General features: G+C 72.1%; 52 protein-coding genes (2 of these 52 cut by a window edge). 21 read left to right on the plus strand and 31 right to left on the minus strand.

Annotated elements, in window-relative coordinates:
* Window positions 1-722: the 3' portion of a M20 aminoacylase family protein gene (locus tag ACLBX8_RS08905; RefSeq protein ID WP_020091054.1), read on the plus strand. Its footprint begins 433 nt before the window's first position; 722 of the gene's 1,155 nt are visible here — the last part of the coding sequence; the start codon falls outside the window, past its left edge; its stop codon occupies window positions 720-722.
* Between the two features lie 36 nt (window positions 723-758).
* Here ACLBX8_RS08905 and katG read toward each other — a convergent pair whose 3' ends face one another.
* Together katG and ACLBX8_RS08915 are read right to left on the minus strand one after the other, a co-directional pair.
* Window positions 759-3,077 carry a catalase/peroxidase HPI gene (gene katG / locus ACLBX8_RS08910; RefSeq protein ID WP_100251554.1) on the minus strand — a complete coding sequence of 773 codons (2,319 nt, stop codon included), beginning with the start codon at window positions 3,075-3,077 and terminating at the stop codon, window positions 759-761.
* A gap of 398 nt (window positions 3,078-3,475) precedes the next feature.
* Window positions 3,476-3,655 carry a hypothetical protein gene (locus tag ACLBX8_RS08915; protein ID WP_234081819.1) on the minus strand — a complete coding sequence of 60 codons (180 nt, stop codon included), beginning with the start codon at window positions 3,653-3,655 and terminating at the stop codon, window positions 3,476-3,478.
* Window positions 3,656-3,878: 223 nt separating this feature from the next.
* Here ACLBX8_RS08915 and ACLBX8_RS08920 point away from each other — a divergent pair, with 223 nt between their 5' ends.
* From ACLBX8_RS08920 to ACLBX8_RS08935, 4 genes are all read left to right on the plus strand, one after another.
* Window positions 3,879-4,619 (plus strand): GntR family transcriptional regulator, encoded by a 741-nt coding sequence (locus tag ACLBX8_RS08920; protein WP_447714992.1) that lies wholly within the window; start codon window positions 3,879-3,881, stop codon window positions 4,617-4,619.
* Window positions 4,620-4,705: 86 nt separating this feature from the next.
* Complete coding sequence (locus ACLBX8_RS08925) at window positions 4,706-5,941, plus strand: MFS transporter (protein ID WP_447698178.1); 1,236 nt, start codon at window positions 4,706-4,708, stop codon at window positions 5,939-5,941.
* A 4-nt stretch (window positions 5,942-5,945) separates the two neighbouring features.
* Window positions 5,946-6,866, plus strand: coding sequence for an amidohydrolase family protein (locus ACLBX8_RS08930; protein WP_447698179.1), 921 nt, complete (start codon window positions 5,946-5,948; stop codon window positions 6,864-6,866).
* 40 nt (window positions 6,867-6,906) lie between these two features.
* Entirely contained in the window at window positions 6,907-8,265 is a 1,359-nt protein-coding gene (locus ACLBX8_RS08935; protein WP_447714993.1) for an MFS transporter, read from the plus strand.
* Window positions 8,266-8,279: 14 nt separating this feature from the next.
* Here ACLBX8_RS08935 and ACLBX8_RS08940 read toward each other — a convergent pair whose 3' ends face one another.
* Genes ACLBX8_RS08940 through ACLBX8_RS08950 form a run of 3 tightly spaced genes read right to left on the minus strand, consistent with a single transcriptional unit; the run spans window position 8,280 to window position 11,178 of the window.
* Window positions 8,280-9,071, minus strand: a complete 792-nt coding sequence (locus ACLBX8_RS08940) for an ABC transporter ATP-binding protein (RefSeq protein ID WP_447714994.1) — start codon at window positions 9,069-9,071, stop codon at window positions 8,280-8,282.
* Window positions 9,065-10,069, minus strand: coding sequence for an ABC transporter permease (locus tag ACLBX8_RS08945; RefSeq protein WP_447714995.1), 1,005 nt, complete (start codon window positions 10,067-10,069; stop codon window positions 9,065-9,067). The genes ACLBX8_RS08940 and ACLBX8_RS08945 overlap by 7 nt, the downstream gene beginning before the upstream one ends.
* Window positions 10,070-10,077: 8 nt before the next feature.
* Window positions 10,078-11,178, minus strand: coding sequence for an ABC transporter substrate-binding protein (locus ACLBX8_RS08950; RefSeq protein WP_447714996.1), 1,101 nt, complete (start codon window positions 11,176-11,178; stop codon window positions 10,078-10,080).
* Window positions 11,179-11,667: 489 nt separating this feature from the next.
* Here ACLBX8_RS08950 and ACLBX8_RS08955 point away from each other — a divergent pair, with 489 nt between their 5' ends.
* From ACLBX8_RS08955 to ACLBX8_RS08980, 6 genes are all read left to right on the plus strand, one after another.
* The gene (locus tag ACLBX8_RS08955; protein ID WP_447680716.1) at window positions 11,668-12,813 is read left to right on the plus strand and encodes an acyl-CoA dehydrogenase family protein; all 1,146 of its coding nucleotides are present in this window, start codon (window positions 11,668-11,670) and stop codon (window positions 12,811-12,813) included.
* A 27-nt stretch (window positions 12,814-12,840) separates the two neighbouring features.
* Window positions 12,841-13,935 (plus strand): LLM class flavin-dependent oxidoreductase, encoded by a 1,095-nt coding sequence (locus ACLBX8_RS08960; RefSeq protein ID WP_091977919.1) that lies wholly within the window; start codon window positions 12,841-12,843, stop codon window positions 13,933-13,935.
* On the plus strand, window positions 13,935-14,873 hold the full coding sequence (locus ACLBX8_RS08965; protein WP_447698184.1) for an ABC transporter substrate-binding protein: 939 nt from the start codon (window positions 13,935-13,937) through the stop codon (window positions 14,871-14,873). Before ACLBX8_RS08960 ends, ACLBX8_RS08965 begins: the two co-directional genes overlap by 1 nt.
* Window positions 14,874-14,892: 19 nt before the next feature.
* Window positions 14,893-15,441, plus strand: coding sequence for a cupin domain-containing protein (locus ACLBX8_RS08970; RefSeq protein WP_020091041.1), 549 nt, complete (start codon window positions 14,893-14,895; stop codon window positions 15,439-15,441).
* Between the two features lie 19 nt (window positions 15,442-15,460).
* Complete coding sequence (locus tag ACLBX8_RS08975; RefSeq protein WP_447698185.1) at window positions 15,461-16,813, plus strand: LLM class flavin-dependent oxidoreductase; 1,353 nt, start codon at window positions 15,461-15,463, stop codon at window positions 16,811-16,813.
* Window positions 16,814-16,941: 128 nt separating this feature from the next.
* Window positions 16,942-17,322: a response regulator gene (locus tag ACLBX8_RS08980; RefSeq protein WP_447698186.1), complete on the plus strand. Its 381-nt coding sequence runs from the start codon at window positions 16,942-16,944 to the stop codon at window positions 17,320-17,322.
* 24 nt (window positions 17,323-17,346) lie between these two features.
* On the opposite strand, the gene ACLBX8_RS08985 is transcribed toward ACLBX8_RS08980, so the two are convergent.
* Together ACLBX8_RS08985 and ACLBX8_RS08990 are read right to left on the minus strand one after the other, a co-directional pair.
* The gene (locus ACLBX8_RS08985; protein WP_020091038.1) at window positions 17,347-18,207 is read right to left on the minus strand and encodes a hypothetical protein; all 861 of its coding nucleotides are present in this window, start codon (window positions 18,205-18,207) and stop codon (window positions 17,347-17,349) included.
* A 57-nt stretch (window positions 18,208-18,264) separates the two neighbouring features.
* A complete protein-coding gene (locus ACLBX8_RS08990; protein ID WP_091927737.1) occupies window positions 18,265-18,540 on the minus strand; it encodes a hypothetical protein in 276 nt (91 codons plus the stop codon).
* A 154-nt stretch (window positions 18,541-18,694) separates the two neighbouring features.
* On the opposite strand from ACLBX8_RS08990, the gene ppk2 reads away from it, so the two are divergent.
* The 3 genes from ppk2 (at window position 18,695) to ACLBX8_RS09005 (ending at window position 20,769) form a co-directional block, all read left to right on the plus strand.
* On the plus strand, window positions 18,695-19,642 hold the full coding sequence (gene ppk2, locus ACLBX8_RS08995) for a polyphosphate kinase 2 (protein WP_447698187.1): 948 nt from the start codon (window positions 18,695-18,697) through the stop codon (window positions 19,640-19,642).
* Window positions 19,643-19,720: 78 nt separating this feature from the next.
* Window positions 19,721-19,969 carry a hypothetical protein gene (locus ACLBX8_RS09000; RefSeq protein ID WP_128083267.1) on the plus strand — a complete coding sequence of 83 codons (249 nt, stop codon included), beginning with the start codon at window positions 19,721-19,723 and terminating at the stop codon, window positions 19,967-19,969.
* A gap of 572 nt (window positions 19,970-20,541) precedes the next feature.
* Window positions 20,542-20,769, plus strand: coding sequence for a hypothetical protein (locus tag ACLBX8_RS09005; protein ID WP_020091033.1), 228 nt, complete (start codon window positions 20,542-20,544; stop codon window positions 20,767-20,769).
* A gap of 7 nt (window positions 20,770-20,776) precedes the next feature.
* Here ACLBX8_RS09005 and ACLBX8_RS09010 read toward each other — a convergent pair whose 3' ends face one another.
* A complete protein-coding gene (locus ACLBX8_RS09010; protein WP_447714997.1) occupies window positions 20,777-21,745 on the minus strand; it encodes a helix-turn-helix domain-containing protein in 969 nt (322 codons plus the stop codon).
* A 121-nt stretch (window positions 21,746-21,866) separates the two neighbouring features.
* Between ACLBX8_RS09010 and ACLBX8_RS09015 the strand changes: the two genes are divergently transcribed.
* The gene (locus ACLBX8_RS09015; protein WP_447698188.1) at window positions 21,867-22,310 is read left to right on the plus strand and encodes a MucR family transcriptional regulator; all 444 of its coding nucleotides are present in this window, start codon (window positions 21,867-21,869) and stop codon (window positions 22,308-22,310) included.
* A 51-nt stretch (window positions 22,311-22,361) separates the two neighbouring features.
* Here ACLBX8_RS09015 and ACLBX8_RS09020 read toward each other — a convergent pair whose 3' ends face one another.
* The 14 genes from ACLBX8_RS09020 to ACLBX8_RS09085 all read right to left on the minus strand — a co-directional run bounded on the left by ACLBX8_RS09020 (window position 22,362) and on the right by ACLBX8_RS09085 (window position 38,372).
* A complete protein-coding gene (locus ACLBX8_RS09020; RefSeq protein WP_447698189.1) occupies window positions 22,362-22,880 on the minus strand; it encodes a hypothetical protein in 519 nt (172 codons plus the stop codon).
* A 31-nt stretch (window positions 22,881-22,911) separates the two neighbouring features.
* Window positions 22,912-23,463 carry a hypothetical protein gene (locus ACLBX8_RS09025; RefSeq protein WP_447714998.1) on the minus strand — a complete coding sequence of 184 codons (552 nt, stop codon included), beginning with the start codon at window positions 23,461-23,463 and terminating at the stop codon, window positions 22,912-22,914.
* Between the two features lie 165 nt (window positions 23,464-23,628).
* Window positions 23,629-24,567 carry a pirin family protein gene (locus tag ACLBX8_RS09030; protein ID WP_447714999.1) on the minus strand — a complete coding sequence of 313 codons (939 nt, stop codon included), beginning with the start codon at window positions 24,565-24,567 and terminating at the stop codon, window positions 23,629-23,631.
* Between the two features lie 135 nt (window positions 24,568-24,702).
* Window positions 24,703-25,734, minus strand: a complete 1,032-nt coding sequence (locus ACLBX8_RS09035; RefSeq protein ID WP_091927733.1) for an aldo/keto reductase — start codon at window positions 25,732-25,734, stop codon at window positions 24,703-24,705.
* A gap of 92 nt (window positions 25,735-25,826) precedes the next feature.
* Complete coding sequence (locus ACLBX8_RS09040) at window positions 25,827-26,822, minus strand: HlyD family secretion protein (protein WP_447715000.1); 996 nt, start codon at window positions 26,820-26,822, stop codon at window positions 25,827-25,829.
* A 1-nt stretch (window position 26,823) separates the two neighbouring features.
* The gene (locus ACLBX8_RS09045) at window positions 26,824-27,048 is read right to left on the minus strand and encodes a DUF1656 domain-containing protein (RefSeq protein ID WP_020091025.1); all 225 of its coding nucleotides are present in this window, start codon (window positions 27,046-27,048) and stop codon (window positions 26,824-26,826) included.
* Window positions 27,045-28,901 carry an FUSC family protein gene (locus tag ACLBX8_RS09050; protein ID WP_447698191.1) on the minus strand — a complete coding sequence of 619 codons (1,857 nt, stop codon included), beginning with the start codon at window positions 28,899-28,901 and terminating at the stop codon, window positions 27,045-27,047. Before ACLBX8_RS09050 ends, ACLBX8_RS09045 begins: the two co-directional genes overlap by 4 nt.
* A gap of 47 nt (window positions 28,902-28,948) precedes the next feature.
* Window positions 28,949-29,935 (minus strand): cytochrome d ubiquinol oxidase subunit II, encoded by a 987-nt coding sequence (cydB, locus tag ACLBX8_RS09055; protein ID WP_091675999.1) that lies wholly within the window; start codon window positions 29,933-29,935, stop codon window positions 28,949-28,951.
* A 6-nt stretch (window positions 29,936-29,941) separates the two neighbouring features.
* Window positions 29,942-31,354: a cytochrome ubiquinol oxidase subunit I gene (locus tag ACLBX8_RS09060; RefSeq protein ID WP_447715001.1), complete on the minus strand. Its 1,413-nt coding sequence runs from the start codon at window positions 31,352-31,354 to the stop codon at window positions 29,942-29,944.
* A gap of 107 nt (window positions 31,355-31,461) precedes the next feature.
* Window positions 31,462-32,973: a malate dehydrogenase (quinone) gene (mqo, locus tag ACLBX8_RS09065; protein WP_447715002.1), complete on the minus strand. Its 1,512-nt coding sequence runs from the start codon at window positions 32,971-32,973 to the stop codon at window positions 31,462-31,464.
* A gap of 11 nt (window positions 32,974-32,984) precedes the next feature.
* Complete coding sequence (locus tag ACLBX8_RS09070; protein ID WP_020091020.1) at window positions 32,985-33,383, minus strand: hypothetical protein; 399 nt, start codon at window positions 33,381-33,383, stop codon at window positions 32,985-32,987.
* A 30-nt stretch (window positions 33,384-33,413) separates the two neighbouring features.
* Window positions 33,414-35,141, minus strand: coding sequence for a ubiquinone-dependent pyruvate dehydrogenase (gene poxB / locus ACLBX8_RS09075; RefSeq protein ID WP_447715003.1), 1,728 nt, complete (start codon window positions 35,139-35,141; stop codon window positions 33,414-33,416).
* Window positions 35,142-35,188: 47 nt separating this feature from the next.
* The gene (gene fumC, locus ACLBX8_RS09080; RefSeq protein WP_447715004.1) at window positions 35,189-36,646 is read right to left on the minus strand and encodes a class II fumarate hydratase; all 1,458 of its coding nucleotides are present in this window, start codon (window positions 36,644-36,646) and stop codon (window positions 35,189-35,191) included.
* Between the two features lie 271 nt (window positions 36,647-36,917).
* Window positions 36,918-38,372 (minus strand): CoA transferase, encoded by a 1,455-nt coding sequence (locus ACLBX8_RS09085; protein WP_447715005.1) that lies wholly within the window; start codon window positions 38,370-38,372, stop codon window positions 36,918-36,920.
* Window positions 38,373-38,447: 75 nt separating this feature from the next.
* Here ACLBX8_RS09085 and ACLBX8_RS09090 point away from each other — a divergent pair, with 75 nt between their 5' ends.
* Entirely contained in the window at window positions 38,448-39,581 is a 1,134-nt protein-coding gene (locus ACLBX8_RS09090) for a citrate/2-methylcitrate synthase (RefSeq protein ID WP_447715053.1), read from the plus strand.
* Window positions 39,582-39,648: 67 nt separating this feature from the next.
* Here the strand turns inward: ACLBX8_RS09090 and ACLBX8_RS09095 are convergent, their stop codons facing one another.
* The gene (locus ACLBX8_RS09095) at window positions 39,649-40,512 is read right to left on the minus strand and encodes a class II aldolase/adducin family protein (RefSeq protein ID WP_447715006.1); all 864 of its coding nucleotides are present in this window, start codon (window positions 40,510-40,512) and stop codon (window positions 39,649-39,651) included.
* A 129-nt stretch (window positions 40,513-40,641) separates the two neighbouring features.
* Between ACLBX8_RS09095 and ACLBX8_RS09100 the strand changes: the two genes are divergently transcribed.
* Window positions 40,642-41,550: a LysR substrate-binding domain-containing protein gene (locus tag ACLBX8_RS09100; protein WP_447715007.1), complete on the plus strand. Its 909-nt coding sequence runs from the start codon at window positions 40,642-40,644 to the stop codon at window positions 41,548-41,550.
* 218 nt (window positions 41,551-41,768) lie between these two features.
* Complete coding sequence (locus ACLBX8_RS09105) at window positions 41,769-43,130, plus strand: NAD(P)H-dependent oxidoreductase (protein WP_447698198.1); 1,362 nt, start codon at window positions 41,769-41,771, stop codon at window positions 43,128-43,130.
* Between the two features lie 4 nt (window positions 43,131-43,134).
* Here ACLBX8_RS09105 and ACLBX8_RS09110 read toward each other — a convergent pair whose 3' ends face one another.
* Both ACLBX8_RS09110 and ACLBX8_RS09115 read right to left on the minus strand, forming a co-directional pair.
* Window positions 43,135-44,049 (minus strand): helix-turn-helix domain-containing protein, encoded by a 915-nt coding sequence (locus tag ACLBX8_RS09110; protein ID WP_447698199.1) that lies wholly within the window; start codon window positions 44,047-44,049, stop codon window positions 43,135-43,137.
* Window positions 44,050-44,134: 85 nt separating this feature from the next.
* A complete protein-coding gene (locus ACLBX8_RS09115; RefSeq protein ID WP_012321783.1) occupies window positions 44,135-44,365 on the minus strand; it encodes a hypothetical protein in 231 nt (76 codons plus the stop codon).
* 552 nt (window positions 44,366-44,917) lie between these two features.
* On the opposite strand from ACLBX8_RS09115, the gene ACLBX8_RS09120 reads away from it, so the two are divergent.
* Together ACLBX8_RS09120 and ACLBX8_RS09125 are read left to right on the plus strand one after the other, a co-directional pair.
* Window positions 44,918-46,234: an HlyD family efflux transporter periplasmic adaptor subunit gene (locus tag ACLBX8_RS09120; protein WP_447698200.1), complete on the plus strand. Its 1,317-nt coding sequence runs from the start codon at window positions 44,918-44,920 to the stop codon at window positions 46,232-46,234.
* Window positions 46,231-48,375 (plus strand): peptidase domain-containing ABC transporter, encoded by a 2,145-nt coding sequence (locus tag ACLBX8_RS09125; RefSeq protein WP_447698201.1) that lies wholly within the window; start codon window positions 46,231-46,233, stop codon window positions 48,373-48,375. The genes ACLBX8_RS09120 and ACLBX8_RS09125 overlap by 4 nt, the downstream gene beginning before the upstream one ends.
* Window positions 48,376-48,394: 19 nt before the next feature.
* Here ACLBX8_RS09125 and ACLBX8_RS09130 read toward each other — a convergent pair whose 3' ends face one another.
* Together ACLBX8_RS09130 and ACLBX8_RS09135 are read right to left on the minus strand one after the other, a co-directional pair.
* Window positions 48,395-49,354, minus strand: coding sequence for a helix-turn-helix domain-containing protein (locus tag ACLBX8_RS09130; protein WP_447698202.1), 960 nt, complete (start codon window positions 49,352-49,354; stop codon window positions 48,395-48,397).
* A gap of 134 nt (window positions 49,355-49,488) precedes the next feature.
* Window positions 49,489-50,787 carry an MFS transporter gene (locus ACLBX8_RS09135; protein WP_244540748.1) on the minus strand — a complete coding sequence of 433 codons (1,299 nt, stop codon included), beginning with the start codon at window positions 50,785-50,787 and terminating at the stop codon, window positions 49,489-49,491.
* 325 nt (window positions 50,788-51,112) lie between these two features.
* Here ACLBX8_RS09135 and ACLBX8_RS09140 point away from each other — a divergent pair, with 325 nt between their 5' ends.
* On the plus strand, window positions 51,113-52,066 hold the full coding sequence (locus ACLBX8_RS09140) for an FkbM family methyltransferase (protein ID WP_447698203.1): 954 nt from the start codon (window positions 51,113-51,115) through the stop codon (window positions 52,064-52,066).
* A gap of 116 nt (window positions 52,067-52,182) precedes the next feature.
* Here ACLBX8_RS09140 and ACLBX8_RS09145 read toward each other — a convergent pair whose 3' ends face one another.
* From ACLBX8_RS09145 to ACLBX8_RS09160, 4 genes are all read right to left on the minus strand, one after another.
* The gene (locus ACLBX8_RS09145; protein ID WP_091977898.1) at window positions 52,183-53,022 is read right to left on the minus strand and encodes an alpha/beta fold hydrolase; all 840 of its coding nucleotides are present in this window, start codon (window positions 53,020-53,022) and stop codon (window positions 52,183-52,185) included.
* A 223-nt stretch (window positions 53,023-53,245) separates the two neighbouring features.
* Entirely contained in the window at window positions 53,246-53,488 is a 243-nt protein-coding gene (locus ACLBX8_RS09150) for a hypothetical protein (RefSeq protein ID WP_091676038.1), read from the minus strand.
* Window positions 53,489-53,639: 151 nt separating this feature from the next.
* A complete protein-coding gene (locus ACLBX8_RS09155; RefSeq protein WP_020091004.1) occupies window positions 53,640-54,053 on the minus strand; it encodes a MucR family transcriptional regulator in 414 nt (137 codons plus the stop codon).
* 70 nt (window positions 54,054-54,123) lie between these two features.
* Window positions 54,124-54,269, minus strand: the 3' portion of a protein-coding gene (locus ACLBX8_RS09160) for a hypothetical protein (RefSeq protein WP_447715008.1). Its footprint extends 88 nt past the window's final position; only the last 146 of its 234 coding nucleotides appear in the window; the start codon falls outside the window, past its right edge; its stop codon occupies window positions 54,124-54,126.

Consider the following 54,269-nt stretch of genomic DNA (forward strand, 5'->3'; position numbering starts at 1 on the left):
TGTTCCGGCTGTTCCCGTGCGATTCCGTCTACGGCCTGCACAACTGGCCGGGTTTGCCGCTGGGGACCTTCGCGACCCGGGTCGGCGCCATCATGGCCTCCCTCGACACGTTCGAGATCGCGGTCGCCGGGTTCGGCACCCACGCGGCCATGCCGGAGCGCGGCACCGACACGCTCGTGGTCGCCTCCGAGATCGTCCTGGCCCTGCAGACCATCGTGAGCCGCCGGATCGCCCCCACGGACCCGGTCGTGCTCAGCGTCACGCAGATCCACGGCGGCGACGCCTACAACGTCATCCCCGAGCGCGCGGTCATCCGCGGCACGGTCCGCTGCCTGGACGAGGCCGTGCGCAAGCGCGTGGCCGAACTCGTCGAGGCGATCGCGGGCGGGACGGCCGCCACGCACGGCGCCCGCGCGGAGGTGGACTACCGGTTCGGCTACCCCGCCACCGTCAACACCGCCGACGCCGTCGGCACCGCCCTGGAGGCGGCCGGGGCCGTCCCGGACATCACCGCGCGCCGGGGCGAGGTCGGCCCCTCTATGGCGTCGGAGGATTTCGCCTACATGCTGGAGGCCTGCCCCGGCGCCTACGCGTGGATCGGGACCGACGGGACGCGCAAGAGCCTGCCGCTCCACAATCCGGGCTACGATTTCAACGACGAGGCCCTGCCGGTCGGCGCCGCCTACTGGGCCGCGCTGGGGGCGCACAGCCTCAGGCCGTGACGCGGCGCGCACCCTGGGCGATCCCGATGGCGGGCGTCAGGCCGCCATCGGCCCGTAACGTCGGTGACCCTTCACGTCGAAGCGGTCGAGCATCATGACCTTGTCCCAGGCCTTGACGAAGTCCGCCACGAAGCGCCGCTGGCCGTCGCTGCCCGCGTAGGCGTCGGCGATGGACCGGAGCTGCGCGTTCGAGCCGAAGACGAGGTCGCTGCGGGTCGCCTCGAACTTCGTCTGCCCGCTCGCGCGGTCCTTGAGCGCGAAGGTCATCCCCTCCGCATCCGCCTTCTCCCAGACCAGATCGACGTCGGTCAGGTTGCGGAAGAAGTCGGTCGTCAGCGCCCCGACCCGGTCGGTCAGGACGCCCCGGCTCGACCCGTCGTGGTTGGCGTTGAGCGCGCGCAGGCCGCCGGTCAGGACGGTCCATTCCGGGGCTGTCAGCGTCAGCAGGTTCGCCTTGTCGAGGAACATCTCCTCCGGCGAGACGCTGCGCGTCATCTGCCCGAAGCCGTCGTCGACGTAGTTGCGGAACCCGTCCACCACCGGCTTCAGCCACTCGAACATCTCGAGGTCCGTGAGCGCCTGAGTCGTGTCCACCCGGCCCGGCGTGAACGGGACCGGCGTCTCGACCCCGGCATCGCGGGCCGCTTTCTCCACGGCGACGCAGCCGCCCAGCACGATCAGGTCCGCCAGCGAGATCTTCTTGCCGTCGCTGCGGCCGCCGTTGAAGGTCGCCATCACGCCGCGCAGGGCCTCGACCACGGGCGCGGCCCGCCGGTTGACGGCCCAGTCCTTCTGCGGCGCGAGGGCGAGGCGGCCGCCGTTGGCCCCGCCGCGCTTGTCGCTGTCGCGGTAGGTCGAGGCCGCCGAGAAGGCCGTGAAGGCGAGATCCGAGACCGACAGGCCCGTGCCGGAGATCGCCTGTTTCAGCGCGGCGATCTCCGCCTCGCCGACGAGGGCGTAGTCGCGCTCGGGCAGCGGGTCCTGCCACAGGAGCCCGTCCTCGATCACGACTTCCGGGCCGAGGTAGCGGTGCTTCGGACCCATGTCGCGGTGGGTGAGCTTGTACCACGCCTTGGAGAAGGCCTGGGTGAAGGCGTCGAAGTCGTTGAGGAACTTCTCGCAGACCTTGCGGTAGTCGGGATCGACCTTCAGGGCGATGTCGGACGTCATCATCATCAGCGGGTGCATCTGCCCCGCGACGTGGGCGTCCGGCGTCTTCGGCGCGGCGGGATCCTTCGGCGTCCACTGCAGGGCGCCCGCCGGGCTCTTGGTCTGCTCCCACTCGAACTTGAAGAGGTTCTCCAGGTAGGCGTTGTCCCACTTCGTCGGATCCGGGGTCCAGCTGCCCTCGATGCCGTTGGTCATCGTGTCCTTGCCGGAGCCGGTGCCCTTCGGGTTGTGCCAGCCCAGCCCCATCGCCTCCATCGGCGCCATCTCGGGCGGCGGCCCGATCTCCTTGGCCGGCACCATGCCGTGGCTCTTGCCGAAGGCGTGGCCGCCCGCGATCAGCGCCACGGTCTCCTCGTCGTTCATCGCCATGCGGGTGAAGGTGATCCGGATGTCGCGCGCGGAGGCCAGCGGATCGCCGCTGGCGTAGGGGCCCTCCGGGTTCACGTAGATCAGCGCCTGGTGCGAGGCGGCCAGCGGGTTCTCGAGGTCGTAATCGGCGTCGCCGTTCTTGCCCCGCCAGCGCTTGTCGCGGTTGACCATGTCGTCGAAGCTCGAGACCGAGCCCATCTCGACGACCTCCGGTCCCCAGTAGGTCGCGTCGTCCGCCTCCCAGGCGTCGAGGCGGCCGGCGGCGAAGCCGTAGGTCGGCAGGCCCATGATCTCGAGGGCGCAGTTGCCGGTGAGCACCATGAGGTCGGCCCACGACAGGGCGTTGCCGTACTTGTGCTTGATCGGCTGCAGGAGGCGCCGCGACTTGTCGGTGTTGCCGTTGTCCCACCAGCTCGAGATCGGGGCGAAGCGCTGCATGCCGGTGCCGGCGCCGCCGCGCCCGTCGGCGATCCGGTAGGTGCCGGCCGAGTGCCAGGCCATGCGGATCATCTGCGGGCCGTAATTGCCGTAGTCGGACGGCCACCACTCCACCGACGAGGTCAGGAACTGCTTGATGTCGCGCTTGAGCGCGTCGAAGTCGATCTTGGCGAACTCGGCCGCGTAGTCGAAATCCGGGCCCAGGGGATCGGCCGCCAGCCCGTTCTGGTGGAGCACTTCCACCCGCAGGCGATGGGGATACCAGTTCTCCAGCGTCGGCCGGTTGCCGTGGGCGCCGCCGATCCGGTCGCCGCCGAACGGACACTGGCCTGCCATGTGAAACGACGTCGTGTCCGTCTTGTCGATCGTCTCGCTCATCGGGTGGTCCCCCTTGGTGTTGCGCGACGGCCGGGCGCGCGGGGCCCGGACGTCGAAGGCGGTGGGCGGTGCAGGCGGTCCGAACCCTCAGGCGATTCCCGTCGCGCTCGAGACTCGTGACGAAATGAGGCGGTCTCCGGCTGGATCAAGCGCGGGGCGTCGAAGTCTTGCCGGGCTTGCGGTGGAGGCTCCCGCAGAGACCGCGATGACGTTGTCGCGATCTGCCCTGTCGCCGCCGTCGCGGAGCGCCGGCATCGACTCGACGTCGACAACGGCTTGCGCCCGGGCATTGCCCTTCGTCTTGGAGCTGTGGGCCGACCGTCATGATGGTCGTCTCGCGGGGGGAGGTCCTGTCCCCGCGCGGACCGATCGAGACGGCCGGCGCCGGTCGACGTCGGTCAGGGCGTGGATCGCGTCCCGGCCGGCGGGGCGCTGATTGATCCGCTCTCGGAGCCGGTGACGACCTTGCGGGCGGCGGCCTGACTCTGGCTGGCGTAGTCGGGCGGCGCGGTCTCACCCTGCCAGATCATCAGGCCGGCCAGGGCGGCGACCATCAACCCCACACTGACGAGGAGCACGATAAGAACCGGCCTGCCGCGCCGACCCTGACGGGTCTCTCGAGACGTACGATATTCGACCATCCGCGCCTCGCTGGACCATGATCCCGGGAAATCCCGGCGGAAACCCGCGGCCCGGCGAATGGGTCCTGTACTGCGACGCTGTGGACCACGGGATCGGCGCGCGCCGGCACCACTCCGTCGCCCATTGGCGCCTGCCGGCGATAGTCATACAGTCATACACATGACCGTCGTGACCGCACCCCAGCCCGATCTCCGCTTGCCGCTCTACCAGCGCCTGCGGGACGAGATCGCCTTCCAGATCGCCCGCAACGTCTGGCGGTCGGGCGAACCGATCCCCACGGAGGCGGAACTGGCGGCGACCCACCGCGTCGCCATCGGCACCGTGCGCAAGGCGATCGACGTCCTCGTCGCCGACGGCCTCGTCGAGCGGCAGCAGGGCCGCGGCACCTTCGTGCGGCGGCCGCGCTTCGACCGGTCCCTGTTCCGCTTCTTCCGGCATCTCGGCCCGGACGGAACCCAGGCGGTGCCGGAGGGTCGGATCCTGTCGCGCGAGGCCTGTCCGGCCCCCGCGACCGTCCGCGAGTCCCTCGGCCTGGACGCGCGCGGCGACGCGATCCGGCTGATCCGGACACGCCACCTCCAGGGCCGCCCGATCCTGTCCGAGACGATCTGGCTGCCGGCCGCGCGGTTCGCGCCGCTCCTCGAAGCCCCGCTGACGCAGATCGGCGACCTCCTCTACCCCGCCTACGAGCGTCTCTGCGGCGAGATCGTCGCCCGCGCCGAGGAGACCCTGACCGTCGGCATCGCCGACGCGACCGACGCGGGGCGCCTCGCGATCGCCGACGGGGATCCGGTCGTCGTCATCGAGCGCCTCGCCTTCGGCTTCGATGCCCGCCCGATCGAGTGGCGGGTGACGCGCGGCGCCGCCCGGGACTTCCGGTATCAGGTCGACATACGCTGAAAGGCGGGCGCCTTGACGTGCCAGCCCTCGCGTGCTCATCTATTCATATAAATGACTAGTCCTCTTCGGAGGACGGAGGAAAGCCCGTGTTCCGCTGGTACCGAGAGGTCGGTCCGGTCGAGCGTCGCACCTTCTGGGCCTGTCTGGGCGGGTGGTCGCTCGACGCCCTGGACGTGCAGATGTTCAGCCTCGCCATTCCCGCGCTGGTCGCGAGCTTCGGCCTGAGCCGCTCGGAGGCCGGCCTGATCGGCGCGGTCACGCTCGTGGCGGCGGCGATCGGCGGCTGGCTCGGCGGCCTCGCGGCGGACCGGATCGGCCGCGTCCGGGCCCTCCAGATCACGGTGCTGTGGTTCGCGGTCGCGACCTTCCTGGCGGCCTTCGCGCAGAGCTTCGCCCAGCTGCTGACCCTGAAGGCGCTGCAGGGGATCGGCTTCGGCGCCGAGTGGGCGGCCGGCGCCGCGCTCATGGCGGAGGCGATCCGGCCCGAGCACCGCGGCCGGGCGCTGGGCGCCGTCCAGGGCGGCTGGGCGCTCGGCTGGGGCGCGGCCGTGCTCCTGTCCACGGCGGCGTTCTCGGTGCTGGATCAGGAGACGGCCTGGCGAGCCCTGTTCGCCTGCGGCCTCGCGCCGGCACTCCTCCTGCTCTACCTCCGCCGCTCCGTCCCGGAACCCGCGCGGCCGGTCGGAAGGACGGCCGGGCCGCCGGCCGGATCGCTCGCGATCTTCGCGCCCGGCCTGCGCCGGATCACGGTGCTCGCGACGCTGCTCGGCCTCGGCGCCCACGGGGGCTTCCACGCCCTGTTCACGTGGCTGCCCACCTACCTGAGCGTCGAGCGCGGCGCCTCGGTCCTCGGGACCGGGCTCTACCTCGCCATCATCATCGCGGCCTTCGGCCTGGGCTGCCTCGTCGCCGGCGGCCTCGTGGACCGGCTCGGCCGCCGCCGGACCGTGGCGCTCTACGCCGCCGGCTGCATGGCCCTGGTCGTCCTCTACCTGCTGCTGCCGGTCGGCGGCACGGGCCTGCTCCTCCTCGGGGCGCCCCTCGGCTTCTGCACGGCCGGAATCCCCGCGAGTCTCGCGGCGCTGTTCAGTGAGCTCTTCCCGGACGGGCTGCGCGGGACCGGGATGGGCTTCTGCTACAACGCCGGCCGCCTCGCCTCCGGCCTGCTGCCCCTCGGCGTCGGCCTGCTCAGCGAGATCTGCGGCCTCGGCCCGGCGATCGGCCTGTCGGCCCTCGGCGCCTACGGGCTCGTCCTCCTCGCCGTCGCGCTCCTGCCGGATCGGCAGCCCGGCGGCGCGCTGATCCCCCAGACCGTGAGATGATCCGATGAACCGGCGCCACTTCTGCCGCACCCTGCTCGCGGGCAGCGTCACGCTCGCGCTTCCCGCCCGCGGCCGCGCGGCCGGGACTGGCTCCGCCGCCGACGCCGACGCCGGCGTCGCTGCGGTGGACACCCACGCCCACGTCTTCACCCGCTCCCTCACCCTCACGGGCGACCGGCGCTACGCCCCCGACTACGACGCGAGCATCGCCGATTACCGCGCCATGCTGGACCGGAACGGCATGGCCCGCGGCGTGCTGATCCAGCCGAGCTTCCTCGGCACCGACAACGGCTACATGGTCTCGGCCCTGCGATCCGCGCCGGAGCGGCTGCGCGGCATCGCCGTGCTGGCCCCGGAGGCCGAGACCGCGACCCTGCGCGACCTCGCCGGGCAGGGCGTCGTCGGCCTGCGTCTCAACCTGATCGGCCGGCCGGACCCGGATTTCGCCGGCCCGGTCTGGCGCGCCCACCTCGCGCGCGTCGCGGATCTCGGCTGGCAGATCGAGGTCCAGGCCGAGGCGCGGCGCCTCGCGCGGCTGCTGCCGCCGCTGATCGCGGCGGGCGTCCCCGTGGTGGTCGACCATTTCGGCCGGATCGACCCCGCCCTCGGCATCGCCGATCCTGGCTTCGCCGACCTGCTCGGCTTCGGCCGCGGCGGCCGCGTCTGGGTCAAGCTCTCGGGCGCCTACCGCATCGGCAGCGGCGAGGCCGGCCGGCAGACGGCGGTGCAGGCCGCCGAGCGCCTGCGCGGCGCCTTCGGGGCGCGGCGCCTGCTCTGGGGCAGCGACTGGCCGCACACGCAGTTCGAGACCCAGGCCAGCCCGGCCGAGGCCCGGCGCGACCTCGACGCCTGGGTGCCGGACCCGGCCGAGCGCCGGATCGTCATGGCCGAGACGCCCGCCGAACTCTTCCGCTTCGACCGCTAGGCCGAGGCGGGCCCGCCCGAATTCCAGCGAGGACAGGACCATGGCAACACCGACCACGCCACACGCGGCGGACGCGGCCGCCTTCGAGAGCCGAACGATGCGGAAGGTCGGCCTGCGCCTGATCCCCTTCCTCGTGCTCTGCTACTTCATCGCCTATGTCGACCGGGTGAATGTCGGCTTCGCGGCGCTGACCATGAACCACGATCTCGGCCTCTCCGCCGCGGCCTTCGGCCTGGGCGGCGGCCTGTTCTTCGTGGCCTACGTCCTGTTCGAGGTGCCGAGCAACCTCGCCATGGAGCGCGTCGGCGCGCGGATCTGGATCGCGCGGATCATGATCACCTGGGGGCTCGTCGGCATCGGCTCGGCCTTCGTCACCGGTCCGCTGAGTTTCGCCACCGCCCGCTTCCTGCTCGGCGCGGCCGAGGCCGGGTTCTTCCCCGGCGTGATCCTGTACCTGACCTACTGGTTCCCCAAGGCCTACCGGGCGCGGATCGTGGCGATGTTCATGGTCGCGATCCCGCTCTCCAGCTTCTTCGGCTCGCCGCTCTCGGCGGCGCTCCTCACCCTCGACGGCGCCGCGTCCCTGCGCGGCTGGCAGTGGCTGCTGATCATGGAGGCGGTCCCGGCCGTCATCCTCGGCGTCGCCGCCCTCGCGCTGCTGCCGAGCCGGCCGGCCGAGGCGACCTTCCTGAGCCCGGCGGAGCGCGGCTGGCTGACGGACCGGCTGGAGACCGAGCGGCGCGCCGCCGAGGCGGGCGCCGGGCACCACGCCCACGGCCTCGCGGCGGTCTGGGCGGTGCTCGCCAGCCGGCAGGTCTGGCTGCTCGCCGTGATCTACGCGGGCAGCTCGGCCACCAGCAACACGCTGTCGCTGTGGATGCCGCAGATCCTCAAGGGGTTCGGCCTCAGCAACCTGCAGACCGGCCTGCTGAACATGATCCCGTTCGGCATCGCCTCGGTCTTCATGATCGTCTGGGGCCTGCGGGCGGACCGCAGCGGCGAGCGGATCTGGAGCACGGCCCTGCCGCTGGCGCTGACCTCGGTGAGCTTCGCCCTGACGCTGCTGACCGGCTCGCTCTGGATGACGCTGGTCCTGCTCTCGCTGGTCCTGCTCGGCAACTACGCGATCAAGGGCCCGTTCTTCGCCCTGGCGACCGAGACGCTGCCGCCGGCCCAGACGGCCGCCGGCATCGCGGCGATCAACACCCTGGCGCATCTCGGCACCGGGGCGATCACCTCGCTGATCGGGGTGCTGCGCGAGCAGACCGGCAGCTTCCCCGTCGCCCTGCTCCCGCTCTGCGCCCTCACCGGCGCCGGCTGCGCCCTGGTCTTCTGGATCGGCCGGCACCGGCCGCGGGCAGCGGCCGTCGGGGCGGCCCCGTCGGCGGCGCGGGGCTGACGCGGCGGCGACGCTCAGGCCGGCTGGCCGAGGATTCCCAGGATCTCCCGGCGCAGCCGCACGATCTCGGGATCGTCGCGGTGGCGCGGATAGGGTACCGCGACCGGCAGCGCGGCCCGGATCGCGGCCGGGCGGTCGGAGAGCACGATCACGCGCTCGGCCAGGACCAGCGCCTCCTCGACGTCGTGGGTGACGAGGAGCGCGGTGAAGCGCTTCTCCTGCCAGAGCCGCAGGATCTCGGCCTGCATGGCCAGCCGCGTCAGGGCGTCGAGCTTGCCCAGCGGCTCGTCGAGGAGCAGCAGGCGCGGCTCGTTGACGAGCGCCCGGGCGAGGGCCGCCCGCTGCGCCATGCCGCCGGAGAGCTGGTGCGGGTAGACATCCGCGAAGCCGGACAGGCCGACGAGCCCCAGCGCCCGGTCGACCCGGGCCGCCCGCGACCGCCCGACGCCGCGGGCCTCGAGCCCGAGGGCGACGTTGCCGCGCACGGTCCGCCACGGATAGAGCGTCGGGTCCTGGAAGACGAGGAGCCGGGACGGGTCCGGCCCCTCCACGAGGTCGCCGTCGACCCGGATCGCGCCCTGGTCGGGCGGCTCCAGGCCGGCGACGAGCCGCAGCAGGGTGGACTTGCCGCAGCCCGAGGGGCCGAGCAGCGCGACGAAGCCGCCGGGCTCCACGTCGAGGCTCACCCGGTCGAGGACCGGCAGGGGCGCGCCGCGGATCGCGAAGGCGTGGCTGACGGACTCGACCGCCAGGCGGGCCCCGGCGCTCTGGGCGGCGGGGCGTTCGAGGGTTGCGGCGGCTACCATTGCACCAGCCCCTTCTGCCACGCGAGCAGGCGGTCGCGCAGGCGGAACAGCAGCGTGATCAGGGAGGAGCACATCAGCGCCATCACGATCAGCGCCGCGTACATGTTGGCGTAGGCGGCCCAGCCCTGCGCCCACTGGAGGTACCAGCCGAGGCCGGACTTCACGCCGAGCATCTCGGCGACGACCAGCACCGCGAAGGAGCCGCCGAGCCCCATGAACAGCCCGACGAAGACGTGCGGCAGCGCCGCCGGGATCGCCACGCGCAGGATCAGGAAGCCGCGCGAGGCGCCGAGCGTCCGCGCCACGTCGAAATAGGCCTTGTTGACGCCCGCCACCCCCGACCAGGTCAGCACCGTGACCGGGAAGCCGGTCGCCAGCGCCACCAGGAAGGTGCTGGCCGACCACGAGGACGGGAAGACGAAGAAGGCGAGGGGCAGCCATGCCGTGGCCGGCAGCGGCCCGACGAAGCGCAGAACGGGATGGGCCCAGTAGCACACCGCCCGGAAGGTGCCGATGGCGACGCCCAGGACGAAGCCGGTCGCCGCCCCGATGGCGTAGCCGCCGGAGAGGAGGATCAGGGAGTTGAGGATGCTGCCGCCGAGCTTCGGCCAGTCGTCGAGGAAAACCTCCAGGATCGCCTGGGGCGAGGGGAAGAACGGCATCGGCAGCAGGGCGAGCTTCGCCGTGACCGCCTCCCAGGCGATTAGCGCCAGGGCCAGCGCCGCGAGCCAGGGGCTCCCGTGCCGCAGCCGCGACCCGAGGGCGCCGAGGCGGCCGGCCACGGGCGCGAGGGCCAGGAGGGCGAGACCGAGCGCCGCCGCGCCGGACCCGAGGGCTGCGGTCTCGGGCAGGTCGTCCGCCTCGGGCAGGCCGAGGGTCACGCCGGCCAGGGCGAGCCAGGCGCCGCCCGCGAGGACGATCCGCCAGGGCGGCCGCGGCAGCCTTCGGGACGGGGCGGCGGCCCGCGGGGCGACGCCGGCGGCGATGCTTCCGGACATGGCGCGCCTCAGCTCAGCACGTCGGCGTAGATCCGCTCGGCGAACTTCGCCGTGTCGGTGGACCGCCGCAGGACGTTCACCTGCTTCAGCTCGTCCCCGTAGAGCGCGAGCTGCTGCTTGAGATCGCCGCCGACCGGGCTGTCGCCGTGCTGCTGGCTGCGCAGCATCGCGGCGAGATCCGCGATCGAGCCCTTGCCGCCGTAGCCGGAGAAGGCCCGGGCCGCGGCCTCGGGATCCCGGTGGACGGCGTGGCCGCCCTCCAGGATCGCCCGGGTCAGCGCGGCCGCCACCGCGCGGTCGTTCCGGATCAGGCTGCCGCGGGCGGCCACGACGCAGCAGGTGCGGGTGGCGAACTCGCCCGACAGGTTGGTGGCGACCTCGGTGAAGCGCGGGTCCTTCAGCCAGATCCAGGTCCGCGGGTCGGAATCGGCCAGCGCCTGCGCCTCGCCCTTCTCCACCGCGAGGTTGAGCAGGTCGGCCGGGTACTGCCGCCACTCGACCCCGCTCTCCGGATCGATCCCCGCCTTGGCGAGCAGCAGGCCGAAGAAGTTCTTGGCCGGGCTCGCCTGGTCGCTGATCGCGATCGTCTTGCCCTTCAGCCCGGCGATGTCGGCGATGCCGGAGGATTGGGCGCTGAGCAGCCGCAGGCAGCCGCCGTGCAGCCCCGCGGTGATCTTCACGTCGAAGCCCTGTTCCAGGGGCTTGAGCCAGCGCAGGGCCATGCCGATCCCGGCATCGGCCTTGCCCGTGGCGATCGCCTCCAGCAGGGCCTCGGTCGAGCCGCCGAAATTGACGAACTCCACGTCGAGGCCGTGCCGGGCGAAGATTCCCTGCTCCTTGGCGAGCGGCGCGGCCGCCGTGCAGATGGCCGTGGCGTTCCAGGCCAGCTTGACCGTCCGGAGCGGGCCCGCGGGCGCCTCCGCGGCGGCGGGTCGGCAGAGCGGGCCGGGGTCGAACGGCGCCCCCGGTCCGGGTGCCCAGGCGCGGCCGGTGCCCATGCCGAGGCCGAGCGGCAGGGCGGCGGCCGCGGCGCCCACCTGGAGCAGGCGCCGCCGGGAGGGCGAGGGATCGGAGGAGGGGCTGCCCGGTCGGGAGGGCGCGTCGGTCATCTCGGGTCTCCGGGCCGCGCGACCGCGCGGCGGGAACGGCGCGCGTCACCGCACCGGTGGCGCGACCGGGCGGATCTGGCGTCCTCGTCTTCGGGAATGATCCGTCGAGGGATCAGGGTGCCGAGTATTCGATCGCTACAGGACCGAGTCAACGAAAGCGTTTTCTCTATTTTCGCGCGATCGGGTAAGATCATTCACGGATCGGTGCCGTCGCGCGGCGCACAGGCGCCCCGTCTCATCGGCGAGGGGCGTCGTTCGTCTGTCTCTCGATGAGGGGATCCCGAACTATGACCGGGTAACGATCGATTCCGGTTTCCAGCGGGCGGAAACACGTTCTTCTTCACCGTCCGATGACGCGGCAACATCCTCCTTCCGATCCATGAATATTCGGAACGGCATTCCGTTGACGCGACCCGGGTCCCGGCGGACCATCGCGGCTCCCGGGATGGCGCCGCGCGGCCGCCCGCCGATCACGTCGCCGAACACCCCATGACCGTCGCCGTCCCGCCCCCCGACATCGTCAGCAGCCTCGCCGGACGGCTCGCCGCCCGCGCGGCCGACCACGACCGCGCGGGGACCTTCCCGCACGACTCCCTCGCGGCGCTCCGGGAGGCCGGGCTCCTGGCCGTCACCGTGCCGCGGCGTCTCGGCGGCGGCGGTGCGGGTCTCGCGCGGGCCGCCGCTCTGGTGCGCGCGCTCGGCGCCGCCGACCCGGCGACCGCCCTGGTCGTGGCGATGCAGTACCTTCAGCACGGGCTGATCCACCGGCCCGACACCCCGTGGCCGCGCGCGCTCGCCGACGCGGTCGGCGCGGCGGCGGTGGCGCGCGGGGCGCTGATCAACGCCCTGCGGGTCGAGCCCGAACTCGGGACGCCCTCGCGGGGCGGCCTGCCGGCCACGGTGGCCCGCCGCGACGGCGCGGGCTGGCTGATCTCCGGGCACAAGATCTACGCGACCGGGGCGCCGGGGCTCGCCTACGGCCTCGTCTTCGTCCGCACCGACGAGGCGGAGCCGCGCACCGGCACCGTCCTGGTGCCGTTCGACGCGCCGGGCATCCGCATCGCGGAGACCTGGGACCATCTCGGCCTGCGCGCCTCCGGCAGCCACGACGTCCACTTCACGGACGTGCCGATCCCCGGGGACCACGCCGTCGACCTGCGGCCGCCGGGCGGCTGGTCGGGGCCCGATCCCTGGCAGCAGGCCTGGAGCTGCACCCTGCTCGCCGCCCTCTACGACGGCGTGGCCCGGGCGGCGCAGGACTGGTTCACCGGCTTCCTGCGGGCGCGCCGGCCCGGCAGCCTCGGGGCGCCGCTGGCGAGCCTGCCGCGCTTCCACGAGGCGGTCGGCGAGAACGAGCGGCTGCTCGCCGTCAACGCGCGCCTCGTCGCCGGGCTCGCCGCCGAGGTCGATGCGGGACATCCCCCGCCGCCGCGCGAGTCCGGCTTCGTGAAGCTCACCGCCACGGAGAACGCCGTCGCGGCGGTCCAGCGCGCCGCGGAGCTGTCCGGCAACGCCGGCCTGTCCCGGGCGAACCCGCTGGAGCGGCACCTGCGCGACGTCCTGTGCGCGCGCATCCACTGGCCGCAAGGGGACGCCGTCCGCGCCGCCGCCGGCAGGGCCGCCCTCGGCGCCTGAACCCGCCCTCGACCCGGAGATCGCACCATGAGCCTGCTTCCCCCCGATGCCGTCGAGTTCATCGGCTTCGTCGCCCCCCGCCACACCTCCGAGATCCACCCGGCGGCGGGGCCGTCCATCGACCGCGACTACCTGAAGCTCCTGGCGCAGGCGCACGAATGGGGCGGGTTCGACCGGGTGCTGGTGGCCTTCCACGCGACCACGCCGGACGCGCTCCTGCTCGCCGGGCAGGTCGCCGCCGTGACCGAGCGGCTGGGGCTGATGATCGCCCACCGCACCGGATTCACGGCGCCCACCGTGGCGGCGCGGCAATTCGCGACCCTCGACCAGCTCACCGGCGGCCGGGTCGCGATCCACGTGATCAGCGGCGGCGACGACCGGGAACTCGCCCAGGACGGCGACCACCTCACCAAGGACGCGCGCTACGCCCGCACCCGGGAGTTCCTCGACATCGTCCGGCAGAGCTGGACCGCCGCGGAGCCGTTCGACTACGCGGGCGATCACTACCGGGTGGAGCGCGGCTTCTCCGAGGTGAAGCCGGTCAACGCGATCCCGGTCTATTTCGGCGGCGCCTCGCCGGCGGCGCTGGCGGTGGCCGGCCGCCACGCCGACACCTACGCCCTCTGGGGCGAGACCCACGCGCAGGTCGCCGAGCTGATCGGCCGGGTGCGGGCGGCGGCCGCGGCCCACGGGCGGGCGCCGCGCTTCAGCCTGTCGGTCCGGCCGATCCTCGCCGAGACCGAGGCGCGGGCCTGGGAGCGCGCCGAGGACATCCTGGCCCGGACCCGGGCCGTCCGGGCCGCCAAGGGCCTCGGCCCGGCGGCGACGCCGCAGAACGAGGGCTCCCGGCGGCTCCTCGCGGCCGCGGCCGCGGGGCCGCGCCACGACAAGCGCCTGTTCACCGCCATCGCGGCCGAGACCGGGGCGGCGGGCAACTCGACCGCCCTGGTCGGCACCCCCGAGCAGGTCGCCGACGCCCTGCTCGACTATCACGACCTGGGCGTGCGGACCTTCCTGATCCGCGGCTTCGACCCGCTGGAGGACGCGCTCCAGTACGGCCGGTCGCTGCTGCCCGCCGTCCGCGCCGCCCTCGGGCGCCGCGGCGCCGCCGAGGCCGCCTGATGCGCGCCGTCATCCTCGCCCTGCTGGCGCTCCTGGCGGTCCGGCCGGCGCACGCGCAGGAGGTGCTGCGGGTCGGCGACCAGCGCGGCAACGCCCGCGCGCTGATGGAGGCGGCCGGCGTGCTCGACGGGCTGCCCTACCGGCTCGACTGGAGCGAGTTCCCGGCGGCCGCGCCCCTGCTCGAGGCGCTGAACGCCGGCGCGATCGACGCGGGCGGCGTCGGCGACGCGCCCTTCACCTTCGCGGCCGCCGCCGGGGTGCCGGTGAAGGCCTTCCTAGCCTTCCGCAACCGGCAGGACGGGCTGGCGATCCTGGTGCTCAAGGAATCGCCCCTCCGCACCGTGGCCGACCTGAAGGGCAAGCGCGTCGCCACGAACCGCGGCTCGATCGGCCATCAGGTGGTCCTGGCGGCGCTGGAGGAGGCGGGCCTGCCCGCCGACAGCGTGACCTTCAGCTTCCTGCCGCCGGCCGACGCCAAGATCGCGCTGGCCTCCGGGGCGGTCGACGCCTGGTCGACCTGGGAGCCCTACACCTCCACGGCGGAGCTCGCCGGCCTCGTCCGGGTGATCCGCGACGGCAACGGCATCACCCCGGGCCTGACCTTCGCGGTGGCGAGCGACGACGCGATCCGCACCAAGCGGGCGCTGCTCGCCGATTTCGGCGCGCGCCTCGCCCGCGCCCGGGAATGGGCCCTGAAGGATCCGGCGCCCTACGCGTCCGTCTGGTCGAAGCTCATCGGCCTGCCGGAGGCGGTGCCGCGGCGCTGGTTCGGCCGCGCCGCCTACCGGGCCGTCCCGATCGACGCGTCCGTGATCGCCGACGAGCAGCGCAACATCGATCTCTACGTCCGCGCCGGGCTGATCCCGAAGGCCCGCGCGCCGCGGGCCGAGGCGATCCTCGACACGAGCGTCTCGCAAACCGCCGCCGCCGTGCAATGATGGCGCGGGAGGACCCGACATGCACGACCACGGCGACGACCACGGCCACAGCCACGATCATGGCCACGCCCACGATCACGCCCACGATCACGCCCACGACCACGGCGCGTCCGAGCGCTGGAAGCACGACGGCGTTCGGGTGATCCCCGGCGACCGGCTCGACGCCAACACCGCGCAAACGCCCGGCATGTACCGGCAGGCCGCGATCAACGCCGCCCGGGTCGGCGCCCAGAAGATCTGGGCCGGCACGGTGGCGATCCAGCCCGACGCCAAGACCGGCGTGCACCACCACGGCGAACTGGAGAGCGTGATCTACGTGGTCTCGGGCCGCGCCCGGATGCGCTGGGGCGACCGGCTCGAATACGTCGCCGAGGCCGGGCCGGGCGACTTCATCTTCGTGCCGCCCTTCGTGCCGCACCAGGAGATCAACGCCTCGACCGACGAGCCGCTGCACTGCGTGCTGGTGCGCTCCGACAACGAGGCGGTGGTGGTCAACCTGCCCGACGTCGAGGCCGCCGAGGCGCCCGAGACGGTGTACTGGGTCGACCCGATCCACAAGCATCCGTGAGAGACTGGAGACGGCAGCGATGAGCCGGGACCGCCAGCTGCATCTCGGCGCCTTCATGCGCCCGGTCGGCATCCACACCGCGTGGTGGCGCTATCCGGGCGGCTATCCGGACGCGAACTTCAACTTCGAGCACCTGGCGCACTTCGCCCGGCGGCTGGAGGCCGCGAAGTTCGACGCGTTCTTCATGGCCGACCACCTCGCGGTGATGAACATGCCGGTGGCGGCGCTCCGCCGCTCGGCCACCGTGACGTCGTTCGACCCGCTGACCCTGCTGCCGGCGCTCGCCGTGCTCACCGATCGGATCGGCCTGATCGCCACCGCGTCGACAACCTACAACGAGCCCTACCACGTCGCCCGCAAGTTCGCCTCGCTCGACCACATCTCGAAGGGGCGGGCCGGCTGGAACCTCGTCACCTCCGGCAACCCGGACGAGGCCCTGAACTTCGGCCGCGACGCGCATCTGGAGCATGCCACCCGCTACGCCCGCGCCCGCGAGTTCTTCGACGTGGTGACCGGCCTGTGGGATTCCTTCGCCGACGACGCCTTCACGATGGATCCGGCGAGCGGCCTGTTCTTCGACCCGGCGAAGATGCGCGTCCTCGACCACCGCGGCGACTTCCTGAAGGTGAAGGGGCCGCTCAACGTCGCCCGGCCGGTGCAGGGCTGGCCGGTGATCGTCCAGGCCGGCGCCTCCGAGGCCGGCAAGCAGATCGCCGCCGAGACCGCCGAGATGGTGTTCGGCGCGGCCTCGACCCTGGAGGCGGCGCGGGCCTTCTACGCCGACGTGAAGGGGCGGATGCCGGCGGCGGGGCGCGACCCGGACCAGCTCAAGATCCTGCCCGGCTGCTTCATCGTCCTGGGCGAGACGGAGGACGAGGCGCAGGCCAAGAAGGCGCGCCTCGACGACCTCGTCCATCCCGACAGCGGCCTCGCCAACCTCTCGGTCCGCCTCGGCGTCGACGCGACGGGCTTCGCCCTCGACGCGCCGCTCCCGGAGCTTCCCGAGAGCAACGCCAGCAAGAGCGGGCAGGCCCAGATCGTCGACTACGCCCGCCGCACCGGCGCGACCGTGCGGGAACTCGCCCGCAAGGTCGGCGGCTACGGCGGCCTGCAGATGGTCGGCACGGCCGCGCAGGTGGCCGACCGCATGGAGGAGTGGCTGGAGACGCGCGCCTGCGACGGCTTCAACGTGATGTTCCCGTTCGTGCCCGAGGGTCTCGACGACGTGGTCGACCGGCTGGTGCCGGAGCTGCAGCGGCGTGGGCTGTTCCGCCGGGACTACGCCGGAACGACGCTGCGCGACCATCTCGGCCTCGCGCGGCCGGCCAACCGCTTCTTCCCGCCCGACGCCCCGGCTCGGCCAGGGGGCTGATCGACCCGCCGCGCGGGCCGGCGCTGTCCCGCGCCGTCGGGGTTCGTGGCGGATCATGCGAACGGCGCGAACCTCCGGTCGTGTCGCGCGGTTATTCTCGGATCGTCGCGCGCCGATGGGAGGGGATCGTGCCCGAGGCTGTTCCGCCCCTGTCCGGGTGCCGCGTCCTCGTCGTCGAGGACGAGTATCTCATCGCCAGCGAGGTCAAGCGCTGGTTGCACAGCGCCGGGGCCGAGGTGATCGGCCCGGTCCCGCGCGCGGATCTCGCCCTGGACCTGATCGCCGAGCAGACGCCCGACGCCGCGGTGCTCGACGTGAATCTGGGCGACGGGAACAGCGTCTATCCGGTCGCCGAGCGTCTCGGCGTCCTCGGCGTGCCGTACCTGTTCGCCACCGGCGACGTGCGGGTCACCGGCGCCTCGGCCCAGGCGAGCCGGCCCATCCTGGAGAAGCCGTTCGTGGCGGCAGAGCTGGTCCGGGCCTTGACCAGGCTCGTCGCGGCCGCCTGAGGCCGCCGCGCCGCCCGCGCGGCCTCAGAGGGGGCCCGGCCCGGGATGCGGGCCCATGCGCCGGCGGTCGTGCTCGATGGCGAAGACGTGGGCGTAGAGGTTCGCGACCCAGCCCCGTCCCTCGACCGTGAGGTCGAGGAACCGGATCGCGTCCCCGATCACGGGCTCGATCTTGCCCCAGAAGAACGACGGGTAGCGCTCCGCGAGGTCGGCCGGGCTGTCGTAGCCGAGTTCCGCGTTGACGCCGATCTCGGCGAATTCGTGGAATAGGGCGTTCAATTTGCGCGGGTAGAGCGGGTCGCCGAGCTGACCGATCAGGTCGGCCGCCCGCAGCAGGCCGGCCTCGGTCCCGGTCTCGCGATGGGAATCGTCCTCGGGGACCGGGAAGCGGGTCAGCTCGATCGCCCGGATGACCCGGGACGCGTCGACGAGATCGTGCGTGCCGAAGCGCTCCTGCACGGCCAGCTTCGAGCGTTCCACGTGGTAGGGCGCCAGCGCCGCGTCCGAGGCGCCCCGGGGCAGGCTGACGGTCGTGCCCTGCGCGTCGATGACGAAGGCCTGCAGCCGGTCTCCGGCGCAGACGCCGCGCACGTAGCCGATGTCGTGGTAGAGGGCGGCCAGGATCATGTGCAGCCAGTCCTCGGGCGTGATGCCCTGCTGCAGGAAGCGGCCGCGGAGGATGTCCTGGGCGACCAGGGTGACGAGGGCCGTGTGGTCGCCGTCGTGGTAGAGGGCGTCGCTCCCGACGATCCGCTCGATCGTCAGGCGCGCCGCGGCCTCGATGATCTCGGCGTAGCGCGGCTCCCGGCTGCCGAAGGTCCGCTGGTAGGTCAGGGCCAGGTGCTCGCCGAGGGCGTCGGCGAGCATCTTGGTCGCGTCGAACATGGGATCCTCGCCGTCAGCTGCGTCGGGCGGCGCCGCGCCCGGCCGGGTCAATGGAGATCACGCGGATCGCCCCCCGCGATCGACGAGCCGCTCCTCGAGATAGGCCGCCGCGTCCGCGTAGAGTTCGTAGCGGCGCAGCAGCACCGCCCGCTTCTCGGCCTTCGTCGCCGCGTCGAGCTTGGCGCGGGCCCTGTCGGCGCGGGCGCGCAGCTTCCCGGCGAGCTTCTCGAAGGCGGCATCGATGCGCGCGCCGACCTTCTCGCCCTCGGCGCGCGCCGGATCGGGGTCGTCCTGCCGGCGCTTCGGCCCGGCCCTCTTCGCTTCTCCAGCCATGACGCATCTCCGGTCGCCCCGATCGGTGGCGGAACCGTATGACGGAACGATCACGGGCGCGACATGGGATCGGCCGCCGCGGGCGCGGCGCTTTCTCAGGCGTGTCACGGAACGCTGCTCTAGGTCGGCCCCGCGACGCGCAGGAGAACCGGCGATGCGGCCCGACGACAGCTCTGCCCCGGATGCCACCTTGAACGCCAACTCGGATGCCACCCTGGAGGCGATCCGGCGTGACCTCGCCGACAGCTACGACGAGGAGCTGGAACTCGGGCTCGAGGAGGATCGCCTCGACCGGCTCGCGGCCGAGCTCGGCGGCGCGCCGCCCGATCATCTCGACCGCAAGGTCTATTTCCGCGCGCTGCTCCGGCTGCAGCACGAGCTGGTCCGGCTCCAGGACTGGGTGCAGGACCGGAAACTGCGCGTGGTCGTGCTGTTCGAGGGCCGCGACTCGGCCGGCAAGGGCGGCGTGATCAAGCGGATCACCCAGCGCCTCAATCCCCGCGTCTGCCGCGTCGCCGCCTTGCCTGCCCCGAGCGAGCGCGAGCGGACGCAATGGTATTTCCAGCGCTACGTCTCCCATCTGCCCGCCGGCGGCGAGATCGTGCTGTTCGACCGCTCCTGGTACAACCGCGCCGGCGTCGAGCGGGTCATGGGCTTCTGCACCGAGGCGGAGGTCGAGGAGTTCTTCCGGTCGGTCCCCGAATTCGAGCGCATGCTGGTGCGCTCCGGCATCGTCCTGGTAAAATACTGGTTCTCGATCACCGATGCCGAGCAGGAATTCCGCTTCCGGATGCGGATCCACGATCCGCTCAAGCAGTGGAAGCTGTCGCCCATAGACGTCGAGTCGCGGCGCCGCTGGGAGGACTACACCCGGGCCAAGGAGGACATGCTGGCGCGGACCCATATCCCCGAGGCGCCCTGGTGGGTGGTCGAGGCGGTCGACAAGCGACGGGCCCGCCTGAACTGTATCAGCCACCTGCTCGACCAGATCCCCTACGGCAGCGTGGAGCACCCGGCGGTCCACTTGCCCGAGCGCTTGCGGCACGCGGACTACGTGCGCGGCCCGGTTCCCGCCGCGATGATCGTTCCGGCCGCGTTCTGATCGCGGCGCGGAGACGGCGCGGGAGTCGTGATCCTGTCGCGGTGGCGCGGCTATAGCGCCGCCATGGCGAAGCGCCCCATGACTCTCGACCTGTTCACGACCCTGGATATCGTCGATGACGACGTCTCGGCCGTCGTCGACGCCTATCTGGCCGATCCCACGCCCGGTTCGGTGGCGTTCGGGGACGGCTTCCGCATCGACCCCGCGGCCGCGGTGGCCTCGCATCCCTTCGCCCGGACGCTGATCGATCAGCCCTGGGCCGATGCCGGGCTGCGCCGGGCCGCCATCCGCGCCGCCATCCTGCTGGCGGAGCCGGAGCGGGTCTGACCGGATCGGCCACCTTTCGCGCGACGGTCGCGCGATATTCGTTGGGCTGGCATGCGGCTGTCATCGCGCTGGCATACCGCTGTCATGCGGCCGTCATGGGCGGGATGGCAGGTCGCCGCCACGGCGAACCTCCCGACCCTATGCCGCCACTCCGCCCGCCCGGTCCTGCCGTGGCGGGCTTTTGTATGCCCGCGGCTCGGCCATCGCGACGACGCGCGTCGGATCCTACGCCTAAAACGGTAGGTGTGCCGACCTCCGACCACACGACGCCCGGTTGTAATCTGGGGCGGAGACGGCGCGGATGAACGGCGCGCCTTCACGGTGAACGATCGGTTTACCCAAACCGCACAATTGCGCCGACCGCTCCGATCCGGGCGCGATCGGCGGGCGTTCTACGGGCAGGTCCACCGGAGACGTGCTGACATGCTGATCCTCAACCCGATGACCGGCCAGATGGTCGAGGTGCGCGTGCCCCGGCCGAAGCCGAAGGCCGCCTGAGCGCGCCAGCTCTCCGTCCGCTCCCCCGCACGCCCGCGGCCCAGGCGGCGTGCCCCTCCAGCCCCGCACGACCCATGCTGCCGACCGATCTCGACCGACCCGCCGAACTGACCCTCTGGCCGGGCTATGCGCCGGCCCGGGTGGCCGTGTCGCACAGTTTCCCGACGCTGCGGGCCGCCCTCGCCGCCGCGGTCGCGGCGATCGATGCCGAGGATGCCAATCCCTGGATCATCACCGAGGGCGGCGACATCCTCGCTCCGGGATGGATCCGCGCGAACACCGCGGGCGCCGTCCTGCAGTAGCCGGACGTCAGCCGGCGAGCTGGTCCGCGCCGCGGTTGCGCCACCGGTACTCGCTCGGCGAGATCCCGTAGCTGTCCTTGAAGCGGCGGCTGAAATGGCTCTGGGTGCAGAAGCCGCAGCTGTAGGCCAGCTCTCCGACGGCCAGATGGGCGAAGCCGGGATCGGCGAGACGCTGCGCGGCGGTCTCCAGCCGCCGCCGCCAGATCCAGTCGGCGATGTTGCGGTCATGCTCGCGGAACAGGGCCTGGAGGTGGCGCAGCGACACGCCGACGGCCGCCGCGAGCCGGGCGGGGTCGAGGTTCAGGTCGCCGAGATGGGCCTCGATGTGGGCCAGCGCGCGCTGGAAGATCAGGACGCCCTGGATGTTCTTGGGGGTCTCGTGCGCGAGGCGTTCCGCGATGCTCGCGACGATGAGATCGACGCCGACCGACGCCATGCGGTTCGACATGTCCGGCGTCAGGCGCTCCGCGTTGCGGACCAGTTCCTGGAAAAAGGTCGTTACCATCGACGTGCCGACTTGATCCGCGCCGATCGTGAGGCACGTGAACCGGCGCGTCGAGCCGAGGGCGCGCTCCAGGGCCGCGCGCGGCAGCTCGACGAACAGCGTCTGCGTGTCGACGTCGGAGGCCATCGTCGCCGGCCGACGGTCCATCACGACGATGTCGCCGGGATTCTGGATCGCGGTGCGGTCGTCCTGCGCGCTGAACACGCGGCCCTTGAGCGTGATGGCGACGTTCAGGGTCTCGTACTTGCCGTGCCGGCGGATCGTGTCCGGGGTCGCGACGGTGGTGACGGCGCTCTGCGTCACGCGCGTGATCAGCAGCGGCCCGACCTCCGCGGCCTCCAGCGTGCCGGTGAAAGCGTGCGCCACGGCAGGCGTAAGTTCGACCGGCACGATCCGCTCGAAGATCGTCTCACGCCAGAGGCGGAAACTGTCTTTCGGCTTGAAATCCGCCGTCGAGAACAAAGTCCTCATCGTAAATTCTTGTATTCATGCTTCGCCGCGCGCGCTCGGGAAAACGGTAGCACGCTTTCAGGCAAGCGCAACGGCGCCGACCAACCTAAGAAGGTTCTCGACCTTGTCAGGAGCCCATAACGTGTCCGATTCGTCCCTCGTCAGCCCCCAATCCAATATCGTGCTGACGGCAGGGCTCGTCGCTGCCTATGTATCGAACAATCGGGTTCCGACCGCCGACCTCCCGACCCTGATCGCGCAGTGTCACGACGCGATCACCGCGCTGGCCGCCAACGGGGCGGCGTCGATCGAGGCTTCGGGGGACACCGACGCGCTGCGCGACCGGCCTACCGCCGCGCAGATCCGCAGCTCGATCCGGCCCGACGGCATCGTGAGCTTCATCGACGGGCGCCGGTACAAGACGCTCAAGCGCCATCTCACGGCCCACGGCCTGCACCCGCAGAGCTACCGCGAGCGCTACGGTCTGCCGGCCGACTATCCGATGGTCGCGCAGGAATATGCCGAGCGCCGGTCCGCGCTGGCGCGCTCCATCGGCCTCGGCGTGCCGGGCGAGCGCGCCGCCTGAGCCGACCCGCCTCGGCAGGCCGCGGCCGATTCGTGGCTGGCGCTCCCGGCCTCAGGCGGCCGCGTGCCGCCCGTCGGGCAGCAGATCCCGGCTCGCCTGCTCGATCCGTTTGAGCCAGTCCTCGGCCGCCGCCGCCCGCAGGGTCGCGGCCTCGGCCCGCGCCTCGGCCTCCCGGACGCGCCGGTCGGCTTCCGCCTCGCGTTCGAGGATCTGCCGCGCCGCCTGCGCCCGCGCCTCCTCCAGGAGCGCCCGCAGGGTCCGGATCTCCTGCTGGGCGGCCTCCAGATCCGCGGCCAGGGTCTCGCAGGCGGTCGATTGCTGGTGCAGGCGCTGATCCTGCGCCTGCTTCGCGACGGTCGCGGCCGACAGGGTGTCGAGGATCTGGCTCCAGTCCGCCACCGGCCGCGACAGCGTCTCCGAATCGGGTTCGGGGGACGCTTCGGAACGCGCCGCCGGGCTCGGCGCGTCGGCCGTGCGGGTGCCGTCGGCGATCCCCGGAACCGGCTCCGTCGGTTCTCCGCGCTCGCGCGCGATGCGGGCGTCGAGCTGGGCCCAGAACGTCGCGTTCATCGCCGTGGCGGTTCCGCCGGGTCCGCGCCGGTCACGAAGCCGCCCGCGTCGCGGAGGTCCGGGCGCGGGCGTCCTGTGTGCTGCCCGCCTGGCCGGTCACCTGTCCGCCCGGCTGCATCACGAATTCCGCGTCGATCGTCTCGGCGATGCGCTGGAGCATCTGCTCCGCCGCCGCGGCCCGCTCCTCGGCGGCCGCGGCCCGGTCCTCGGCGGCCTGGATCAGCTTGATCGCCTGCGCGTGGACCTCGTGGGTCTCCCGCTCGGCCGCCAGCACCTGGGCGCGGGCCGCGTCCATGTCGGCGCGCACCTGCCGCAGCAGGTCCTGGACGTGCGTCTCCTGCTCCTGCGCCCGGTCCTCGACGTCCCGGATATAGCGCGCCGCGCCCTGCACCCGCTCCAGCAGGTCGGGCCACCGCTCGACCGGCGACGGGTTCTGGTTGCGCCCCTGCGCCGAGACGCGCTCGTCCGCGGCGAGCAGGACGAGGTTGCCGGTGCGGATCCGGGTCGTCGGCTCGCGGGCGTCGCGCGCGACGGCATCGATCTGGTCCAGCGCCTCGACCTTGGGGTGCTTCGTCTGTTCCATCACGCGTCCTGCCGACAGGGTGCAGCGCAAGCCTTCGGTGAGGCATCGGCGTCCGCCTCACACCGACGGAAAATGGTTAACAACTCCTTAATGTTCGCGCTAGGGTTGCGCTGCCGCGGCGATACCCGCGCGACGTCGCGCGGGACCGCCGGATTGCGGGCCGTCTCACGGGTAGCGGACGGGCTGCGGGTCCTCCGGCAGCGGGATGAACTCGGCGTCGTTCGGCACGGTGTCGAACCGACCCTGGCGCCAATCCTCCTTGGCCTGCGCGATCCGCTCGGGCCGGGACGAGACGAAGTTCCACCACAGGTGGCGCGGGCCGTCCATTGGCTCGCCGCCCAGCACCATGAACCGGGCCGATTCCGTGGCGCGCACGCTGATGCGGTCGCCGGGGCGGAACACCAGCAGCTGGCCGGGGCCGAAGCCGTCGCCGGCGATCTCGATGGCGCCCGCGACCGTGTAGATCGCCCGCTCGTCGTAGGTCGGATCGAGGGGCAGGACGGCGCCGGCCTCGAGGGCCACGTCGGCGTAGACCATCGGGCTCGAGGTCCGGACCGGCGAGCGCGCGCCGAAGGCCTCGCCGGCGATCAGCCGGACGGTCTTGCCCTCGCCGGTGAGGACCGGCAGCGCGGCGGCGTCGTAGTGCTCGAAGGCGGGGGCGTTCTCCTCGTCCCGGTCCGTCAGCGCGACCCAGCTCTGGATGCCGAACAGGCGGGAGCCGGTCTGACGCAGCCTCGGGGCGGTGCGTTCCGAGTGCGTGATGCCGCGGCCGGCGGTCATCCAGTTCAGCTCGCCCGGCCGGATCGGCAGCTCTGTGCCGAGGCTGTCGCGGTGCATGATCTCGCCGTCGAACAGGTAGGTGACGGTGGAGAGGCCGATATGCGGGTGCGGCCGCACGTCCATGCCCTGCCCGAGGAGGAATTCCGAGGGGCCCATCTGGTCGAAGAAGATGAAGGGGCCGACCATCCGGCACTCGGTGGAGGGCAGCGCCCGGCGCACCGCGAAGGAGCCGAGATCGCGCGAGCGGGGCACGATCAGGGTCTGGATCGCGTCGCAGCTGAAATGGTCGCCCGGGATCGGGTCATCGGCACTGTGCCAGCTCATCGCCTTGCTCCTCCGCGCGGGGATCGGCCCCCCATCCGCAGGCATCCTGGACCGGGAGCGTCCGGGTTGGAACAGAAACGATCGAAACGCATCGTTTCCGAAAAATCGCCCGATCGTCCCGGCCGGGGCGACGGCCTACCAGGGTGTCGGCTTGGGGTTGCGCTCGTCGAAGCCGCGCTGGTGCCAGTACGGGTAGATCGGGGTCTCCTGGCTCGCCGCGTCGAGCCGGGCGACCTGCTCGGCCGTCAGGGTCCAGCCGAGGGCGCCGAGGTTCTGCTTCAACTGCTCCTCGTTGCGGGCGCCGACCACGATGTTGCACACGGTCGGCCGGGTCAGCAGCCAGTTGAGCGCGACCTGCGCCACCGTCTTGCCGGTCTCGGCCGCCACGGCGTCGAGGGCGTCGACCACGCCGAACAGGTAGTCGTCGGAGACCGGCGGCCCGCCCTCGGCGCCGCCGGCGGCGATGCGGCCGCTCTGGTTGGCCTGTCCGCGGCGGATCTTGCCGGTGAGGCGGCCCCAGCCCAGCGGGCTCCAGACCATCAGGCCGACGCCCTGGTCGAGGCCGAGCGGCATCAGCTCCCACTCGTAGTGGCGGCCGATCAGCGCGTAGTAGCCCTGGTAGGCGACGTAGCGGGCGAGCCCGTGGCGCTCGGAGGTCGCGAGCGCCTTCATCAGCTGCCAGCCCGAGAAGTTGGAGGCGCCGATATAGCCGATCTTGCCCGCGCGGGTGAGGTCGTCGAGCGCCCGCAGCGTCTCGTCCACGGGGGTCAGCGCGTCGAAGCCGTGCATGAAGTAGACGTCGATATGGTCGGTGCCGAGCCGCTTCAGGCTGGCCTCGCAGGCGCGGATCAGGTGGTAGCGCGACGAGCCGACCTGGTTCAGCTCGTCGTTGAACCGGAAGGTCGCCTTGGTGGAGATCAGCGCCCGGTCGCGCTTGCCCTTCAGGGCCTGGCCCAGGATCTCCTCCGAGGCGCCGCCCGAGTAGATGTCGGCCGTGTCGAAGAAGTTGACGCCGGAGTCGAGGCAGAGATCGACCATGCGGGTCGCCTCGGCGACGTCCGTCTGCCCCCAGCGCTGGAAGAATTCGTTCGTGCCGCCGAAGGTGCCGGTGCCGAAGCTGAGCACCGGCACGGTGAGGCCGGAGCGTCCGAACTGCCTGTAGTCCATCGGGTCCTCGTCGCGATCGCGGCCGCCGCGCGGCGGCGCGCCTGCCGGATCAACGCGCCGCGCCGCCCGGTTTTCCCGGCCGGCGCGGGCCGTCAGCGCCGCGACTCGACGACCGGCGCCCCGTCGCAGCGCTGGCCGGCGGCCGCGCCCGTGCGCCGGTCGGGCGGCAGGGCGTCCGGCGACCCGGCCTTCTCCGCCAGGATCGCGACGTTCGCCGTCATCCCGGCCGCCAGCACGATCGGGCAGGGCACGTCGTCGAGGTCGATCCGGATCGGCACCCGCTGCGCCAGCCGGACCCAGGTGAAGATCGGGTTGACCGTCGGCAGCCCCTGGACGCCCGGGGCGGCGTCGGCGACGCTGATCCCGCGGCCGAGGCCGGTGACGCGCCCCCGGATCGGACGGTCCGGCCACGCCATCAGCGACACGCGCGCGGCGTCGCCCGCGCCGATGCGCGGGAGCTGCGTCTCCTCGAAATAGCCCTCGATCCAGAAGCTGTCGCCGTTGACCAGCGTCAGCGCCGGCTGCCCCGTGGCGGCGAACCCGCCCTCCTGCAGCAGCAGGTTGGTGACCCAGCCGTTCACGGTCGCCCGCAGGGTCGTGCGCTCCAGGTTGAGCCGCGCCTGCGCCAGCGCACCCTCCGCCTGGACCACGTCGGCCTGGGCGGCCTGCGCCTGGCCGCTGGTCGTCTGCTTCTGCTGCGGCGTTGTGGCGAGGTCGTCGAGGTCGGCGGTGCGCTGCGCGATCCCCGCGAGGTACCCGGCCCGCGCCCGGGCGCTGGCGAGGGCGCCCTCGGCCTGGGTCACGGCGTTCCTGAACGTGCCGGGGTCGATCGTGAACAGCACGTCGCCCTTGCGGACGAACTGGTTGTCGTGGACGCGGACCGCCACCACCGTACCGGAGACCTCGGGCGCCACCTGCACGGTGTAGACGCGCACGCGCCCGTCCCGGGTCCAGGGCGTGTAGGCGTAGTAGAGGAAGGCGAGGTAGGCGAGGCCCACGGCCGCCGCCAGCGCCAGCAGGGTGGCGGCGACGTTGTAGGCGGGCGGCGGCTGCCAGTCGCGCAGCGACGGTCGCGGTTTCAGGGCCATCTCACGGGCCCTGGACGCGCAGGGACAGGATCAGCAGCGCCGTCACGGCGGTCAGGAGGCTGAAGTCGAACAGGGCGCGGTTCCAGACAAGGTGGTTGATGCCGATCCAGTCCAGGATCCAGCGCAGGGCCCAGGTGATCACCAGGGCGGCGAGCAGGCAGATCACCGCGGGCTCGACGAAGAGCCCGAGCACGTCGACCGCCCGCAATCCGACCACGCCGATCACGCCCGCCCTCCCGGATCGAGGTTCGGCCAGCCCGCGCGGTCGAGATCCGACACGAGGGCGGCCAGCGCCCCGATGCGCTCCGCCTGGAGCGGCAGGGTCGCCCGGTCGGCGAGCGCGCGCAAGGGATCCGGCGCCGTCTCCGGCCCCGCCGGACGGGACGCGGCGAGCCGCGCCCAGACCGCCCGGCCGACGCGGCGGCCCTCCCGGTCGTCCGTCTCCCGCAGGGCGAGCAGCAGGAGCCCGATGACGAGCAGGCGCTCGCCGCTCCGGGCCGCCGCGTCGTCCGCGCCGATGAGGGCGAGCCGGCCGAAGCCCCGGGCGAGGTAGCGGTCGAGGGGCGGCAGCAGGAGCGCCGGGTCGAGGGCCGCGCCGCGCACCGACCGGACCAGCCGGCGTCGGGCCCGCAGGCGCAGGGTCGCGGCGCTCACCGGCGGCGGCAGGGCGGCGAACGCGATCGCCGCCACCGCCATGCCGAGCAGCTCGGCCAGCACGGTGTTGAGCGAGTCGGCGAGGTCGTAGGTCATCGGGTTCTTGGGATCGAGCACGCCGAAGACGAAGAACCCGAAGCCGATCCCGTAGATCGCGCGCTTGTCGGCGCGGCCGACCACCGCCAGCATCGCCACCGGCAGCAGCACCGCGGCCAGCAGCGCGAAGCTCCCGGTGGTCGTCAGCAGGGTGTAGCGGACGGTGAGCCCGACCACGCCGGCGAGCAGCGCGCCGACCAGGAAGGCGCGGGATTCCGCCCGCGGGTCGGCATGGGCGGCGAGCAGGACGCAGACGAGGCTCGCCCAGGTCGCGGCGCCGGCCCCGTGCGACCAGCCGGTGACGTACCAGAAGCCGTTGACGAGCAAGACGGCGGCGGCCGTGCGCAGGGCGTTGTCGAAGGCGTGCCAGCCGTCCCAGTCCAGGTCGTTCCACAGGAGCAGGTGCGGGCGGAACGGCACGCGCCGCCGGCCCACGCGCCCGCCGGCCCGCAGGAGCCGCGCCGAGACCCGGACGCGCCCGACCTGCCGGACGGCGATCGCCCCGCCGGCCCCGATCAGGTCGGTCGAGCGCGATCCCGGCCGGTCCGGCAGCAGCGCCCGCAGCAGGCCCGCGGCGAGCACCCGCCGCAGCCGGGGGGCGGCGTTGCGGATGCCGCGGCCGCCGGAGCGCAGGGAGGGCTGCTCGGTGAACGTGTCGGTGACCTCCTCGCCCAGGGTCATGACCGCGGCGATCGGCATCGGGCCGGGCCGTTCGCCCCGCCGCAGGGCGGCCATCCAGGCGTCGCAGGCCTCCGCGGCCGCCTCGAGCCGCCCCGCCAGGGCGCGGCTGACGGCGGGGACGCCCGGCGCCACGAACACGTTCGACGCGTAGGCGCAGCCGATCCCGAGCAGGATCGTCGAGCAGCGGTCGACGCCGATCTGGAACACCGCCTCCGGGTTCTGCACGTCGGCCAGCGCGATGATCGGCACGGTGAAGCCCATCGAGGCGAAGCCGTAGGCGCGCTGGCCGCTCTCGACGCTGGAGGCCGCGGTGAGCAGGCCCATCCACAGGGCCAGCGCGAGGTCGAAGGCCAGGGTCGCCTGGGCGAAATTGGCCACCAGCACCATCGCGACGGTGACACCCACCAGCGTGCTGCCGGCGCGCCACAGGCTCTTGCGCAGGGAGGCCGCGCGGGTGGCGAGCGTCACCGAGATGACCGTCCAGCCGGCCCAGTGCGGCAGCGCCAGCTCGAGCCACATGGCGAGCCAGATCGCCGCGATGGCGGTGAGCGCGATGCGCACGGCCTCGGCCGCCTCGCGCGGCCACCACGCCGCGAGGCGCTGCAGGAGGCCCGGCGCGTCCTCGGAGAGCGCGACCTCACCGGCCATCGCGCGGCCTCGCCGGCCGGGGCGGGTCCGGGAACCCGGCTGCAGGCTCAGTCATAGTGCTCGGCGATGTCGACCTTCCCCTTGAACACCCGGTAGACCACCAGGGTGTAGATCAGGGTGATCGGCAGGACCACGATCCCCGCGCCCCAGAACATGAAGGACAGGCTCGCCTCCGGCGCCGCCGCCTCGGTCACCGTCACGCTGAACGGCACCATGTAGGGCAGGAACGAGGCGGCGAGCGTCGCGAAGGCGGCGGCGAAGATCAGCGCCACCAGCGGGAAGGGCAGCGCGTCGATCCGGCGCCGCGCCGCGTAGAGGAGTCCGGCGCAGGCCGCGGCCCCCACGAGCGGCAGGACCAGCATCTCGGGCCGCTCGACCCAGCGGTGCAATACCCGCAGGTTCATCGCCAGCGCGTACGCGAAGGCCGCGCCGAGGAAGACCAGCACGCCCAGCAGGAGCCGCGGCAGCAGCCGGAAGCCGAGGTCGCGCACGTCGGACTCGGTCTTGCCGCACAGCCACGCGGCGCCGAGCAGCGCGTAGCCGAGGCACAGGCCGAGCCCGCAGAGCAGCGAGAACGGCGTGAGCCACGTGAACGCCCCACCGGCATAGAGCCCGCCCTGCACCGGCAGCTCCTGCACGAGCGCCCCGACCGTCACGCCCTGCACGAAGGCCGCGCAGTAGGAGCCGCCGACGAAGCCCGCGTCCCAGACCCGCCGCAGCCGCCGGGACTTGTAGCGGAACTCGAAGGCGACGCCGCGCAGGATCAGGGCCGCGAGCATCAGGAGGAGCGGCAGGTAGAAGGCCGAGAGCAGCAGCGCGTAGACCGTCGGGAAGGCCCCGAACAGGATCGTGGCGGCGAGCACCAGCCAGGTCTCGTTGCCGTCCCAGACGGGGGCGATCGCCTGCATCATGTGCCGGCGCGCCGTCTCGTCCGGGGCGATCCCGAACAGCATGCCGACGCCGAGGTCGAACCCGTCGAGCAGCACGTAGAGCATCAGGGTGAGGGCGAGGGCGGCGGCCCAGAATTCGATCACGGCCGCTCACTCCGCCGGATTGCTGCTGGGCGTGCCGGGACTGTCGCCCGGCACGGCGAGCGGCCGCTTGGGGTTGGCGGCGCTTCCCGCACCGGCCGGGGTCGGCAGGATGCCGGCCTTGAGCATGCGGTAGATGTAGACGGTGCCGGCCGCGAAGATCAGCGCGTAGACCGCGCCGAACACGGCGAGCGAGGTCGCCACCTGCGGCGCGGCCAGGAACGGCGTCGCCGCGTCGGCGGTGCGCAGCTGGCCGTAGACGGTCCAGGGCTGGCGCCCGACCTCGGCGGTGAACCATCCGGTCAGCGTCGCCACGAAGCCCAGCGGGAACGACAGGAAGATCGCCCATTGCAGCCAGCGCGCCCGCTCCAGCCGCCCGGTGGCGTAGAAGGCCATCCCGCCCCAGGCCAGCGCCAGCATCAGCAGCCCGCAGCCGACCATGATGCGGAAGGCGAAGAACGGGATCAGCACCGGCGGCCGGTCGGCCTTGGGGATGTCCTTGATGCCGATCACCGTGCCGGTGAGGGTGCCGTCGTCGATCAGGCTGCCGATCGGGGCGGGCAGCGCGATGACGAAGTGGTTCTTCTCCTGCGCCTCGTCGGGCCAGGCGAACAGGATCTCGCCGGCCGGCGCCTGGCTCTCCCAGTGGCCCTCGATCGCGGCGATCTTCGAGGGCTGGTGCTTGACGACGTAGTCGCCGGTGAGATGGCCGAAGAACAGCTGCAGCGGCACCAGGATCGCGGCGAGGCCGAGCCCCATCCGGATCATGGCGCGGGCTTCGATCCGGTCGCTGCCGCGCAGCATGTACCACGCCCCCGTCGCGGCCACGCAGAAGCTGGTGGTGACGTAGGCGGCCAGGACCATGTGGGGGAAGCGGACCCAGACGACCCCGTTGAAGATGATCGCCCACCAGTCCGTCGGCACGAACACGCCGTCCGGGCGCTGGGCGAAGCCGGTCGGGTACTGCATCCACGAGTTGTTCACGAGGATCCAGAAGGACGACAGGCTGGTGCCGAGGCAGACCATCAGGCAGGCGAACAGGTAGAACCAGCGCGGTACGCGGGCGCGGCCGAACATCAGCACCCCGAAGAACGAGGCCTCGAGCGCGAAGGCCGTGAAGCTCTCGTAGCCGAGGAGCGGCCCCTGGATCGGGCCGGTGCGGCGGGCGAGCTCGCTCCAGTTGGTGCCGAACTGGAACGCCATGACGATGCCGGAGACGACGCCGAGCCCGAAGGCGACGGCGAAGATCTTGAGCCAGAAGGCGAACAGGCGGTCGTAGACCGGCTCGCGCGCGATCATCGCCCGGGCCTGGAGGAAGGCGAGCCAGGCCGCCAGCCCGACCGTGAAGGCCGGGAAGATGATGTGGAACGAGACCGTGAAGGCGAACTGGATGCGCGAGAGCATCAGGGCGGAGATGTCCATCGTTCCTCTCTCCGGCCGAAGCTCGCCGGTCCGCCGCCGCGGGCTGGGCGCGCCGCACCCTCAGATGTCCGCCGGCGGGGCGCGGGGAACCGCGCCTCGCGAACCTGTCAGACGTTCTCGATCCTCAGGACCGGCGCCGTCTCGGCCCGGGTGCGGCGGCAGGCCTCGGCGTCCCGCTTGAGGTCGATGCCGTAGGTCGGGATCACCGCCTTGAGGCGGGGCAGCCAGGCATCCGGCGTGAGCCGGTCGGCGAAGCACTTCTCCAGGACCTCGACCGCGATGAAGGCCGCCGTCGAGGCGCCGGGCGAGGCGCCGAGCAGGGCGCAGATCGAGTTGTCGGCCGCGGCCACCAGCTCCGTGCCGAATTCGAGGTAGCCTTCCTCCAGCGGGTTCGTCTTGCCGGTCGGCTTGATCGTCTGCACCCGCTGGCCGGCCACCGCCGAGGTCCAGTCCTGCTTCAGCGCCTTGGGGAAGAAGTCCTTGAGGGTCGCGAACTGGTGGTCGGAGCTCTGGAGCACCTGGCCCACGAGGTACTCGGTGAGCGCGACGTTGTCCTTGGCGACGTCCAGCAGCGGCACGATGTTGTGCGGCGTCAGCGCGGTGAACAGGTCGGTGAGCGACCCGTGCTTCAGGAAGCGCGACGAGAAGCCCGCGTAGGGCCCGAACAGCAGCGAGCGCTTGCCGCCGATGATGCGGGTGTCGAGGTGGGGCACCGACATCGGCGGCGAGCCGGAGGCGGCCTTGCCGTAGACCTTGGCGTGGTGGCGCGCGCTGACCGCGTCGACGTCGCAGCGCAGCCAGATCCCCGAGACCGGGAAGCCGCCGTAGCCGCGCCCCTCCGGGATCTTCGAGGCCTGCAGCAGCGGCAGCGAGCCGCCGCCCGCGCCGATGAACACGAACTTGGCCGTCACGGTCTGGCGCGTGCCGTCGTAGGTGTCCTCGACGGTCACGGCCCAGCGGCCGTCGTCGACCCGGTCGAGGGCGACGACCTTGCGGTTGTAGTGGACGGCGAAGCCGGGCTGCGCCGCGAGCTGCTTCACCAGCAGGTGCGTCAGGGCGCCGTAATCGACGTCCGTCCCGGTGACGATCCGGGTGGCGGCGATCGGCTCGCCGGGATCGCGGCCCTCGATGATCAGCGGCGCCCAGCCGGCGATGACCTGCGGGTCCTCGCTGTACTCCATGCCGTGGTAGCAGTGGTGGGCCGACATCGCGGCGTAGCGCGCCTTGAGGAAGGCGACGTTCTCGGCCCCCCAGACGAAGCTCATGTGCGGGCAGGGATGGATGAAGGCGCGGGGGTCCGGGATCGCGCCCTTCCTCACCAGATGCGCCCAGAGCTGGCGCGAGATGTCGAACTCGGTGTTCACCTCCAGGGCCTTGGCGATGTCGACGCTGCCGTCGGGGCGCTGGGGGGTGTAGTTCAGCTCGCAATTGGCCGCGTGGCCGGTGCCGGCGTTGTTCCAGCCCTCCGAGCTCTCCTGCGCGCAGTCGTGCAGCGTCTCGAACATCGCGATCCTGAGCGTCGGCTCCAGCTCCTTCAGCATCGTGCCGAAGGTCGCGCTCATGATCCCGGCGCCGATCAGCACCACGTCGGGAGCGTCGTCGAAGCTCATGGCGGCCATCGGGCCCCTCCTCAGGCGGTCTTGTTCGGGACGAAGGGGAGCCGGGCCTCGGCGCCGGGGGCGAGGATCACGTAGGCCCGGCACCAGGGCTCGTCGTCGACGAGGCGCCAGGAATGGCCGGAGCCGGCCGTGTCCTCGGCGATGAGGATGTCGCCGGGGCGGATCGTGAAGTGCGCGCCGGCCCTCGTCTGGAAGTCGAGGGTGCCGCGCAGGGTGATGACGAACTGCCGGGTCGGCGCCGCGTGCCACGCGTAGGTCCCGCCGGCCTGGGTCTCGCGGAAGGAGATCGAGACCACGTCGGTCGTGCCGCTGAGGATGTCGCCGCGCTCGCCGTGGGGCAGGTCGATGACGCCTTCCTCGAAGTAGGAATTGTCGTCGTCACCGGTCCAGATGCGTACGCAGCGGATCATCGGGCAGAGCTCCGGCTTCGGAAGGGCGCCTCAGCGCCAGAGGTTGGTCTTGGCGAGGTCGATGATCTCGGTGCCGCGCCCGTCGATGACCGCGCGGGCGAGCCACATCCCGAAGCCCGTCACCTGCTCGAGGCCGACCTTCGGCGGCATCGACAGCTCCTGGCGGGCCGAGACGACGTCGAGCAGCGCCGGGCCGTCATGGGCGAGCATCGCGGCCATCGCGTCCGGCAGCGCGGCCGGGTCCTCCACGCGCCGGGCGAAGATGCCGGCCCCGCTCGCCATGGCGGCGAAGTCCGGGTTCACCAGCTCGACGCCGGTCTCGAGGAAGCCCGCCGCCTTCATCTCCATCTCGACGAAGCCCAGCGTGCCGTTGTTCAGCACCACGATCTTCACCGGCAGCTTGTGCTGGTTGAGGGTCAGCAGGTCGCCCATCAGCATGGCGAAGCCGCCGTCGCCGGAGAACGAGATGATCTGCCGCCCGGGATAGGCCGCCTGCGCGCCGATCGCCTGCGGCAGGGCGTTGGCCATCGAGCCGTGGTTCAGCGAGCCGATCAGCCGGCGCTTGCCGTTCATGGCGAGGTAACGCGCCGCCCAGATCGTCGGCGTGCCGACGTCGAAGGTGAAGACCGCGTCCTCGGAGGCCGCCTCGCTGAGCGTCCGGGCGACGTATTGCGGGTGGATCTTGCCGCCGGGCTTGCCGACCGCCAGCGCGTCGAGCCCGGCGCGGGCCTTGCGGTAATGGGCGAGGCTGTCGTCGAGATGCGCCCGGTCGGTCTTGGCCTGCAGCTTCGGGAGCAGCGCCGCGATCGTCTCCCCGACGTCGCCGATCAGGCCGAGATCGATCCGGCAGTGGCGCCCGAGGCTCCCGGCCCGCAGGTCGACCTGCGCGACCTTGGCGTCGTCCGGGTAGAACTGGCGGTAGGGGAAGCCGGTGCCGAGCAGCAGCAGGGTGTCGCAGTCGAGCATCGCCCGGTAGCCCGACGAGAAACCGATCAGGCCGGTCATGCCGACGTCGTAGGGATTGTCCCACTCGACGTGCTCCTTGCCGCCGAGCGCGTGGACGACAGGCGCCTTCAGCGCCTCGGCGAGCTGCAGCAGCTCCGCGTGGGCGCCGGCGCAGCCGCGGCCGCAGAACAGGGTCACGCGCCCGGCCGCGTTGAGCATCCCGGCGAGCGCGTCGAGGTCGGCCTCGCGCGGGCGCACCACGGGCGGGGGCGGCACCAGGGCGGCGGAGAGCTCGGGCGCGTTCCCCGGCATGGCCATGAGGCCGACATCGCCGGGGATCACCACGACGGCGACCCCGCGCTCGGCGACGGCGACGCGGATCGCGGTCTCGATCACGCCGGGCAGCTGGGCCGGCGAGGAGACCAACTCGCAGTAGTGGCTGCATTCCTGGAACAGGTTCTGCGGGTGCGTCTCCTGGAAGTAGCCCCGGCCGATCTCCGCCGAGGGGATCTGGGCCGCGATGGCCAGCACGGGCACGCGGGAGCGGTGCGCGTCGAACAGGCCGTTGATCAGGTGCAGGTTGCCCGGCCCGCAGGAGCCCGCGCAGACCGCGAGTTCGCCGGTCAGGTGCGCCTCGGCGCCGGCCGCGAAGGCGGCGCTCTCCTCGTGGCGCGTGTGGATCCAGGCGATCGAGCCGTCCTGGCGCAGGGCCTCGGTCAGGCCGTTGAGGCTGTCACCAACCACGCCGTAGATGCGCTTCACGCCGGCCTGCGCCAGCGCCCGGACGAACAGATCGGCGACCTTCGTGCTCATGGTGTCTCGCTCAGCTGAGGGGGGCGGACGGACGGTCCCGGCGCGCTTCAGGCGCCGGCCAGCCCGTGGCCGATCATGGTCCTGGGATCGCACACCGCGTCGAAGCGCTCGGCCGGGACGCCCTCGGCCAGGGCGGCCGCGCGCAGCGTCGTGCCCTCGTCGTTGGCGCGGTGGGCGATCTTCGAGGCGAGGTCGTAGCCGATCACCGGCGACAGGGCCGTGACCAGCATCAGCGACTGGTTCACGGTCTCGTCGATCCGCGTCCGGTTGAGTTCGGTGCCCGCGACCGAGTAGGTCCGGAACTTCTCGCAGGCGTCGCCCAGCACGCGGATCGAATGCAGCGTGTTGTTGATGATGATCGGGCGCATCGCGTTGAGCTCGAAGTTGCCCTGCGAGCCCGCGAAGGCGACCGCGTTGTCCTCGCCGATCACCTGGATGCAGACCATCACCAGGGCCTCGCACTGGGTCGGGTTGACCTTGCCGGGCATGATCGAGGAGCCCGGCTCGTTGGCGGGCAGCAGCAGCTCGCCGAGGCCGCAGCGGGGCCCCGAGGCGAGCCAGCGCATGTCGTTGGCGATCTTCATCAGCGCGACCGCGAGCCCGCGCACCGCCGCCATGGCGGCGACCGTGGCGTCCAGCGACCCCTGCGCGGCGAACTTGTTGGGCGCCGTGACGAACGGCTTGCCGGTGAGATCGGCGATCTTGGCGGCGATCTCCGCGCTGAACCCCTCCGGAGCGTTGAGGCCGGTGCCGACCGCGGTGCCGCCGGCCGCCAGCTTGTACAGCCCGGCGCGCGACGCCTCGACGAGGGCCAGCGCGTCGCGCATCTGCGCCTCGTAGCCCGACCATTCCTGGCCGACGGTGAGCGGCGTCGCGTCCTGCAGGTGGGTCCGGCCGGTCTTGACCACGTCCATCCAGGCCCGCGCCTTGGCGTCGATCGCGTCGGCCAGCGCCCGCGCCTTGGGGAGCAGGACCTCGTCGAGTTCGAGCACCGTGGCGACGTGCATCGCGGTCGGGAAGGTGTCGTTCGACGACTGGCCCATGTTGACGTGGTCGTTCGGGTGGACCGGGCTCTTGGAGCCGAGCACACCGCCGAGGAGCTGGATCGCGCGGTTCGACAGCACCTCGTTGACGTTCATGTTGGACTGGGTGCCGGAGCCGGTCTGCCAGACGTAAAGCGGATAGTGCGCGTCGAGCTTGCCCGCGATCGTCTCGTCGGCGGCCTGGACGATGGCCTGCGCGCGCCAGTCCTCCAGGCGGCCGGCGGCGGCGTTGACCAGGGCGGCGGCCTTCTTGACGTAGCCGTAGGCGTGGTAGACCCGCTTGGGCATGCGATCGTCGCCGATCGAGAAGTGCTGGAGCGAGCGCTGCGTCTGCGCGCCCCAGTAGCGGTCCGCCGGCACGTCGATCCCGCCCATCGAGTCCGTCTCGTGCCGCATCCCGGTGGCGGCGATGCCGATCGGAACGTCGCGCAGGATGGGGTGGCCCGGGGCAGACTCGTTCATCGTCATCCTTCTCGGTGTCGGACCGTCTGGCACAGTGCGAGACGGGTTCGGCGAACCGGGTGCGCTTTGACGTAAACGGTGGTATTATTTTTTCAGTCTTCGGTCGATATGTGCAGATTTTAAGAAAACTGACTATTAAATCTTCACTTAAACCCAGTATTAAAAACGCCGACAAAACGCATTACAGATCATGAATGCGAATTGCCAGATAACATAGATCGGTGTCAAGCGTTCCGCCGCGCGGAGGCTGCAAAAACATTCCCGCGATTGGTCAATTTATAGCGCTTCTGCTCCCCGGAGCGGCTTTCGAGCCGGACAAGCGCGCGCTGCCGAAATGTCTGACTTGTGCGGCCTCCGTCGTGCCGAGATCACAGGCCGGGCGATCCCACCGCAGCGGCGCGCCCTCGATCCGCACGGGCGCGTGCAGCCGGAGGGCAGGTCCCCACGCCGTGTCCTCGATCTCCGGGGCGTAATCCGCGTCCCGATATCCGACGAAGGCGGGCCCCGGCGCGCTGCCGGGATGGTCCGTGAGCAGGCGCGCGGTCCGGGCCAGGGAGAGTCGCGCGGTGACGGCGTGCCCGTCGCGCTGCCGGGCGATCAGGCCTCGCACGGCCGCCGCCGCCATCAGGTAGCCGGTGGCGTGGTCGAGCGCCTGGACGGGCAGCGGCACCGGCCGGTCGGCCTGTTTCCACCGCTGCCCGGCCGCCGCGATGCCCGTCGCCATCTGGACGAGGCTGTCGAAGCCGCGCCGTCCGGCCCAGGGTCCGGTCCAGCCGTAGGCGCAGAGCGCGACGTCGATCAGGTCCGGGTTGAGTGCCCGGCGCCGCGCCGCGCCGTAGCCGAGCCGCTCCAGGGCGTCCGGGCGGTACCCGTGCACGAGGATGTCGGCCTCGGCGAGCAGGGTCTCGAAGTGCCGGCGGTCGTCGACCTGCCGGAGGTCGAGGCGCGTGCAGACCTTGCCCAGGGTGACGTCGGGCGCCAGGGACGGTTCGTCCCAGCCGGGCGGGTCGATCCGCAGGACGTCGGCCCCGAGGCCGGCCAGGACGCGCGTGGCCACCGGCCCGGCCAGGATGCGGGTCAGGTCGAGGACCCGGATCCCCGCGAGGGGACGGGCCGGGTCCGGGCGCCACGGCACCCGGTGCTGGACGGGACGTTCCGCGAGCGCCACGAGGGGCTCGGCCCGGACCGCCCGGCCCTGGTCCAGCCTCGGCCAGTCGTCGGGGCCGCGCATCGCCGCCGCGCAGCCGCCGGCGCGCAGGATCGCCGCTTCCAGATCCTCGGCCGCAGCGCGGGCCACGGCGGCCGCCACCGCCTCCCGCTCGCCCGGACAGTCGAGAACCGCCAGGGCGGCGGCGCGGTGACGGGGGGCGTTGGTGTGCAGCCGGATCCAGCCATCCGCCGCCCGGTAGTCGCCGGCGATCGGGTCCCAGGCGGCCGGCAGCATCCAGCCCTGCGGCCGCACGGAGGTGCCGAACCACGCCGAGGCCAGGTGTCGGTCGACCGCGACGGCGGGCGCGGGGCCGGACAGGCCGAGGAGTTCGGAGACGGCGAGGCCGGCGGCGCCGATCGACGCCGTCGCCAGCGCGGTGACCGGGAAGCAGGAGGGCAGGCTCCCGGTGCCGGTCACCGCCAGCCGGTCTCCGGCCTCGGGCGGCAGCGCCAGGGCGGCCTGCGCCTCCGCGAGGATCGGCGCCAGGGCGTCGTGGTCGGCGTGTCGTTCGCGCATGGTCGCGGCCCTCGATCGGTTCGCGCAGGCTGCCGGCCGTCGACGGATCGATCAATCTTGATACATCTGATCAACATGACGGAATGGCTGGACCGCGCCGAAGCCCTCGACGCCCTCGGGATCCGGGCCCAGACGCTCTACGCCTACGTCAGCCGCGGGCTGATCGAGGCGCGGCGGGCGCCGGGCCGGCGCCACAGCCAGTACCGGGCCGCCGACGTCGCGACGCTCGCCGACCGGCGCGGCCGGAGCCGCGCCAGCGCGGCGATCGCCGCGGGGGCCATGGCCTGGGGCGAGCCGTCGGTCGTCACCGCGATCAGCACCGTCCACCGGGGCAGCCTGATCTACCGCGGCCGCGACGCCGTGGCGTTCGCCCGCGACGCGAGCCTGGAGGCGACCGCTGACCTCCTGTGGGACAGCCCGGAGGCGACGCTGTTTGAGGTTCCGGCCGACGCGGCCGCGACGCCGTTCCTGGCGCTGGCCGGGCTTCTGCAGGAGGCCGAAGCCGCGCTGGGCCGCGGGCACCACCGCCTGTGCCGCGACGCGCGCCGCGCCGTGGCGCATCTCGCCGCGTCCTGCGGCATCCCCGAAGGCCGGGCGCCCCTGCATCAGGGCTTGGCGCGGCTCTGGTCCCTCGACGCCGCGACCGCCGACCGGGTCCGTCAGGCGCTGGTGCTGCTGGCCGACCACGAACTGAACGCCTCGACCTTCGCGACCCGGGTCGCCGCCTCCACCGGCGCGCCGATCGCGGCCTGCCTCATGGCCGGGTTGAGCGCCCTGTCGGGACCGCGCCACGGCGGCGCCGCGGCGGCGGTGCTGCGGCTCGTCGACGAGGCCGCCGCGACGAGCCCGAGGGCGGCCGTGCGCGCCTGCCTGGATCGGAGCGGCGCGCTGCCGGGCTTCGGCCACCCGCTCTACCCGGACGGCGACGTCCGCGCCGCGGCCCTGGGCGCGGTCCTGCCCGCCGACCCCCTGCTGGACGCCGTCCGGGACTGCGCCGAGGCGGCGACGGGGGCGCGGCCGAACATCGACTTCGCGCTGACGGCGCTCGTCCGGACGGCGGGCCTGCCGCGGAGCGCGCCGTTCACAATCTTCCTGCTCGGCCGGAGCCTCGGCTGGGCGGCGCACGCCATGGAGCAGGGCCGCCAGGGGACGCTGATCCGGCCGCGGGCCCGGTACGAGGGGCGGCGCAGCCCGGCGGACCGCCCATAGCGAGAGGGCCGGCCTCGCGGCCGGCCCTCGATCTGTCGCGGCCCCCCACGCGGGGCGGGCGCCGGCCTCAGGCGAACATGTCGGGCTGGGTCTCGGCGATGTGGTTGTACAGCGTCTGGAAGTGCAGCCAGCCGATGTAGTCGCTGCCGACGTGCTCGCGGCTGTAGCGGGCGGTCTTCTCCGAGAGGAGCTGCGGCTTGATGCCGGAGGCCTCGACTAGGAGCTGCTGCTGGCAAGCCCGCTCGAGGGCGATGAACCAGAAGGCCGCGTCGTCGATGCTGTGCTGCGAGCAGGTCAGCAGGCCGTGGTTCTGGTGCAGCACGCCGCGGTTGCGGCCGATCTGCTGGGCGACCGACAGGCCGCTCTCCTTCTCCACCGCCACGGCGCCCGCCGAGGCGCCGATCACGGCGTGGCTGTTGTAGAAGGCCGCCGCGTCCTGGCTGATCATCTCCAGCGGTCGGCCGGTGGCGCACCACGCGGTACCGTAGGTGGTGTGCGCGTGGCACATCGCCATGACCTCCGGGTACTCCTCGTGCACGGCGGCGTGGAGGACGAAGCCCGCGCGGTTGATGGCGTGGCGCCCCTCGACCACGCGGCCCTTGTGGTCGGCCAGGATCAGGTTCGACATCCGCACCTGCGAGAAGTGCACGCACATCGGGTTGGTCCAGTACAGCTCCGGAAGCTCCGGGTCGCGGATCGTCAGGTGGCCGGCGAAGCCGTAGTCGAAGCCGTGCATCGCGAAGGCGCGGCAGGCGGCCACGAGGTGCTTCTTGCGGTAGTCCCGCTCCTCGGCGTGGTCGGCGAAGTCCGGGATCTCCGGGAAGATCAGGCCGGCCTGCTCGGGCTGGTAGATCGAGGTCCGCCTGCGGCCGGCATCGTCGTTCGGCAGGTCGAGGGCGACGGCCGCCTCGTGGGCGTGATCGTCGAGCATGGCGTCTCCTTTCGTCGGGGTACGGACCGGCCCGCCGATCGCGTCGTGGCCGGCACTATCCTGCCGGATCCGCGCGTTGACAAACGACGATTTTTCACGCTTTCCATGAATTAAATTCACGGATTGCGTATGCGCCGGATCCCGAGCTTCTCCGCCCTGCGGGCCTTCGAGGCGGCCGCGCGCCTCGGCAGCTTCGCCCGCGCCAGCGCGGAGCTGCACCTCACGCCCTCGGCGGTGAGTCACCAGATCCGGGCGCTGGAGCGCTGGTTCGGGCGCGCCCTGTTCCGGAGGGCGAACCGCCAGGCGCTCCTCACCGCCGACGGCCAGCGCCTTCTGGCCGGGCTCTCGAGCGCCTTCGACGCGATCGAGGCGGTCTGCGCCGACCTCAGCCCGCCGTCGCCCGCGTCGCTGGCCGTGCACTGCACGCCGAGCTTCGCGGCGAAGTGGCTCGGGCCGCGGCTCCCCGCCTTCGTGGAGGCGCATCCCGGCATCGCCATCCGCCTCTCCACCAGCGCCGACCCGGTGGATCTCGGGCGGCACGAGGAGATCGACATCCTGATCGCCTACGGCCGGCCGCCGCACGGGCCCGGCCTGACCGTCAAGTCCCTCGGCCCGGAAGAGATCGCCGCCCTCTGCGCGCCGGAGGTCGCCCGGGCCGCGCAGCCGGACGCGGCCGGATCGATCGGGCCCTTCACCCGGCTCGATTCGTCCTTCAGCCCCGTCCGCTGGCCGGACTGGTTCGCCCATAACGGCCTACCCTTGCCGACCGGGGCAGCCGGAGCGGCTTTCGACCGGGGCTCGCTGGTGATCTCGGCGGCCGTTCAGGGGCTCGGCGTGGCGCTGGAGACCCTGCGGTTCGCCCGGGACGAGCTCGCCGCCGGGCAGCTGGTGCGCCTCGGCGGCGATCGGGTCGCGAGCCTGACCCGCGACCTCCACTTCATCTGCTACCGCGAGCGCGACGGGGCCCTGGAGAAGATCCGGGCCTTCCGGCACTGGCTCCTCGACGTGGAGGCGCAGAGCCGGGCCGAGGCAGCCTGAGGCGGCCCGAGGCGGCCCGAGGCGGAGGGACCCGATCCCTCACCCCGCCCCGCTCCCGCACGGGAGAAAGGGGCGGCGCGTCGCCCGAACAGACCCCCCGTCTTTTCATCCGGCAGGCCTCAACGGCATCGGGAACCGCGCTAGGTCCCCGTCCAACGACGCGGCGAGCGCGGCGGGGCCCGGTCCCGACCGCGCGCCACCCAGGGAGAGAACGCCCCATGTCCCTTTCCGCCAAGCTGCAGCGGCGCGCCGACGAGGGCCGGCCCGTCCGGGTCGGGCTGATCGGGGCCGGCAAGTTCGGCTCGATGTACCTGTCGCAGGCGCCGCGCACGCCCGGCATCCACCTCGTCGCGGTGGCCGACCTGTCGCCCGACCGGGCGCGCGAATCGCTGCGCCGGGTCGGCTGGGACGATTCGCGGTTCGCCGCGCGGGGGCTGGAGGAGGCCGCGCGCGGCGGCACGACCCTCGTGACCGAGGATGCCGACGCGATGATCGCGAGCCCGTTCGTGGACATCGTCATCGACGCCACCGGCAGCCCGGCCGCCGGCATCCGCCACGCGCTCAAGGCCTTCGCGCACGGCAAGCACATCGTCATGGTCAACGTCGAGGCCGACGTGCTGGCCGGGCCGCTGCTGGCGCGCCGGGCGGCCGAGGCCGGGGTGATCTACTCCATGGCCTCGGGCGACCAGCCGGCGCTCATCGCCGAACTGGTCGACTGGGCCCGCACCATCGGGCTGGAGGTGATCTGCGCCGGCAAGGGCACCAAGTACCTCCCGGCCTACCACGCCTCCACGCCCGACACGGTCTGGGGCCATTACGGCTTCAGCGAGAGCCAAGTCGCGGGCGGCGACTTCAACCCGCAGATGTTCAACTCCTTCCTCGACGGCACCAAGTCGGCGCTGGAGATGGCCGCGGTGGCCAATGCCTGCGGGCTCACCCCGCCGCGCGATGGCCTCGCCTTCCCGCCCTGCGGCGTCGACGACCTGCCGAGCGTCCTGAAGCCCGCGGCGGATGGCGGCCTCCTCACCGAGCGCGGCACCGTCGAGGTGGTCTCGTCGGTGGAGCGGGACGGGCGGCCGGTCTTCCGGGACCTGCGCTGGGGCGTCTACGCGGTGTTCGAGGCGCCGAGCGCCTACGTGCGCGACTGCTTCGCGCAATATGGCCTCAAGACCGATTCGAGCGGCCGGTTCGCCGCGACCTACAAGCCCTATCACCTGATCGGGCTCGAGCTCGGCATCTCGGTCGCCTCCATCGCGGTCCGCGGCGAGGCCACGGGGGCGACGGGCGACTGGCGCGGCGACGTCGCCGCGACAGCCAAGCGCGCGCTGCGGGCCGGGGAGCGGCTCGACGGCGAGGGCGGGTTCACCGTCTACGGCAAGCTGATGCCGGCGGCGGATTCCCTGGCGCAGGACGCCCTGCCGATCGGCCTCGCCCACAACATGGTCCTGAAGAACGACGTGCCCGCGGGCCGGGCCGTGCGCTGGAGCGACGTCGCCTTCGACGCAGATCAGGAGGCGATCCGCGTCCGGCGCGAGATGGAGGACCTGTTCCGCGGGGGAGCGGGGCGGGCCGCCGGGTAGCGCCTCAGGCGCGCCGGCCGGCCGTGCGCCCGGTCGGCGAGCGCCCGACGAGCTTCCGGAACGTGCGGCTCATGGCGCTGGCGCTCGTGAAGCCCGATCGCGCGGCGACCTCCGCCATCGATCCCGCGCCGGAGCGGATCAGGGCCTCGGCCCGGCCGACGCGCTCGCGCATGATGTACTGGTAGGGCGTGACCCCGGTGGTCTGGCGGAAGGCCCGGATGAAGTAGCCCTCGCTGAGCCCGACGATGCCGGCCAGGGCGGAGACGGTGATCTCCCGGTCCAGGTGCTCCCGGATATACGCGCAGGCCCGCCCGGCCTGCGACGCCGAGAGGTCGGGCGCTGCCGACCGGTCCGGAGCGCGCGCGGCGACGACCGAGCGCAGGATCGCCAGGTGGAGGCTCTCGATCAGCAGCGCGTCGGGCGACGGGTCGTCCCGGTGCGCGCAAGCCAGCGCGTCGAGGATGTGCCAGGTGCTGCGGCAGGCGCGGAGATCGCGCCCGTCCGCCGCGAAGGCGATCTTGCCGATCGGCGCCTCGGCCAGCCGCTCGACGGCGGCGGCCGAGAAGGAGAGGACGCGGCCGGCATACGGGCCCGCCCAACGGGTCGTGCCGTTCAGGCCGGGACGCCGGACCAGCAGGCCTTCGCGCTCGCTCAGCCGCGCCGCGATCTCGTAATCGACCGCGTGGTGCGCCCCCGCGGGCTGCGTGCTGGCGGCGACCTCGAGGCCCGTGACCGCGTGCGTGCTCCACCCGCCGGTGGGGAAGCGGAAATCGATGAAGGTGACCTCCGGGAGGCCGCGGTCGCTCGGCGCGTAGCAGGTCAGCTCGGGGCGGCCGGAGAGATGCCCGGCGCTGCCGCTGGTGGCGTAGGCGAACGTCTCGGCCGAACTCTCGCCTGAACTCTCGGCTGTTCTGTCCATGCGGGCCCGTGATTCTGGTGTCGTCGCGGTCACGCCCCGCGACGGAGGAGGGCGGCCCCGCGGCCGCCCTCCCGGTGTCAGACCGTCAGCGCAGGGAGCCGGTCACGCCGCCGACGACACCGCCGACCGCGCCGAGCACGCTGCCCACCAGGCCGCTCACCAGACCGCCGACCTGGCCCACGACCCCCGAGACCGCACCGAGCTCCTGGCTCGCGTCGACCCCGAGGCCGACAGTGAGGCCGACCCCGAGGCCACCGCCAACCTGGTCCAGCTCGGCGGCGCTCAGCTCGCGGACGGTATCGATGCTGTCCTGCATGATCGTTCTCCAGATTGAGATTCAGGTAGAAGGTTATTTGCTTCGATCTATTGCCTGATCGTAGCGTCTAGGCGCCTTGGACGTCGGCACCTGCCTTTAGGATTACAGAGATGTGCTTCGTGTCAATCGGTCATGGCCAGCCGATAATGCTCGCGGACGATCGAGCCCGGCCAATGCGCAAAAACTGACAGGCCTTGTCTTTCCCGGGCCGTGCTCCAGACGCTGTCGGCACTGCGGCCGCCCGCGCTGCGAAGCGGCGCGTCTCACCGCGTCTCACGCCGTCGAGTTTTCGCAACGCAGCACGCGATGATGCAAAAACTGACGTCCTGCTGCGCTGCGAAGTAAGCTCGACGGCGAATTGGAATAAGCCGTTGGAAAACAGACGGTTTTAAACGCAGGCGCGACGTTCTGACGCGGGCAGGATTATTCAAAATTCGCCGTGTCGGCAAGTGTTGACATGAAACTCCCGTGATGCGACCGAGTAAGGTGGCAGATGCGCTGAGCATTGCCCTCGAATACGGCTGTCTCCTTCAGGAAGGTTGCTTTCTCCGGGTGCCAAGTCCGCTCTTTCGACTTGAGGTTATCGAGGCGCGACGCAACGCGTGGCTGGGCGAGGCGCAGATTATCCAGCCTCTGCCGGTCCGCATCGTGGCCGCGGCCTGCGTGATCATGGTGGCGGCGGTCGGCCTGTATGCCTGGCAGGGCACCTACACGCGCCGCATCCACGCCGTCGGCCTGCTCGCGCCCGATATCGGGCTGATCAGCCTCGCCAGCCCGGTGGCGGGGCGCGTGGGCTCGACCGGCGTCCGCGAGGGCGACAAGGTCGCGCGCGGGCAGCTCCTGTACACGATCGACCTCGACGCCGTGTCGGCGAGCGGCCCCACGCAGGAGCGCGTCATCGCCGAGCTGGAGCGCCAGCGCCAGAGCGTCGAGCGGCAGCGGACCGCCCGGGCCGATCTGGCCGGCACGGAGCGGCAGGCGCTGCGCGAGCAGGTGGCGAATCTGAGCGAGCAGTCGGCCCAGCTCGCCAAGCAGATCGACCTGCAGGACAAGCTGGTTCCGCCGCTCCGGGCGCGGGTCGAGGAACTCGCGGACGCCGTGGCGCGCGGCTACGCCCGCGCCGCCGACTTCCAGAGCCAGAACTACCTCTACATGCAGGCGAGCGCGCAGCTCGCCCAGTTCCAGCAGAGCCGCCTCCAGATCGACGGCAAGCTCGCCGACACGAAGTCCCAGCTCGCCGCCTACGACGACCGGTTGGCCCGCGACCTCGCCGACCTCGACCGGACCGCCGCCCAGCTGGCGCAGCAGAAGGCCGAGAGCGAGGCGCGCCGCGCCATCGAGGTCCGGGCGCCGGAGGCCGGGACCCTGACGTCGATCCGCGCGCAGGTCGGCCAGACCGTGGCGGCCGGGGCGACGCTCCTGACCCTGCTGCCGAGCGCCGGGCGCCTCCAGGCCAACCTGTTCGTCGATTCGTCGGCCATCGGCTTCGCCGAGGCCGGCGCGCCCGTGATGCTGCGCTACGCCGCCTTCCCGTTCCAGCGCTTCGGCCTGCACCGCGGCGTCGTCACCGAGGTCACGCGGGCGCCGCTGGGCAGCGACGACGCGCCCGACTTCGCGCGGCGCGCCGCCGCCCGGGGGGAGGGGACCGACCTCTACCGCATCGTGGTCCGGCCCGATTCCGACACCGTGCTGGCCTACGGCGAGCGGCGCAGCCTCGAGGCGGGCATGCGCGTCGAGGCCGACATCGCCCTGGAGAAGCGGTCGCTCTACCGCTGGCTGCTCGATCCCGTGACGCATGTCCGCGAGAGCCTCGCCCTCGTCACGCGCGGCGGCCTCGACGCCCTGCCGGTCCGGAAGGCCGCCCCGTGACGGCGCCGTCCCTCGCCGCCCGGCTGGATTTCGGGCTCCGCCGCCGGGTGCCGGTCGTCCTCCAGGCCGAGGCCGCCGAGTGCGGCATGGCCTGCCTCGCCATGGTCCTGGCCTATCACGGGCGCCAGATCGACCTCGCGACGCTGCGGCGGCGCCATCCCCTGTCCCTCAAGGGCATGACCCTGCGCAACCTGATCGACCTCTGCGGCGCCCAGGGCCTGACCGCCCGCGCGCTCCGGGTCGAGCTCACGGACCTGCCCCGGCTCCGGCTGCCCTGCATCCTGCACTGGGGCCTCAACCACTTCGTGGTGCTGACCCGGGTCGAGCGCGGCGGCCTCGTCATCAACGATCCGGGCCGCGGCCGGCGGCGGGTCAGCCTCGCGGAGGCCTCGCGGGAATTCACCGGCGTCGCCCTGGAGGCGGTGCCCAATCCGGGCTTCCGGCGGGAGCGGGCCGCCCCGGGCCTGCGGCTGCGCGACCTGTTCCGCAACATGGCCGGCATCCGCGCCGCCCTGGCCCAGGTCCTGGCCCTCTCCCTCGGGATCGAGCTCGTCGCCCTCCTGATGCCCATCGCCTCGCAGGTCGTCATCGACGAGGTGATCGTGAACGCCGACCACGACCTGCTCCTCGTGGTGGCGATCGGCCTCGCGCTGCTGCTGCTGCTCCAGCTCGGCCTCAGCATCGCCCGCACCTGGGCGATCATGCTGGCCGGGACCCGGCTGAACTACCAGTGGTCTGCCGGCCTGTTCGACCACCTGTCGCGGCTGCCCCTCGACTACTTCGAGAAGCGCCATGTCGGCGACGTGATCTCGCGGTTCGGCTCCCTGGCCACCATCCAGAAGGGCCTGACGACCGACCTCGTCCAGGCCATGCTCGACGGGCTCATGGCGGTCGGCATGCTGGCCATGCTGACGGTCTACGGCGGCTGGCTGGTCGCCGTGGTCCTGGCCTCGACGGCGCTCAACGCGGTCCTGCGGGTCTTCGCCTACGGCGCCTACCGGGAGGGCAGCGAGGAGGCCCTCGTGGCCGAGGCCCGCCAGCAGACGCACTTCATCGAGACGGTCCGCGGCATGGCGAGCGTCAAGCTCCTCGACCTGCGCGAGCGGCGCGGCGGCGCCTGGATGAACCACTTCGTCACGGCCCTGAACGCCCGGCTGCGGCTGCAGCGCCTCGACCTCGTGTTCGGCCGCGCGAACGAGTTCCTGTTCGGCCTCGACCGGCTGATCCTGCTGGTGCTCGGCGCCCGCGCGGTCATCGGCGGGTCCCTGTCGCTCGGCATGCTGGTGGCGTTCCTGGCCTATCGCGACCAGTTCGCCACTCGGATCGGCAGCCTGATCGACGCGTGGTTCAAACTGCGCATGCTCGACGTGCAGACCGACCGGCTCGCCGACATCGTGCTGTGCGAGCCGGAGGAGCAGGATCTCGCCGCCGGGGCGCAGCCGGGGGCGCCCCCGGTCGTCGCCCTGAAGGCCGGAGCGCTCGCCGGCGCGGGCCTTGCGCTGCGCTACGGGGCCGACGAGCCCTGGATCTTCCGCGGCGTCTCGCTGTCCGTCCGGGCCGGTGCCTGCTTCGCGATCACCGGTCCCTCGGGCTGCGGCAAGACCTCGCTCATGAAGGTGATGATGGGGCTGACGCCGCCCAGCGAGGGGACCGTCACCGCCGACGGCCAGGACATCCGCACCGCCGCCGGGTCCTACAGGCGCCGGATCGCCGGCGTGATGCAGAGCGACGGCCTGTTCGCCGGCTCGATCGCCGAGAACATCGCGGCCTTCGACGAGCATCCGGACGCGGGCTGGATCGCCGAGTGCGCCGCCCGGGCGGCGATCCTGGACGACATCCGCCGCATGCCCATGGGCTTCGAGAGCCTCGTCGGCGACATGGGCTCGACCCTGTCGGGCGGCCAGAAGCAGCGCATCGTGCTGGCGCGCGCCCTCTACCGGCGGCCCGAGATCCTGTTCCTCGACGAGGCCACGAGCCACCTCGACGAGGCCACCGAGGCGGTGATCGCCCAGGCACTGCGCGACCTGCGGATGACGCGGGTCATCGTCGCCCACCGCCCGGCCACGATCGCCCACGCGGACGCGGTGTTCGATTTCCCCGCCCAGGTCCGCGACCGGGCGGATCTCGCCGCCGCGGGCTGACGCGCCCGACGCGCCTCGCCTAGGGGAGCGCGGGCCGGAGGTCGCCCGGGGCCAAGCCGAAGCGCTTGCGGAAGCCGCGGTTGAAGGTCGGCACGTCGGTGAAGCCGCACGCGTAGGCGATCGAGGCGATCCGCAGCTTGTCGTCGCGGCGGGCCTCGAGGCGCCGGCGCGCGAGGTCGAGGCGCGCGTCGCGGATCGCCGCCGCGATGCCGCCGGTCTCCGCGAAGGCGCGGTACAGGCTGGTCCGGGAGAGACCGAGCGCGCGCTGGATGTCCTGCGGGTTCAGGTCGGGGTCGTGCATCCGCCGCGCGATATGGGCGCGGGCGAGCGACACCACGGCCGCCCGCGAGACCGCCTCCGGATCGCCGCGCCGGGCCGCGCCGTCGACGAGATGGCCGAGGAGGTGGAGCACGCCCTCGACGGCCGCCTGCGCCTCGTCGGCGGACATCCAGGCGACCGAGCCGGCCACCCCGCGCAGCCGCGCCCGGACCTCCGCCCCGGCCGGGAGCGGGCCGAGGCTGCGGCCCGCGAAGGCGTCGGCGTCGCCGACGAAAGCCTCGAACATCTTGCGCGGGACGGCGAGGCGGATCTCGCCGTAGGCGCTCTGGGTGCCGGCCACGAAGGGCCGGTTCCGCGTCAGGAAGCTGATGTCGCCGGGGGTCAGCTGGGCCCCGCGGCCGTTCTGTTCCTGGTAGCCGACGCCGTCGAGCGCGAGGCCGATCACCACCATCCTGCGGGCGTTCCGGTCGACGTGGCGGGAGCGGAACTCCACCGCGACCGGGCTGCTCACCGTGTGGGTCAGCGCCCAGCCGGCCGAGGCCACGCTCAGGCGCTTGGCCGCGAACCGCTCCCGGGGGTGCCGCCGGCCGATGTCGCCGAACCCGGCCAGGGCCGTGCAGCGCCAGAACTCGAAGGCCTGCTTGGGGTCGACGTGGCTGGTCGTCTCGACGAGGCTCGGGACGAGCACCGGGCTAGACACGTGTGACACCCCCGGCGTGCCCGGCGGTTCCGTCCGGCCGCCTGCGCAACTTTATCGTGTGAATCTTGCCGGATTGGCAACCGACGCCATCCGGCGCGGCGCCGCGGGTCGGAGACCCGCGCTTCCGGGTTTCCCTAAGCAAGGGCCTGCCCGGACAGGCCGCGCGGTCCGGCGAGGAGCAGGGCCGCGCTCGCCGCGAGGACGAGCGTGATCACCGCGAACATCGCGTGCGGCCCGTAGGCCGAGAGGATCGGCAGGAGGATGATCGGCGCCAGCGCGGCCGCGACCCGGCCGCCGGCCCAGGCGCAGGTCATGGCCGAAGCCCGCAGCGGCGTCGGGAGCAGCTCCGTCGCGTAGACGGCGAGGATGCTGCCGTAGGTCGCCGCCGCGGTGTTGAAGGCGATGCCGACCAGGACCAGGGTCAGGAACGTGCCGCTCGCGGCGAAGGCCGTGCCGAGGGCCGCCATCGCCGCCGCCAGGGCCGTCAGGACGGCGCGCCGCTCGAGCCGGTCGATCGCCAGCGCGGTCAGCAGGGTACCCAGGGGCGGGCCGAGCATCGACAGCGCGGCGAAGACGAGGGATTGATCGACCTTGAAGCCCTTCTCCACCATCACGACGGCGCTGAGCAGCGGGAAGGCGATCGTCGCCAGGGGGGCGAGGGTGTAGAGGCCGACGAACAGGGCCGTCCGGCGCAGCTGGCGCGTCTCGGCGAACAGGCCCCGGAACCCCGCGGGCCCGGTCGCGGGCGGGTCCGTGTCCGGGTCGGCGGGGGCGGCGACCCGGCTCCGGCCGGCCGCGCGCTCGAACCGGCGGCAGGCGGCGTCGGCCTCGGCGGAGCGCCCGACCGAGGCGAGCCACCGCGGCGATTCCGGCAGCCGCGCGAACAGGACGCCGCCGAGCGCCGCCAGGGCGCCCCCGAGGATCAGCGCCCAGCGCCACGGCTCGATCCCGAGCGGCGCGGCCGGTGCCATCATCTGGACCAGGCCGATCGCGGCCAGGCCTCCGAGGAGCCCGAGTCCGGCGCAGACCAGCAGCGTCGCGCCGCGTCGGCGCGCGGGCGTCACCTCGGCGAGGTAGGTGGCGACCAAGGGTGGGAATCCGCCGATCGCGAACCCCGAGACCGTCCGGGCGATCGTCAGCGCCGTGAGCCCCTGGCTCGCGGCGGCCGCCAGCGATCCGGCGGCCATCAGCGCGAGGGAGGCCTGGAGCGCGCGCCTGCGGCCGAGGCGATCCCCCAGCATCCCGAAGACGGGTGCGCCCACCGCCCCGCCGGCGAACACGGAGGCGAGGAGCAGCGAGAGGCTGCCCCGCGGCATGTTGTGGGGCGGCGCGAGGAAGATGGCCGCCAGGGCGTTGCTCAGGGCGACCTCGGCGATGTCGGTGAACAGGCCCAGCGTGCAGACGGCGAGCGCCGCCGCGTGAAGCCGCGTCATCGGAAGGGAATCGAGCCGCCGCGTGACGGCCGCGATCGACCCGGCGACCGATGCGGCGGCATCGGAGGCACTCGCGGTCTGGCTTCCGGCGTCGATCAAGCGTGTGAGTCCTCTCCGGCCGGAGCGTGCCCGCAACCGGTGACGCACCGCCATGGCGGCGTGTTCCGCATCGGGAAACGTGACGACGTTCACGAATGCACCGTGCGTGCCGCCGGTGCGGCCGCGGGTCTGTAGTCGTACGGAGTCGGGCGGCGCGCTCCGGCGGGTCGTCCAGATGTACGGGCGGGTCATCGCCGAAAGAGGTTATTTGCGATCTGGGTCGGGCATGGTGAAGGTCGAGGGGGTTTCGAACGCGGCCGGGCCTCGCCGCCGCTCAACGTCAACGCGAGATGACTTTCAGCTTCTGTTCTCTACAGTGCACAGGCTGCAGGTAAAGGTGGATAATGTGAGCATTGCCAAACATTTGATGCGCTCAGCAGTCGCGCCTCTCTGCGCGCGGATTTCGAGGCTGCCGGTCTCTCAGAAATACATATTCAATGCGGTGCGCTTGAATCGACCGGAAATGCGGCCGTTCGTCATCGATAACGACATAAGATTCCTAAACTATTGCATAGCGCGCCGAGACCGATCGAGATCGCAGATCCTGCAAGACTTATGGGTCTGTTTTGAGCTCGGCGAGAAGTCGGATGGATTCTTCGTCGAGTTCGGTGCGACAAACGGTTTAAAGAACAGCAACACGTGGTTACTCGAGAAGAAGCTCGGATGGAAGGGCATCTTGGCAGAGCCCAATCCGGTCTGGCATCGGGAGCTGATGCGGAACAGGGATGCATTCATCGAGACACGATGTGTCTCTTCCAGATCCGGAGAGACGGTGTCTTTCCTCGCGACTGACGACGCGGATCCCGAGTTGAGTGGAATGGAGGCGTTTTCCGACGCCGATCATTTCTCGGAGACCCGAAAGCGGGGTGCGCGCCTCGCGGTGGAGACGATTTCCCTGGACGACTTGCTGGATCAGTACGGCGCACCTGAAATCATCGACTATATGTCGATCGACACGGAGGGCAGCGAGCTGGAGATCCTATCATCCTACAGTTTCAGGCACAAATTCCGAACCCTCTCGGTCGAGAATAATCCGAAGACAGAGCGCGCCGTTGAGGAAATGCTCGTATCTAAGGGTTACCATCGAGTATTTGCGCAATTTTCGCAGTGGGACAGCTGGTATGTCTCGTCCGAGCTTAGGAGTTCGGCGCCGATTGATATCGTTGCACCTGAGGCGTGAACGCTATCTTCGACGAATTGCCGGCAAGCGATGCGTTCCGATGAAGTTGGGGCGTGGGCTGGATCATCGCGGTCCGACCACGTTCGGGAAACTGCCCGATCGAGCGCCTCTGGCCATCATGGCCCGTCCAGGAAGCCGAGGAGCGCCGCGTTGAAGAGCGCCGGATCCTGGAGGAACGCGAAGTGGCTGGCATTGGGCAGGATCAGCAGCCCAGCCCCGGGAATCGTGGCAGCGAGGTACTCGGTGTGCGCGCGCTTGATCCCCTCGTCGTGGTCGCCGTCCGCGATGAGGACCGGCGCGCGGATCCGCTTCAGATCGGCTTCGGTCCAGCGCGGCTGCCCGCCCCACATCCGGCCAACCGCGTCGACGAAGGCGGCGTAGTCCTTCGGGGTCGGCGAGAGGGCCTCGTACTCCTTGCCGGCCCGGTCGATGAAGGCGGCGAAGGTCGGGTTCGTCTCCACACCCTCGATCAGGCCAGACGGGTCGGCGTTGGCGCCGAACGCGAACACCTTGCCGACGCGGTCGGGGTGGCGCATCGCCATGTCGAGACCGAGGATCGCGCCGTCGCTCCACCCGACGATGTCGGCGCGCGGGATCTTCAGCACGTCGAGCAGCCCGACCACGTCGTCGGTCATCAGGTCGTAGCCGAATGGCCGATCGTCCCGGGTGCTGCGGCCGTGCCCGCGGCTGTCCACGAGGATGACCGTGCGGCGGGCGGCGAGCGCCGCGACTTGGTGGCCCCAGTAATCGGAGTTCGACAGGCCGCCGTGCAGCAGGACGACCGGCGGACCGTTGCCGATCGTGGCGTAATACAGCCGAATGCCGTTGACGGCGGCGCGCCCGGAAACCGTGCCGGCGACCGGCGCGGGGGTCGGCGGCAGGTCCTGCCAGCGCGGTCCGGCCCAGGCCGGGGCTCCGGCCAGCAGAAGCGTCAGGGCGATCGCAGTCCGAAGCATCGAACACCTGTCGTCGTTGCCGGGGCCGGGCTGCCGGGTCGATCCGGTCCAGCGCGACCCGCCGCGACCGCGAGCTGCGGTCGACCTGCGCGCGGACCGTGACCGGCTCGGATTACAGAACGATTTCAGGCCGTGGCCCGCGGGCGGCGAGCGCGGAGTCCGGCCGGCGCCCGGGCGCCGAAGGCCGGCGCGCAGCACGGCGCTCGCGCGAGGAGCGGGGCCTCTAGAAGCGCGGGCTCGTGCGGCGGGGCCGGTCCGGCCGGGGCGCGGGGGCGGCTGGCGCATGCCGATGGCCGACCACGTCGCCGTTGCGGTAGGCCTCCTGGATGTTGCGTCGCGCGGCCCGCCCCGCCGTCCCACCGGGCTGCGTCACGGCCGAGTCTCCGGACGGGGCCAGGACGGTCTGCGCCGAGGCCGGTCCGATCCCGAGGAGAAGGAGGGCGACGCAGCCAGACAGACCCTTCATGGCCAGATCCCTCTCACCCGATCGCGTTGCCAGACGGGCCGACCCGCAGTGCCGGCACGCGCGCGCCGCCCCGCCCAGCGCGTCTACGTCCGTGCCGGCCATCGGTTCACGGGGGCTCGGCGGCCGGGCTGCGTCGGTCAGGCGGCGTCGATCAGGCAGCCTTGCTGCCGAGCCGGATCGCCTTGGCGATCTCTGACCGGCGCTCGGCGTAGCCCGGCGCGGTCATCGGGTAATCGTCCGGCAGCCCGTAGCGCGCGCGGTAGAGTTCCGGCGTCAGCCCGTGCGCCGTGAGGTGCCGCTTCATGGTCTTGTACGACCGGCCGTCGATGAAGCTGACGATGCCGTCCTGGCGGACCGAGCCGCGGATCTGAGCGGCGTCGGGCTGCTCGGGCGGCGCCTCGACGACCGCGGGCCGGTCGGTGAGCGCGGAGAGCGCGCCGTGCACGGTGAGCAGGAGCGGCGGTATGCTGGTGTGCGGCAGCGCGTTGTTCGACAGATAGGCGGTCACGACGCGCAGGGCCACGTCGCTGATGGTCGGCTCGAGCTGGTCCTGGTTCTTGCGCAAAGCGATCGACCCCTTCTTCGACCCTGCCGACACCTATTATAGACCAGGAATACTCGGACATTATCGTCTGTCAATGCAGAATGACATGCTTGGCAAGTAACGAATTTTGAATGCAGAATTTCGATGCGACGCGCGCCGTCCGGTTGGTCAATGACATGGCCATGGTTCTGTCCGAGATTGGGAGAGCGCCGCCGGATTTTTCGGGTCGCGCCTGCG

The organism is Methylobacterium sp. D48H (genome assembly GCF_053345715.1).

What these genes read in the sequence shown, in the direction of transcription:
- katG (WP_100251554.1), bottom strand. Translation starts at nt 3,077, where the DNA reads ATGAGCGAGACGATCGACAAGACGGACACGACGTCGTTTCACATGGCA.
- ACLBX8_RS08920 (WP_447714992.1), top strand. Translation starts at nt 3,879, where the DNA reads ATGACCGTCGTGACCGCACCCCAGCCCGATCTCCGCTTGCCGCTCTAC.
- ACLBX8_RS08930 (WP_447698179.1), top strand. Translation starts at nt 5,946, where the DNA reads ATGAACCGGCGCCACTTCTGCCGCACCCTGCTCGCGGGCAGCGTCACG.
- ACLBX8_RS08935 (WP_447714993.1), top strand. Translation starts at nt 6,907, where the DNA reads ATGGCAACACCGACCACGCCACACGCGGCGGACGCGGCCGCCTTCGAG.
- ACLBX8_RS08940 (WP_447714994.1), bottom strand. Translation starts at nt 9,071, where the DNA reads ATGGTAGCCGCCGCAACCCTCGAACGCCCCGCCGCCCAGAGCGCCGGG.
- ACLBX8_RS08945 (WP_447714995.1), bottom strand. Translation starts at nt 10,069, where the DNA reads ATGTCCGGAAGCATCGCCGCCGGCGTCGCCCCGCGGGCCGCCGCCCCG.
- ACLBX8_RS08950 (WP_447714996.1), bottom strand. Translation starts at nt 11,178, where the DNA reads ATGACCGACGCGCCCTCCCGACCGGGCAGCCCCTCCTCCGATCCCTCG.
- ACLBX8_RS08955 (WP_447680716.1), top strand. Translation starts at nt 11,668, where the DNA reads ATGACCGTCGCCGTCCCGCCCCCCGACATCGTCAGCAGCCTCGCCGGA.
- ACLBX8_RS08960 (WP_091977919.1), top strand. Translation starts at nt 12,841, where the DNA reads ATGAGCCTGCTTCCCCCCGATGCCGTCGAGTTCATCGGCTTCGTCGCC.
- ACLBX8_RS08965 (WP_447698184.1), top strand. Translation starts at nt 13,935, where the DNA reads ATGCGCGCCGTCATCCTCGCCCTGCTGGCGCTCCTGGCGGTCCGGCCG.
- ACLBX8_RS08970 (WP_020091041.1), top strand. Translation starts at nt 14,893, where the DNA reads ATGCACGACCACGGCGACGACCACGGCCACAGCCACGATCATGGCCAC.
- ACLBX8_RS08975 (WP_447698185.1), top strand. Translation starts at nt 15,461, where the DNA reads ATGAGCCGGGACCGCCAGCTGCATCTCGGCGCCTTCATGCGCCCGGTC.
- ACLBX8_RS08985 (WP_020091038.1), bottom strand. Translation starts at nt 18,207, where the DNA reads ATGTTCGACGCGACCAAGATGCTCGCCGACGCCCTCGGCGAGCACCTG.
- ACLBX8_RS08990 (WP_091927737.1), bottom strand. Translation starts at nt 18,540, where the DNA reads ATGGCTGGAGAAGCGAAGAGGGCCGGGCCGAAGCGCCGGCAGGACGAC.
- ppk2 (WP_447698187.1), top strand. Translation starts at nt 18,695, where the DNA reads ATGCGGCCCGACGACAGCTCTGCCCCGGATGCCACCTTGAACGCCAAC.
- ACLBX8_RS09000 (WP_128083267.1), top strand. Translation starts at nt 19,721, where the DNA reads ATGACTCTCGACCTGTTCACGACCCTGGATATCGTCGATGACGACGTC.
- ACLBX8_RS09005 (WP_020091033.1), top strand. Translation starts at nt 20,542, where the DNA reads ATGCTGCCGACCGATCTCGACCGACCCGCCGAACTGACCCTCTGGCCG.
- ACLBX8_RS09010 (WP_447714997.1), bottom strand. Translation starts at nt 21,745, where the DNA reads ATGAGGACTTTGTTCTCGACGGCGGATTTCAAGCCGAAAGACAGTTTC.
- ACLBX8_RS09020 (WP_447698189.1), bottom strand. Translation starts at nt 22,880, where the DNA reads ATGAACGCGACGTTCTGGGCCCAGCTCGACGCCCGCATCGCGCGCGAG.
- ACLBX8_RS09025 (WP_447714998.1), bottom strand. Translation starts at nt 23,463, where the DNA reads ATGGAACAGACGAAGCACCCCAAGGTCGAGGCGCTGGACCAGATCGAT.
- ACLBX8_RS09030 (WP_447714999.1), bottom strand. Translation starts at nt 24,567, where the DNA reads ATGAGCTGGCACAGTGCCGATGACCCGATCCCGGGCGACCATTTCAGC.
- ACLBX8_RS09035 (WP_091927733.1), bottom strand. Translation starts at nt 25,734, where the DNA reads ATGGACTACAGGCAGTTCGGACGCTCCGGCCTCACCGTGCCGGTGCTC.
- ACLBX8_RS09040 (WP_447715000.1), bottom strand. Translation starts at nt 26,822, where the DNA reads ATGGCCCTGAAACCGCGACCGTCGCTGCGCGACTGGCAGCCGCCGCCC.
- ACLBX8_RS09050 (WP_447698191.1), bottom strand. Translation starts at nt 28,901, where the DNA reads ATGGCCGGTGAGGTCGCGCTCTCCGAGGACGCGCCGGGCCTCCTGCAG.
- ACLBX8_RS09060 (WP_447715001.1), bottom strand. Translation starts at nt 31,354, where the DNA reads ATGGACATCTCCGCCCTGATGCTCTCGCGCATCCAGTTCGCCTTCACG.
- mqo (WP_447715002.1), bottom strand. Translation starts at nt 32,973, where the DNA reads ATGGCCGCCATGAGCTTCGACGACGCTCCCGACGTGGTGCTGATCGGC.
- ACLBX8_RS09070 (WP_020091020.1), bottom strand. Translation starts at nt 33,383, where the DNA reads ATGATCCGCTGCGTACGCATCTGGACCGGTGACGACGACAATTCCTAC.
- poxB (WP_447715003.1), bottom strand. Translation starts at nt 35,141, where the DNA reads ATGAGCACGAAGGTCGCCGATCTGTTCGTCCGGGCGCTGGCGCAGGCC.
- fumC (WP_447715004.1), bottom strand. Translation starts at nt 36,646, where the DNA reads ATGAACGAGTCTGCCCCGGGCCACCCCATCCTGCGCGACGTTCCGATC.
- ACLBX8_RS09085 (WP_447715005.1), bottom strand. Translation starts at nt 38,372, where the DNA reads ATGCGCGAACGACACGCCGACCACGACGCCCTGGCGCCGATCCTCGCG.
- ACLBX8_RS09090 (WP_447715053.1), top strand. Translation starts at nt 38,448, where the DNA reads ATGACGGAATGGCTGGACCGCGCCGAAGCCCTCGACGCCCTCGGGATC.
- ACLBX8_RS09095 (WP_447715006.1), bottom strand. Translation starts at nt 40,512, where the DNA reads ATGCTCGACGATCACGCCCACGAGGCGGCCGTCGCCCTCGACCTGCCG.
- ACLBX8_RS09100 (WP_447715007.1), top strand. Translation starts at nt 40,642, where the DNA reads ATGCGCCGGATCCCGAGCTTCTCCGCCCTGCGGGCCTTCGAGGCGGCC.
- ACLBX8_RS09105 (WP_447698198.1), top strand. Translation starts at nt 41,769, where the DNA reads ATGTCCCTTTCCGCCAAGCTGCAGCGGCGCGCCGACGAGGGCCGGCCC.
- ACLBX8_RS09110 (WP_447698199.1), bottom strand. Translation starts at nt 44,049, where the DNA reads ATGGACAGAACAGCCGAGAGTTCAGGCGAGAGTTCGGCCGAGACGTTC.
- ACLBX8_RS09115 (WP_012321783.1), bottom strand. Translation starts at nt 44,365, where the DNA reads ATGCAGGACAGCATCGATACCGTCCGCGAGCTGAGCGCCGCCGAGCTG.
- ACLBX8_RS09135 (WP_244540748.1), bottom strand. Translation starts at nt 50,787, where the DNA reads ATGACGCGGCTTCACGCGGCGGCGCTCGCCGTCTGCACGCTGGGCCTG.
- ACLBX8_RS09140 (WP_447698203.1), top strand. Translation starts at nt 51,113, where the DNA reads ATGGTGAAGGTCGAGGGGGTTTCGAACGCGGCCGGGCCTCGCCGCCGC.
- ACLBX8_RS09145 (WP_091977898.1), bottom strand. Translation starts at nt 53,022, where the DNA reads ATGCTTCGGACTGCGATCGCCCTGACGCTTCTGCTGGCCGGAGCCCCG.
- ACLBX8_RS09150 (WP_091676038.1), bottom strand. Translation starts at nt 53,488, where the DNA reads ATGAAGGGTCTGTCTGGCTGCGTCGCCCTCCTTCTCCTCGGGATCGGA.